This window comes from Rhodococcus spelaei (genome assembly GCF_006704125.1).
GTDB lineage: Bacteria > Actinomycetota > Actinomycetes > Mycobacteriales > Mycobacteriaceae > Rhodococcus_G > Rhodococcus_G spelaei.
The window spans coordinates 288,358-346,028 of the sequence record NZ_VIGH01000006.1 but is presented as its reverse complement, the minus strand read 5'-3'; the positions used below and the strand labels follow the sequence as shown (position 1 = coordinate 346,028).

Annotated in this window: 46 protein-coding genes and 1 tRNA gene (2 of these 47 only partly in view); 14 read left to right on the top strand and 33 right to left on the bottom strand. The window is 70.3% G+C overall.

What is annotated here, in order from left to right; genetic code table 11:
* Positions 1 to 882: the 3' portion of a methylmalonyl Co-A mutase-associated GTPase MeaB gene (meaB, locus tag FK531_RS15335; RefSeq protein ID WP_142100746.1), read on the top strand. Its footprint begins 108 nt before the window's first position; only the last 882 of its 990 coding nucleotides appear in the window; its start codon lies off the left edge, out of view; the stop codon is at positions 880 to 882.
* A gap of 21 nt (positions 883 to 903) precedes the next feature.
* Here meaB and FK531_RS15330 read toward each other — a convergent pair whose 3' ends face one another.
* The 4 genes from FK531_RS15330 to FK531_RS15315 are packed head-to-tail and all read right to left on the bottom strand — an operon-like array spanning position 904 to position 7,581.
* Positions 904 to 1,692 (bottom strand): BPL-N domain-containing protein, encoded by a 789-nt coding sequence (locus tag FK531_RS15330; protein ID WP_246098180.1) that lies wholly within the window; start codon positions 1,690 to 1,692, stop codon positions 904 to 906.
* Complete coding sequence (locus FK531_RS15325; RefSeq protein WP_142100744.1) at positions 1,689 to 2,930, bottom strand: heparan-alpha-glucosaminide N-acetyltransferase domain-containing protein; 1,242 nt, start codon at positions 2,928 to 2,930, stop codon at positions 1,689 to 1,691. The genes FK531_RS15330 and FK531_RS15325 overlap by 4 nt, the downstream gene beginning before the upstream one ends.
* Positions 2,927 to 3,604, bottom strand: a complete 678-nt coding sequence (locus FK531_RS15320; protein WP_220126954.1) for a BPL-N domain-containing protein — start codon at positions 3,602 to 3,604, stop codon at positions 2,927 to 2,929. The genes FK531_RS15325 and FK531_RS15320 overlap by 4 nt, the downstream gene beginning before the upstream one ends.
* Positions 3,601 to 7,581, bottom strand: a complete 3,981-nt coding sequence (locus FK531_RS15315; RefSeq protein ID WP_142100742.1) for a Pls/PosA family non-ribosomal peptide synthetase — start codon at positions 7,579 to 7,581, stop codon at positions 3,601 to 3,603. The genes FK531_RS15320 and FK531_RS15315 overlap by 4 nt, the downstream gene beginning before the upstream one ends.
* A gap of 343 nt (positions 7,582 to 7,924) precedes the next feature.
* Between FK531_RS15315 and FK531_RS15310 the strand changes: the two genes are divergently transcribed.
* On the top strand, positions 7,925 to 10,372 hold the full coding sequence (locus tag FK531_RS15310) for a LuxR C-terminal-related transcriptional regulator (protein ID WP_142100739.1): 2,448 nt from the start codon (positions 7,925 to 7,927) through the stop codon (positions 10,370 to 10,372).
* Between the two features lie 38 nt (positions 10,373 to 10,410).
* Here the strand turns inward: FK531_RS15310 and FK531_RS22545 are convergent, their stop codons facing one another.
* From FK531_RS22545 to FK531_RS15295, 3 genes are all read right to left on the bottom strand, one after another.
* Complete coding sequence (locus FK531_RS22545) at positions 10,411 to 11,574, bottom strand: BPL-N domain-containing protein (protein WP_246098179.1); 1,164 nt, start codon at positions 11,572 to 11,574, stop codon at positions 10,411 to 10,413.
* A gap of 112 nt (positions 11,575 to 11,686) precedes the next feature.
* Positions 11,687 to 12,436 (bottom strand): BPL-N domain-containing protein, encoded by a 750-nt coding sequence (locus FK531_RS15300; RefSeq protein WP_246098178.1) that lies wholly within the window; start codon positions 12,434 to 12,436, stop codon positions 11,687 to 11,689.
* An 85-nt stretch (positions 12,437 to 12,521) separates the two neighbouring features.
* Complete coding sequence (locus tag FK531_RS15295) at positions 12,522 to 13,574, bottom strand: nucleoside hydrolase (protein ID WP_246098177.1); 1,053 nt, start codon at positions 13,572 to 13,574, stop codon at positions 12,522 to 12,524.
* Positions 13,575 to 13,701: 127 nt separating this feature from the next.
* Here FK531_RS15295 and FK531_RS15290 point away from each other — a divergent pair, with 127 nt between their 5' ends.
* The gene (locus FK531_RS15290; protein WP_181762977.1) at positions 13,702 to 14,877 is read left to right on the top strand and encodes a lipase family protein; all 1,176 of its coding nucleotides are present in this window, start codon (positions 13,702 to 13,704) and stop codon (positions 14,875 to 14,877) included.
* Between the two features lie 21 nt (positions 14,878 to 14,898).
* On the opposite strand, the gene FK531_RS15285 is transcribed toward FK531_RS15290, so the two are convergent.
* Positions 14,899 to 16,239, bottom strand: coding sequence for a CoA transferase (locus tag FK531_RS15285; RefSeq protein WP_142100735.1), 1,341 nt, complete (start codon positions 16,237 to 16,239; stop codon positions 14,899 to 14,901).
* A 34-nt stretch (positions 16,240 to 16,273) separates the two neighbouring features.
* On the opposite strand from FK531_RS15285, the gene FK531_RS15280 reads away from it, so the two are divergent.
* The gene (locus FK531_RS15280; RefSeq protein ID WP_142100733.1) at positions 16,274 to 16,987 is read left to right on the top strand and encodes a lysoplasmalogenase; all 714 of its coding nucleotides are present in this window, start codon (positions 16,274 to 16,276) and stop codon (positions 16,985 to 16,987) included.
* Here the strand turns inward: FK531_RS15280 and FK531_RS15275 are convergent.
* The gene (locus tag FK531_RS15275; RefSeq protein ID WP_142100731.1) at positions 16,968 to 18,206 is read right to left on the bottom strand and encodes a saccharopine dehydrogenase family protein; all 1,239 of its coding nucleotides are present in this window, start codon (positions 18,204 to 18,206) and stop codon (positions 16,968 to 16,970) included. The genes FK531_RS15280 and FK531_RS15275 overlap by 20 nt on opposite strands.
* Before the next feature lie 45 nt (positions 18,207 to 18,251).
* The gene (locus tag FK531_RS15270) at positions 18,252 to 19,694 is read right to left on the bottom strand and encodes an SDR family NAD(P)-dependent oxidoreductase (RefSeq protein WP_142100729.1); all 1,443 of its coding nucleotides are present in this window, start codon (positions 19,692 to 19,694) and stop codon (positions 18,252 to 18,254) included.
* Positions 19,695 to 19,877: 183 nt separating this feature from the next.
* Here FK531_RS15270 and FK531_RS15265 point away from each other — a divergent pair, with 183 nt between their 5' ends.
* Entirely contained in the window at positions 19,878 to 21,059 is a 1,182-nt protein-coding gene (locus FK531_RS15265; protein WP_142100727.1) for a S8 family peptidase, read from the top strand.
* Between the two features lie 79 nt (positions 21,060 to 21,138).
* On the opposite strand, the gene FK531_RS15260 is transcribed toward FK531_RS15265, so the two are convergent.
* Positions 21,139 to 21,224, bottom strand: a tRNA-Leu gene (locus tag FK531_RS15260).
* A 181-nt stretch (positions 21,225 to 21,405) separates the two neighbouring features.
* On the opposite strand from FK531_RS15260, the gene FK531_RS15255 reads away from it, so the two are divergent.
* Both FK531_RS15255 and FK531_RS15250 read left to right on the top strand, forming a co-directional pair.
* The gene (locus FK531_RS15255) at positions 21,406 to 22,743 is read left to right on the top strand and encodes a M20/M25/M40 family metallo-hydrolase (protein ID WP_246098176.1); all 1,338 of its coding nucleotides are present in this window, start codon (positions 21,406 to 21,408) and stop codon (positions 22,741 to 22,743) included.
* 42 nt (positions 22,744 to 22,785) lie between these two features.
* Positions 22,786 to 23,319 (top strand): YbhB/YbcL family Raf kinase inhibitor-like protein, encoded by a 534-nt coding sequence (locus FK531_RS15250; protein WP_142100725.1) that lies wholly within the window; start codon positions 22,786 to 22,788, stop codon positions 23,317 to 23,319.
* A gap of 74 nt (positions 23,320 to 23,393) precedes the next feature.
* Here the strand turns inward: FK531_RS15250 and FK531_RS15245 are convergent, their stop codons facing one another.
* The 3 genes from FK531_RS15245 to FK531_RS15235 form a co-directional block, all read right to left on the bottom strand.
* A complete protein-coding gene (locus FK531_RS15245; RefSeq protein WP_142100723.1) occupies positions 23,394 to 24,260 on the bottom strand; it encodes an endonuclease domain-containing protein in 867 nt (288 codons plus the stop codon).
* A 158-nt stretch (positions 24,261 to 24,418) separates the two neighbouring features.
* Positions 24,419 to 25,489, bottom strand: coding sequence for a quinone-dependent dihydroorotate dehydrogenase (locus FK531_RS15240; protein WP_142100721.1), 1,071 nt, complete (start codon positions 25,487 to 25,489; stop codon positions 24,419 to 24,421).
* A gap of 47 nt (positions 25,490 to 25,536) precedes the next feature.
* Positions 25,537 to 26,580 carry a YncE family protein gene (locus FK531_RS15235; RefSeq protein WP_142100720.1) on the bottom strand — a complete coding sequence of 348 codons (1,044 nt, stop codon included), beginning with the start codon at positions 26,578 to 26,580 and terminating at the stop codon, positions 25,537 to 25,539.
* A 201-nt stretch (positions 26,581 to 26,781) separates the two neighbouring features.
* On the opposite strand from FK531_RS15235, the gene FK531_RS15230 reads away from it, so the two are divergent.
* Positions 26,782 to 27,117, top strand: a complete 336-nt coding sequence (locus FK531_RS15230; protein ID WP_142100718.1) for a hypothetical protein — start codon at positions 26,782 to 26,784, stop codon at positions 27,115 to 27,117.
* Here FK531_RS15230 and FK531_RS15225 read toward each other — a convergent pair.
* From FK531_RS15225 to FK531_RS15200, 6 genes are all read right to left on the bottom strand, one after another.
* Positions 27,114 to 27,881 (bottom strand): heme ABC transporter ATP-binding protein, encoded by a 768-nt coding sequence (locus tag FK531_RS15225; RefSeq protein WP_142100854.1) that lies wholly within the window; start codon positions 27,879 to 27,881, stop codon positions 27,114 to 27,116. The genes FK531_RS15230 and FK531_RS15225 overlap by 4 nt on opposite strands.
* Before the next feature lie 83 nt (positions 27,882 to 27,964).
* The gene (locus tag FK531_RS15220; protein ID WP_142100852.1) at positions 27,965 to 29,023 is read right to left on the bottom strand and encodes a FecCD family ABC transporter permease; all 1,059 of its coding nucleotides are present in this window, start codon (positions 29,021 to 29,023) and stop codon (positions 27,965 to 27,967) included.
* An 11-nt stretch (positions 29,024 to 29,034) separates the two neighbouring features.
* Entirely contained in the window at positions 29,035 to 30,030 is a 996-nt protein-coding gene (locus tag FK531_RS15215; RefSeq protein ID WP_142100716.1) for a heme/hemin ABC transporter substrate-binding protein, read from the bottom strand.
* A 29-nt stretch (positions 30,031 to 30,059) separates the two neighbouring features.
* The gene (locus tag FK531_RS15210) at positions 30,060 to 30,734 is read right to left on the bottom strand and encodes a biliverdin-producing heme oxygenase (RefSeq protein WP_142100714.1); all 675 of its coding nucleotides are present in this window, start codon (positions 30,732 to 30,734) and stop codon (positions 30,060 to 30,062) included.
* A 51-nt stretch (positions 30,735 to 30,785) separates the two neighbouring features.
* Positions 30,786 to 31,223 (bottom strand): TIGR03668 family PPOX class F420-dependent oxidoreductase, encoded by a 438-nt coding sequence (locus FK531_RS15205; protein WP_142100712.1) that lies wholly within the window; start codon positions 31,221 to 31,223, stop codon positions 30,786 to 30,788.
* 10 nt (positions 31,224 to 31,233) lie between these two features.
* On the bottom strand, positions 31,234 to 32,151 hold the full coding sequence (locus FK531_RS15200; RefSeq protein ID WP_142100710.1) for an aldo/keto reductase: 918 nt from the start codon (positions 32,149 to 32,151) through the stop codon (positions 31,234 to 31,236).
* Positions 32,152 to 32,293: 142 nt separating this feature from the next.
* Here FK531_RS15200 and FK531_RS15195 point away from each other — a divergent pair, with 142 nt between their 5' ends.
* From FK531_RS15195 to FK531_RS15170, 6 genes are read left to right on the top strand one after another with little or no spacing between them, the layout of a single operon-like run.
* A complete protein-coding gene (locus tag FK531_RS15195) occupies positions 32,294 to 33,136 on the top strand; it encodes an undecaprenyl-diphosphate phosphatase (RefSeq protein ID WP_181762983.1) in 843 nt (280 codons plus the stop codon).
* Positions 33,137 to 33,161: 25 nt separating this feature from the next.
* Positions 33,162 to 33,884: a histidine phosphatase family protein gene (locus FK531_RS15190; protein WP_142100706.1), complete on the top strand. Its 723-nt coding sequence runs from the start codon at positions 33,162 to 33,164 to the stop codon at positions 33,882 to 33,884.
* Between the two features lie 52 nt (positions 33,885 to 33,936).
* Complete coding sequence (locus tag FK531_RS15185) at positions 33,937 to 34,530, top strand: DUF3090 domain-containing protein (RefSeq protein WP_142100704.1); 594 nt, start codon at positions 33,937 to 33,939, stop codon at positions 34,528 to 34,530.
* Positions 34,531 to 34,533: 3 nt separating this feature from the next.
* Positions 34,534 to 35,352: an SCO1664 family protein gene (locus tag FK531_RS15180; RefSeq protein WP_246098174.1), complete on the top strand. Its 819-nt coding sequence runs from the start codon at positions 34,534 to 34,536 to the stop codon at positions 35,350 to 35,352.
* 49 nt (positions 35,353 to 35,401) lie between these two features.
* Entirely contained in the window at positions 35,402 to 36,643 is a 1,242-nt protein-coding gene (gene mshC / locus FK531_RS15175; RefSeq protein WP_142100702.1) for a cysteine--1-D-myo-inosityl 2-amino-2-deoxy-alpha-D-glucopyranoside ligase, read from the top strand.
* A 44-nt stretch (positions 36,644 to 36,687) separates the two neighbouring features.
* Positions 36,688 to 37,101, top strand: a complete 414-nt coding sequence (locus tag FK531_RS15170; RefSeq protein WP_142100701.1) for a DUF1622 domain-containing protein — start codon at positions 36,688 to 36,690, stop codon at positions 37,099 to 37,101.
* Here the strand turns inward: FK531_RS15170 and FK531_RS15165 are convergent.
* From FK531_RS15165 to FK531_RS15105, 13 genes are all read right to left on the bottom strand, one after another.
* Entirely contained in the window at positions 37,098 to 38,303 is a 1,206-nt protein-coding gene (locus FK531_RS15165; protein WP_142100699.1) for an FAD-dependent oxidoreductase, read from the bottom strand. The genes FK531_RS15170 and FK531_RS15165 overlap by 4 nt on opposite strands.
* Before the next feature lie 173 nt (positions 38,304 to 38,476).
* Positions 38,477 to 39,127, bottom strand: a complete 651-nt coding sequence (locus FK531_RS15160) for a PadR family transcriptional regulator (RefSeq protein WP_142100697.1) — start codon at positions 39,125 to 39,127, stop codon at positions 38,477 to 38,479.
* Positions 39,128 to 39,200: 73 nt separating this feature from the next.
* Positions 39,201 to 40,592: an FAD-binding oxidoreductase gene (locus FK531_RS15155; RefSeq protein ID WP_142100695.1), complete on the bottom strand. Its 1,392-nt coding sequence runs from the start codon at positions 40,590 to 40,592 to the stop codon at positions 39,201 to 39,203.
* A 57-nt stretch (positions 40,593 to 40,649) separates the two neighbouring features.
* Positions 40,650 to 43,745, bottom strand: a complete 3,096-nt coding sequence (locus FK531_RS15150) for an ATP-binding protein (RefSeq protein WP_142100693.1) — start codon at positions 43,743 to 43,745, stop codon at positions 40,650 to 40,652.
* Positions 43,746 to 43,790: 45 nt separating this feature from the next.
* On the bottom strand, positions 43,791 to 47,963 hold the full coding sequence (locus FK531_RS15145) for a TIGR02680 family protein (RefSeq protein WP_142100691.1): 4,173 nt from the start codon (positions 47,961 to 47,963) through the stop codon (positions 43,791 to 43,793).
* Positions 47,964 to 47,983: 20 nt separating this feature from the next.
* Positions 47,984 to 49,336, bottom strand: coding sequence for a TIGR02678 family protein (locus FK531_RS15140; protein WP_142100689.1), 1,353 nt, complete (start codon positions 49,334 to 49,336; stop codon positions 47,984 to 47,986).
* Positions 49,333 to 50,799, bottom strand: coding sequence for a TIGR02677 family protein (locus tag FK531_RS15135; RefSeq protein ID WP_142100848.1), 1,467 nt, complete (start codon positions 50,797 to 50,799; stop codon positions 49,333 to 49,335). Before FK531_RS15135 ends, FK531_RS15140 begins: the two co-directional genes overlap by 4 nt.
* A gap of 210 nt (positions 50,800 to 51,009) precedes the next feature.
* Positions 51,010 to 51,717, bottom strand: coding sequence for an MspA family porin (locus tag FK531_RS15130; protein WP_142100687.1), 708 nt, complete (start codon positions 51,715 to 51,717; stop codon positions 51,010 to 51,012).
* Between the two features lie 103 nt (positions 51,718 to 51,820).
* Complete coding sequence (locus FK531_RS15125) at positions 51,821 to 52,546, bottom strand: MspA family porin (RefSeq protein WP_142100685.1); 726 nt, start codon at positions 52,544 to 52,546, stop codon at positions 51,821 to 51,823.
* Positions 52,547 to 52,678: 132 nt separating this feature from the next.
* Positions 52,679 to 53,413: a respiratory nitrate reductase subunit gamma gene (gene narI, locus FK531_RS15120; RefSeq protein ID WP_142100683.1), complete on the bottom strand. Its 735-nt coding sequence runs from the start codon at positions 53,411 to 53,413 to the stop codon at positions 52,679 to 52,681.
* Complete coding sequence (narJ, locus tag FK531_RS15115) at positions 53,410 to 54,123, bottom strand: nitrate reductase molybdenum cofactor assembly chaperone (RefSeq protein ID WP_142100681.1); 714 nt, start codon at positions 54,121 to 54,123, stop codon at positions 53,410 to 53,412. The genes narI and narJ overlap by 4 nt, the downstream gene beginning before the upstream one ends.
* Positions 54,123 to 55,766, bottom strand: coding sequence for a nitrate reductase subunit beta (gene narH, locus FK531_RS15110; protein ID WP_181762975.1), 1,644 nt, complete (start codon positions 55,764 to 55,766; stop codon positions 54,123 to 54,125). The genes narJ and narH overlap by 1 nt, the downstream gene beginning before the upstream one ends.
* Positions 55,766 to 57,671, bottom strand: partial view of a nitrate reductase subunit alpha gene (locus FK531_RS15105; RefSeq protein ID WP_142100679.1) — the 3' portion only. The gene runs 1,799 nt beyond the window's last position; 1,906 of the gene's 3,705 nt are visible here — the last part of the coding sequence; its start codon lies off the right edge, out of view — the gene reads right to left on this strand; it ends in the stop codon at positions 55,766 to 55,768. Before FK531_RS15105 ends, narH begins: the two co-directional genes overlap by 1 nt.

The window sequence follows — 57,671 nt, the reverse complement described above, 5'->3', positions numbered from 1 at the left end:
GACCACCGGGAGCAGGCGCAGCAGCTGCTGCTGCGCCTGCTCCCGCACGCCGGCGGGTCGATCCGGGTGGGCATCACCGGCGTTCCCGGGGTGGGCAAGTCGACCACCATCGAAGCGCTCGGGATGTACCTGATCTCGTTGGGGCACAAGGTTGCCGTGCTCGCCGTCGACCCGTCCTCGACCCGGACCGGAGGATCGATCCTCGGCGACAAGACGCGGATGCAGAACCTGTCCGTGCAGCCGAACGCCTTCATCCGGCCGTCGCCGACGTCGGGCACGCTCGGCGGCGTCGCCAAGGCCACCCGCGAGACGATGGTGCTGCTCGAAGCCGCCGGATACGACGTGATCCTGGTCGAGACGGTCGGCGTCGGGCAGTCCGAGGTGACGGTCGCGAACATGGTGGACACCTTCACCTTCCTGACCCTCGCCCGAACCGGCGACCAGTTGCAGGGGATCAAGAAGGGCGTGCTCGAGCTCGCCGACATCGTCACCGTGAACAAGGCCGACGGCAAGCACCAGATCGAGGCGAAGGCCGCGGCCCGGGAGCTGGCCGGGGCGTTGCGGCTGATCTACCCGCACGACGCGTTGTGGAAGCCGCCGGTGCTCACCATGAGCGCGTTGGAAAACGTCGGCGTGGACAAGTTCTGGGACACCGTCCTGTTGCATCGCAAGGTTCTCGGTGACGCGGGCGAGCTGGAACGCAAGCGGCACCAGCAACAGGTGGACTGGACCTGGTCCATGGTGCACGACCAGCTGCTGCGCCGACTCGACACCGACCCGAAGGTCAGGGCCGTGCGCGGGGACATCGAGGAACGTGTCCGGGCGGGTTCGTTGACGGCCGCGCTCGCCGCGCGCCAGATCCTGGAGACGTTCGACAGTTAGCGGCTGCGCCGCAGTGGTGCGTCAGCGCGCCAGGGTGGTGGCGATCAGGTCGTGGCCGAGGTCGAAGCGGATGCCGTCGGGATTGGTCAGACCCGGCCCGCGGTACCAGGTTTCGTCTGTCTCCGGGTGCGGTCCGACCACCCCCACCCGGCCGCTGCCGTATGGGGTGACGGCCGCGGCGACGACGTCGTTGGGGTAGCGGGCAAGGGCGGTGCCGCCGACCGCGGCCCAGTCGTCGCCCGGCACCGAGAACGCGGCGCCGTCTTGGAAGAACATGTGCCGCGGCCGATCTCGCCACCGCACTGCCACGATGGTGTCGGCGGTGTCGTCGATGGTCGCGCCGTCGGTGGCGATGTACTGCCGGACCCGGCCAGGAAAGAGGTCGTAGCCCGGGTCGTTCGCGGCGAGGTAGCCGCCGAGGCAGAAACCGAGGTAGTTGCCTCCCGCGGAAACCCACTCGCGCAGGTGCGGGGCATACGAACGAGTGCGCTGCCATGCGGGGCCGACCACGCCGCCGCCGGGTTGCGCGTACACGAGAGCGCCGGCCAGCGTGTCGGGAGTGACGTCGACGTCCTCGTTCGGGCCGCAGTACACAGCCCGCATCGGGTTCGGCGCCGACTCGAGCAGGTTCGCCACGGATTCGGCGCAACCGGAGCACGCGGCGGGACCGCGATACACCAGCGCGACCGGACGTTCGTCGGGCTGCTCGATCCGTGAGACCCCCAGGGCCGCGGTCGCCCCCGCCGCGCCCACGCCGACCGCGCCGAGCAGGAGTCTGCGCCGGGTGACGCGACGCGTGCCGGGGGTCACGCCGAGCTCACCGGGCCCGTCCGCGACTCGACCCAGCGCCGCACCCGTTTGGTGATCGCGGTGACCAGTCCCTCGAGCGGGCCGCGGCCGGCGGTGGCGCGCCAGGCGACGGCGAAGACACACATCACCACGACCTGGCGCAGATAGCCCGACCAGGGGTCGTACATGTCGAAGTCGGAGTTGACGAACATGATGTGGCCGACGTACACGGTCAGCGACATCGTGCCGATCGCGACCAGCGGCGCCGTGACAATCCGCACGGTGCGCGCGAGGAGTGGAGTGCCGACCTGGAACAACAGCAGGCACAGTCCCAGAACCAGCAGCGAGCTGCCGATGGTTGCCATCAGATCCAGCGGGGTGCCGGTGTGTGGATTCGAGACCGTCAACCACCACCAGGTGTCGGTCGGGACGGTTCCGTCGGCGCCGAAGGTGAGGATCTCGTCGACGGTGTCGGAGTCCGAGACCGCCTGCAGGTGAGCCAGCCCCTCGAACGGGTGCAGGAACATCCACGAGATCGTCGCGGACAGGGTCGTCAGGAACGCACCGACGCCGGCAAGCACGCCGTTGACGCGGACGGACGAGAGGTCGAGACGGCCGACGACGAGGCCCACGATCACGTAGGTCATCCAGACGACGGCCGGGAACTCGCCGGTGAACAGAATGTTGCCGACCGTGCCGAACGGGCGCTGCAGCAACGTTTCCCAGGAGAGCTGGCGGGTGAACGCCTCGCCCAGGTGCGGGCGCACCAGCTGACTGAGCACCGGCGTCGCCACCGCGGCGACGGTGGCCAGCACCGCGAGGGTACGGGTGCTCAGGTAGACCAGCGGCACCGCGAGCAGGAACATCACCGCGTAGTAGGGGAGGATCACCGCGCCGTAGTCGATGTCGGTGTACCCCAACGACAGTCCGATCACGCCGATCACGGCGGCGCGAGCGGCGAGCGACGCGGCCGTCCCGTACGAGGCCGGACCGCGGGCCACCCGGCGGCGACCGGACAGGAACGCGATCGCGACGCCCGCGAGCACCGCGAACATTGCCGAGGCGTGTCCGGCGGAGAGGGTGTAGCTCAGGGTCGGCTTACCGTCGTCGTTGTAGTCGTTGAGCGAGTGCACGGCCACCATGCCCAGGACGGCAAGCCCTCGGGCCAGGTCGATCCCGCTCAGGCGGACGCGACGCGGCCGGGGAGCAGGCTCGGCGCGGACGCCGCTCACGGTCGGGGAGGGGTGGGGGGTGCTCATGAGGTCATCACCGCATCGATCAGGTCGAGGCCCGCGCTGGTGCCGATGTCAGCGGGAGTGGACAGTCCGGAGTCGGCGAACCAGTCGCCGTCGGCCTCCGGGTGGGGGCCGACCACGCCAACTCGGCCGGCGCCGAACGAGGCAGTCAGCGCGGCGATCTCGCCGTTCGGGTAGGAGGCGAGCACCTCCAGGTCCCGGTCGGCCCGGACGTCGAAGACCGGGCCGTCCTGGAAGTACAGCTCCGTGCGAGTTCCGCGCCAGTCGACGTCCACCACGGTGGCGTCGGTATCGGCGACGTCGGCACGCGCCGTGGTGATGTACCGGTCGGCGTCGCCGGGGAGCAGGTCGAAACCGGGCGTGGCGCCCGCGAGATAGCCTCCGAGGCAGAAGCCCAGGTATCGGCCGCCGCCGGCGACGTAGTTGCGGACGGCGTGGCGGTGCCGCCGCATCCGGCGCCACGCCGGGCGCAGCTCGTCGCCGCCGGGCTGCGCGTAGAGGGCGGCCGAGCCGAGGGTGTGCTCGTTCATGTGGAGGTACTCGCGCGGGCCCACGAAGTGGACGTCGAAGTTCCACCGGCTCCGTTCGAGCAGGGCGGCGACGGATTCCGCGCATCCCGGTGCGGTGGCGCCGCCGCGGTAGACAAGCGCCAGCGGGCGGGTCACCGTTGTTCTCACGACCGCACCGCCTGCGCCGGAATGCCCTGCCAACGGGTACGGGCGGGCAGTTGCTCGCCCTTCATCAGTAGCGAGAGTGCCTCGAGTTCGGCGTGTTCGGAGACGACGGCGTCGTAGAGCACCACAGCGCGGGTCCCGACGGTGGCACCGGCCTCGACCGTGACGGTCGACATCTTCATCACCCGGTCCTCGAACAGGTGCGTCTGCAGGGACACCCCGGGGCCGACGACCGCGTCGTCACCGATCCGGACGAGATCGAACTCGGTGAGGTAGGTGGTTCCGATCCACACCCGGCTGCCCATCTCGGCGCCGAACCAGCGCAGCATCATCGGCAGGTACGGGGTCCCGGTCAGCTGGTTCAGCAGCACCGGAACCGCCGCCGACTCGTACATGCCGGTCGCGAACTCCGAGCGTCGAACGAATTTCGCCCACAACGGTTCCACCCGGGGGCGGTAGCGGCCGACCAGGTTCCGCTTGACGGCGGCCGCGAACAGTACGACGCCGATGGCGGTCACCAGTGCCAGCAGCGGTGCGGTCACGATCGTCCACGCCAGCGACGTGGTCCGGGCGATCTGCGACAACCCCAGCAGGTAGAAGTACAGGCTGACGCCGATCGCCGTGGGCGGGAGCACGATTCGGAAGAACTCGATCCACCATCGGTGCGCGAGGACGGCCTGGTCAGGACTGAAGGTGAGGTTCTCGTCGAAGTCGCCGCTGTCTTGGCGCACCGGAAGGAAGATCGCCGGATTGCCGAGCCAGGAACTGTCGGCGGGTACACCCGTCGCCGGCGGCACGGTGAGCACACCGACCAGCGAGCCCTCGCCGGTGCTCATGCCGCTCGGCAGCACGGCGGCATTGCCGATGAACGCTCGGGCACCGATCTCGGTCCGCGCGAAGCTCATCCGGCCGTTGCAGAACGAGGAGCCGCCGAGGCTCGCCATGTCCGCAACGAAGCTCTCGTCGTTGATCGTGAGCAGGTCGGGGTCGATGTGCGAGACCGTCGACACCTCGGCGCCGCTACCGACCTTGGCGCCGAGCAGTCGCAGCCACGGGGCGGTGTAGAGGGTCGCGTACAGCGTGTTCGTGTACAGCAGGCTCATCTCGAAGAGCTTGTCCGTGGCCCATTTCCGTACCCCGAGTGCGGAAGCCTCATCGAATGTCCCCTCGGGCAGGGCGGGCAGGATCAGCTTCTTGCCGACGGCCACCACGAAGCAGACGCTGACGACGTACACGAAGCCCGACGCGAGCGTGGCCAGCAGCGAGGCGATCATGCCGTACTCGAGCAGCACGGCCCATACCAGCACGAGGCTGGGCACGATGGTGGCAATGGCCAGTGCCTCGAGCGTGACGATGCCAAACGCGTTGAGGGCCAACAGTTTCGGTGTCCACCCGGCCGACGGACCGGCCGCGGCCATGGCCTCGACCCGTGGGGCGAGCGCGTCGACGCGCACCGGCGGCGAGCCCGTCCACCGGTGCCCGGGCGGAATGCTCGCACCCTCCGAGAGCACGGACTGATCCCCGAGCATGGCGTCGTCACCGATCGTGGTCCCGGGTTCGAGCACGCAGTTCGCGGCGACGAACGCGCGCGCACCGACGACGACCGGTGCGACCACGACCTCGCGACCGACGACGCGCCACGACCGGATGTCGGTGTTGTTGCCGATCGACGCGCCGTCGCCGATACGCACCAGCGCGGGGAAGGAGACGATGCTCGTGCCGATGTGGGTGTCGCGGCCGACGTCGGCGCCGAGGGCGCGCAGGAACCGCGCCATAAGCGGGGATCCGCTGAGTACCGGCATCGGAGCCAGCATCATCAGGTGCTCGACCATCCACAGGCGCAGATATGTTGCGCCCCAGAGCCGGTAGCGTCCCGGCGCGATGCCTGCCGAGAGTGGACGTATGGCCAGAACGGGCAGCACCCAGCGCACCAGCAGGTAGGTCGGCACGGTCGCGACAAGCAGGTCGACCAGGGCCTCGAACGAGGGCTGGCCGTGGTGGTTGCTGTAGACGATCGAGACCGGCGCGGTGACCACCAGCAGCACCGCGAGGATGAAGATGCCCTGGACCAGGCCCGCGCGGCGCACCGAGCGGTTCCCGATCGGGGGAACCAGATCAGGTGCGGGACCGGTGGGCCCGGTCGGATCGGCGGGACCGGTGGGCGCGGCGACATCGCCCAGCCGGGCCGCGAGGGAACGGACCGTCGGGCTGGCGTAGACGTCGCGGATGCCCGCACCCGGGGCGATGCCGCTCTCGCGTAGCCGGGTGACCAGCTGCGCGGCCGCCAGCGAATGCCCGCCGAGGTCGGTGAAGAAGTCCGCCTCTACCGAGACCTCCGCGGCGGGCAGCCCGAGCAAGCCCGAAAACAGCTCGCGCAGCGCGTGTTCGAGGTCGGTTCCGGCCGCCACCACGGGGCCGGTGGTGATCGCGAGACGACGGCCGGTCGGCGCGGGCAATTTCGGGCGGTCGACCTTGCCGCTCGGCATCATCGGCAGCTCGGGCACGATGTCGAAGAAGGTGGGGACCATGTAGTCGGGCAGGCGCCGGTGTGCTTCGTCGTGCAGTCGGGCGACGAGGGTGTCGACGCCGATGGTCGAGCCGGGCATCAGGACCGCCCAGGAGGCGAGCTGTTCGACGCCGGCGACGGTCACGAGCGAGACCACCGCGCTGGCGACGTCCTCGTCGACCAGCAGCACGCTCTCGATCTCGCCGAGGTCGACGCGGTGGCCACGGATCTTGACCTCGCTGTCGGCGCGGCCGAGGTACTCGATCTCGCCGTCGGGCGTAATCCGGCCGAGGTCGCCGGTGCGGTAGATGCGCTGCGGTGCCCCGGTGAACGTCACGGTGAAGAATCGGTCGGCGGTGAGGTCGGGCCGGCCGACGTAGCCGCGCGCCACCCCCGGCCCGCCGATGCAGATCTCGCCGACCTCGCCGTCGGCCAGCGGCGTCCGCTGCTCGTCGATGATGACCACCGAATACGTCGGCAACGGCACCCCGATGGTCACCGGGCGACCGGGCAGCAGTTCACACCAGGTCGCGGTGACGGTCGCCTCGGTGGGCCCGTACGTGTTGAGGATGCGTCGTCCCGGTCGGCCCCAGCGATCGACGAGCTCACGGGGGCAGGCTTCGCCCCCGACCAGGATGTTGCGCAGCAGCGGCAGGTCGCGGGGGATGGTCGCGAGCAGGGTCGGGACGCAGTACAGGACCGTGATCGCGCGCGTCTCGAGGAAGTCGGCGAGGTCGCCGCCGAGCCGCCCGGCGCCCGTGGGCCCCGCGACCAGGGTCGCCCCGACCGCCCAGGTCGGCCAGATCTCCTCGATGGAGAAGTCGAACGAGATCGTCATGCCCTGGTAGACCCGGTCGGTGGGTTGCACGTCGTAGACCGTGGGGACGATGTCGAGGAAGTTGCAGATGCTCGACTGGGCGACCTCCACGCCCTTCGGACGGCCGGTCGAGCCGGAGGTGTAGATGATGTATGCGGCCGGGTCGCGGTGGAACAACGTGAAACCCGGTCGCGTCGTCGGTTGCTGGGCGATCAGCATCGCGTCGGCGTCGACTTCCATCCACGGCACCTCGAGGGTGGCGAGAGTTGGGGAGAAGTGGGTACTGGTGAGGACCAGGTCGACGTCGGCGTCGGTGGTGATGTAGTCGATGCGGTCGGCGGGGGAGGCCGGGTCGATCGGGACGAACGCGGCGCCGGCCTTGAGGACGGCCAGCAGCGCAATGTACGTCTCGGGCGAGCGCTCGAGCAGGATCGCCACGCGCGCCCCCACGCCGGCACGGAGTTCGATCAGGTAGTGGGCCAACTGGTTGGCGCGCTGCTCGAGGTCGGCGTATGTGAGTGTGTGTCCGTCGCACTCGAGTGCAGTGGCGTGGGGCGTCCTCGCCACGGTCGCCTCGAAGACGTGCTCGAGTCGGCGGGTCTGCGCTCGGCGCGACGCTACACGAACCGTCGACGTGTGGTGGGCCGCGGTCGACATGACATCCTCCCAGGTGCAAACATTCAGCAAACTTGACCCGAGGAGTGAATCACTTGACGGCACTCGGGGGCATCGGGGGGAAGCCCCCGGTGAGTTTCTTCTTCGATGGGGCGTCCGGTAGGGGGGGTGTCCCACTCTCGCAGGTACGAGCCGTGGGGAATTGAAACGTACGACACGACGATTCGATCGGGTCGTGGCTCGTGACGGGGTAGTGATTCACCCCCGAATTCACCCGACGGCATGAGGGGGTGTGAGTGCAGTCACGCTGTCGTGATGTACTGCGGCCCGTGGATCAGACATCGCTAGGCTAATTCCGGCACGGGGGAGGCTCTAGGAGGTTTACGTGGTACCGGTCAATGCGGCCGCGGCGCGCCCGCGCTTGTTCTCCATGCTCGACGAGTCCCGACTGACCGTCCTGTGGGGGCCGGCGGGATACGGGAAGGCCACTCTCGTCGAGGCGTGGCTCGCGGCCCGTCCGGGTCGTCCCGCGATCCGGAGAGCGTCGCCGGAGCCCGAGATCGCCGCCGACCAGTACTGGTCGGAGACGGTCCGTGCGGTGCGTGCAGATACCGATGTGCTCGTCCTGTACCGCCCCGATCAGCTGAGCGACGCCGGCATCTGGGAGCGATTGCTCGCGATCCACGAAGACCACCCCGGATTGAGCATTGTGGTCACCCTTCGAGACGGTGGTCTCGTGGAAGCGGTGCGCTTCGCCGATCCGAACGTGACGGTCGTCACCCCGGCGGAGTTGGAGTTCACCGAAGCCGAGGTCGGCGACCTGCTCGAGCGCGGCGGAACATCGACGTCGGATCGGACCGCGCGGGACGTGCACCGGATCACCGGGGGTCATCCCGACCTCGTCTCGCTCGCCGAGCGTGTCCTCCGAGTCTTCGGCAGCGATGCGGACCTGGAGCGGGAGCGCGCGTTCCTGGCAGTACAGACGCAGATCGACGCGTACGTCGAGCGGGTCCTGCTCTCGCCTCCGAGAGTCGCTGCCGCGGCGCGAACGATCGCGATGGTCCGTCGGCCTTCTCCCGGTGCGCTGGAGGTGCTGGGTGTCGACGACGCAGCCGGCACCCTCGGCGACCTCGAACGTGCCGGCCTGTTGCAGCGCATGCCGGCCGCGCCCGACCCGTACTGGGTGTGGCCGGCCGCGCTCCGCAGATCGGTGGTGCGCATCGTGGTGCGGGACGAGGACGTGCCGTTGCGTGCGGCCTCGGCGAAGCTCGCGCGATGGTTCGCGGACAACGGCGACCCCGTCGAAGCCCTCCGGTACGCGACCGACAGTCGAGACTGGATACTGCTGAGCGAGATCCTCACTGTCGACTGGCCCACCATCGTCACCACCGGCATGGGCACACTCGTCCGCGCGTTGAGTGCACTTCCCGAAGCTGTGGTGCGCTCGGATCCGGCCCTGTCGTACGCCCGCTTGCTGGTGGACGGTCTCGGGTTGACGGGGCGTGGTGGTCGCATGCGGCCGGTGCCGGACATCTCGGTCGTCGAGATCGCCGAGCAGGATTCTGCGGTGCGGGCACTCCTGACGGGAGCGCTGCGATTGTGTGTGATGCGCTGGAATGGTGATTACGACGCGGCGGTCCGCGACCGCGACGTGCTGGTGAACCTGGCGATGTGTGCCGGTGACGGTTTCGGCGAGCTGGATCGACGCGGGCTTGCCTCGATCTGGATGCATCTGGGGCTGGTCAGTCAACTCCGGGGTGACCACGCGCAGACCGTCGAGCTGCTCACCCGGGCCGTCGACACAGGTTCGGACGATCTCGGCAACTTCGCAGCACGGCAGGCCGCGGGACAGTTGGCGCTGCACCACGCAGTGCTCGGCGAGCCCGGGCGGGCCTCGTCCTGGTTGAGGCGGGAAGCGCGGTTCGGCGATCGGGCGGGCTCGCTCGCGCCGGTGATCGAGCTCCCTGCGATCGCGGCGCGGGCACTGGAGCGGCTCGATTGCCTGGACATCGGGGCGGCCGAGGCAGCCCTCGCCGACCTGGACGATTCGGACGAGTTCAGTGAGAACTGGGCGTTCGTGGCGTACGCCAGCAGTCAGCTCGACCTGATGCGGGGGCGGCCCGAGGTCGGACTCGACCGTCTGCGCCGGGACCGCGACCGGTTCCGGCGCTGGCTCGGCCCGGGGGCATTCGCCGGCCCCCTGTTGGGTGCGGCGTCGATGGATCTTCGGACTGCGTTGGGGGAAGCCGCGCAGGTGCTCGAGCGGGCAGGCCGGGTCCGCGGTCCGATGCACCCGATGGTCAGGCTGTCCGTGGCGAGAGCGGCCCTGCTCGCGGCGAACCCGACGAGCGCGCGCAAACACTGCTCTGCTCTGACCGGCCACGACGTCGTCTACACGCGGGTCCGCCTCGAGGCGCTGCTGATCGAGGCGACGGCCGCCTACGGCATGGGTGACCACCCCGCGGCCCGCATCGCGTGGAACCGGGCGGTCGCGCTGTCGGAGGACAGTGGGTTGGTGCGGCCACTGCTGATCGTTCCACCGGAGATTCGAGACGCGCTGGAGGTGCACGGGAGTGTGCCCCCGCTCGAGGAGATACTCGCCTCCCGGGTTGACGGACCGTACCCGCACCCGTCGCCGGCAGTGACGTTGACCGAACGGGAGGCCGCCGTGCTCACCGGAATCGCCGGCGGCGACACCGTCGCGAGTGTCGCCGCATCGATGTTCGTCTCGGTGAATACCGTCAAGACCCAGTTGCAGAGCTTGTACCGCAAACTCGGTGTGCACTCACGCGCCGATGCGGTCGCGGCTGCACGCACGCAGGGACTGATCTGACGCTGTCAGTCCCTGCACACACCGCGTCTGAATCCACTTCAGGCGAGTGGATTGCCGGTCGAGATTGCGCGTAGGAACCGGTCGAACAGGGGCTGCTCGGCGATCAGGTTCCACGGCCAGGGAAGCTGCGCCCGTGGGGCCGACGCGGCCGGTGGGGTGCTCATGGGTGGCGCCGTGGTCGTAGGGGGTGCGGTCGAGACCGGGGGTGCCGTCGTGGTGGTAACGGGCGGTGCCGTCGTAGTCACCGGTGGCGCCGTCGTGGTGGCCACCGGGGGTGCCGTCGTGACCGGAGGTGCTTCCGTGGTGGTCGCGGGCGGTGCCGTCGTGGCCGGGGGTGCTTCTGTGGTGGCCACTGGTGGTGCTGTCGTGACCGGGGGCGCCGTGGTCGTCGGTTTCGGTGTGGTCGGCGTCGGGCTGGCGGTGCCGGTGGTGGCCGCGGGCAGATTGCCCTTGACTGTGGTCTCGATGAGGTCGTGCGCGAGGTCGATGTGCACGGCGTTGTCCGCGGACAGCCCGTCGTCGACGAACCAGCTCGCGTCCGCCTCGATGTGCGGACCGGTGACCCCCACCCGGCCCTTGCCGTAATCGGTGACGAGGGCGGCAACCTGACCTCCGCGATACGTGGCCAGAACGCTTGCGCCGTGGCCTGGTTCGAGGTCGAATGCGGGCGGATCCTGGAAATAGGTCGTCTTCTCCTGCCCGCGCCACAGGATCGTCGAACGATGCGCTGCGGTGTCCCAGACGCTGGCTCCCTGCTTGGCGCTGTACTGCGAGGTGTCGCCCGGTAGCAGGTCGAATCCTGGCGTCGCGCCGGCGAGGTAGCCGCCGACGCAAAACCCGAGGTAGTTGCCGCCGCCTGCGATCCAGTCGCGGATCAGCCCCGCATAGGGCTTCATCGCCTTCCACGCCTTGCTCAGGCTCGGTCCCCCCGGTTGGGCGAACACCGCTGCCCGCGAGAGGGTTTCCGCGGTGATCGGCGTGTCATCGGGGCCGACGTATTCAACCCGAAACTTCGACGGTGACGTCCGCAGCACGGCCGCAACGGATTCCGCGGTTCCCGGCACTGAGGCCGGGCCTCGGTAGACCAGGGCCAGGGGTCCGGTGGCTGCGGCTGCGGCAGTCGCGGTGAGTGCGACCGGCCCGACGATCAGTGCCACTGCGGTGGCGACGACAAGGAGAAGCCGCCGATACTGGGGCACCACACCTCACTCCGTCTGTCCTGCGCGATTCTCGTCCGGGTGCCGCCGAGAACGTGCGGCGGCGTTGACATTACAGATGGCCACGCCGGTGGTGCAGTGGTGGCCCGAAGCCGACCTACAGGCCGTTGACGGTGGATTCGATGAGGTCGTGCCCGAGGTCGGGGTGTACCGCGCCGGTCGGATCCAATCCGTCGTCGGTGAACCAGCTCGCATCTGCCTCGACGTGCGGTCCCGTCACCCCCACCCGGCCGTTGCCGTACCTAGTGGTCAGAGCCGCCACCTGCCCACCGCGGTACGTCGCGAGGACCGCCGCGCCGCTTCCCGGATTCAGTTGGAACACTGGGCCGTCCTGGAAGTACAGCGCCTGGGGGACGCCGCGCCAGTTCACGGTGATGCGGGACGGTGCGGCGGTGGTGACGCTCGCGTCGGAGGCTGAAATGTACCGCCAGGTGTCACCCGGCAGCAGGTTTAAGCCGGGGGTGGCGCCAGCCAGATAGCCGCCCACGCAGAAGCCGAGATATTTTCCGCCACCGGCGATCCAGGACCTGAGTGTGTCGGCGTACGGCCGCATGGCTTGCCATGCGGTGCTCAGACTCGGACCGCCGGGCTGCGCGTACACGGTCGCTGTGGCGAGTACCGCCGGGCTGATCTCGAGCCTTTCTCCCGGCCCGACGTAGGCCGTCCGGAATCGGCTCGGGGAGCTCTGCAACAGCGCGGCCACCGACTCGGGGCACCCGGGTACGGACGCCGGTCCGCGGTAGACCAGTGCCAGCGGCCGGGTGGTCGCTGCGGCGGCTACAGTGGGCGCACCGACCGCAACCGCCAATGTTGCTGCCCCGATCAGGAATCCGCGCCGATCGATCACAGGTGACCTCCTCGCGTCGACCCCCGTGCTGACCGACGCTACCTGCCGCGGTGTGGCAGACGCGACATTTCGGGGAAACCGTCGCTCATCCGAGCCGTGCCGCGAACCTTCCCACCCGGTCGATCAGTCGCTCGAAGAACGCATGTGGGTCCGCCCCGACCGCCACTTCCGCATTCGGCTCGCGGCCCCACATTCCACGCCAGTCCGCGACCGTGCAGCCCCGGGTGAGCGTGCCGACCAGTTCGACGTCGACGGTCGCCGGCCGCGTCTGTGCCAGGGTCGGGTCCAGGGCCAGCGCGGCCGCGAACGGATCGTGCATGTGTGCGAGGAAGCCCTCACCCTGGTCGCGGTGGAACTCGAGATAGAAGCGGATCGCGTCGGACAGGTGCCGGATCACCGGATTGTCTGCGAGCGACCGGGTTCCGGGCGGATCGGTCTCGGTGATCAGTTCGTCGGGGGTACTGCCGGCAACTTCGGCGAGCCGTCGCAGGTGCTCGGGCCGCATCTCGATCGTCTCGGTCACGTCCAACGGGCAGATCACCGGGAGGCGGTCGGGCGGCGCGACGGAGAATGCGTCGAAGACCTCCTGTGCCGCCTCCGGATCGACTGAGATGTTCCATTCGGACTTGGGTGTCGTATTGCCGGGATGGTGAAAAGCGCCGCCCATCACGACGAGTCGGCGCAGCAGCGTCGGGAGTGCGGGTTCGATCCGGAGCGCGAGGGCGAGGTTGGTCAGCGGCCCGGTGACCAGTCCGGTGACCTCACCGGGACGGGATCGGGCGACGTCGACCCAGGCCTGCGCCGAACTCCGTTCCGACACCGTCCGATCCGAAGCGGGCAACTGCGCGTAGCCGATGCCCTGCGGTCCGTGCGTGTCCTCGGTGGTGCGCAGCGGATCGGTCAACGGCACCGGCGACCCGAGGGTGACTTCGATGTCCGGCCGCCCACACAGGTCCAGCCAGGCGAGGTTGTTCGCGGCGACCTGCGCGGCAGGCACGTTGCCGGCCGTGCTCGCGACGGTGAGGATCTCCGCCTCGGGACTGGCCAGCAGGTAGAGCAGTGCGAGCGAGTCGTCGATGCCGGTGTCGACGTCGAGGATCAGCGGCACGGTGGTGGCGGGCACTGTTGTCTCGGGCACTGTCCCATTGTCGCAGCACGAGTTGACCGTGACCGCCGCTGCCGAGAGGATCGGGGGGATGCCGCCCGGGAACTCTCGGGTGGTTCGACGACCGGACCGACGCGGAATGCGCAGGACGACCGGGACCGTGCGAGACGACTCTTCGACAGGCAGGCGCCGTGTCCAGCGGGCAGGCCGGATCGCCGCGGTCGCGCTGACCGCCGCCGTCGCGGTGGTGCCCACGGCGACGGCCGTCGCCTCGGTGCCCACCGGTGGCGCGACTGCAGCGGCGCAGGGCACGCTGACGTCGTCGCGGCCGTTGCCGGCGGGATGGGGTGGGGCCGACCGCGCCTGGTACGTCGAATACGTCACCGACGGTCCCACGGGGGCGCCGGCGAACACCAGCGGTGCGGTGCTGCTGCCCGCCGGGACGGCGCCGGCCGGGGGCTGGCCGGTGATCGCCTGGGACCACGGAACGAGTGGGCTCGGCCGCGACTGCGGGCCGACGTCGAAGCCGAATGCCGGTCCGGACGAGGAGATCACGCGGACCCTGCTGGGCCGCGGGTATGCCGTGGTGGTGCCCGACTACGTCGGACTCGGAGCCAATGCGCAGAGCCCGCACCCGTACCTGCAGACCCGCACGGAGGCCGCCGCGACCGTCGACCTGATGCGAGCCGCCCGCTCCGTGACCGGCGACCTCGCGCCCCGCTGGGCCGTCGCCGGGGTGTCCCAGGGCGGGCACGCGGCGCTGGCCACCGGAAACATGGCCACCAAGCGTGCCCCGGAGCTCGACTTCCGTGGCACCGCGGCACTCGCGCCCGCCACGAACATCGAGAAGGCGTTCACGCTCGTCGGACCCTACGTCCCCGAGGTCCCCGGGCTCGAGGGCATCACCGCGCAGTTCGCCGCCGCGGTCGGTGGTTTGCGCTCGGCGCAACCGGATTTCGACGTCAACTCGTACCTGACACCCGCCGGCGTCGCATTGGTCGACCGGCTCCAGACGTTGTGCGAACCGGACTGGGCGACCGCGGCCAAGGGGCTCTCGCTCGGTTCGCTGGTCCGCAAGCCGCTGCTCGACCCGGAGTTCGCGCGGCGGTTGAACGACTACATGGCGGTGCCGGTGTCCGGCTACGACCGGCCGATCCTCGTCACACACGGCTATGTCGACACCACCGTGCCGATCCCGCTGACTGCGGCGTTGCTCGCCGAGTTCCAGGCGGCCGGAACGCAGTACCGGTTCGAGACCTACCAGACCGATCACCCAGGCGTGGTCGACGCCTCGTGGCCGGTGGTCCTGCCGTACCTGTCCGGGATCCTCGCCTAGGTCGGCGGGGGACCGGATCGCTCACATCCAGTGCGGCGCATCGGATCCCCAGTCGTGCGCCGGGTACGGATACTGCGCGTAGCCGGGCAGCGGCGGGCGCGCGGATATGACGGCGCCGTGGGTGACGGTGGTGCCCGGTCCCGGCGTACGCGGAGTCGCGGGATCGTCCACCCGTCCCGGCGCGTCGAGCAGCCAGCGGGCGGTCCGGGCGAGTGCCACCGACACCGTTCGGCTGCGTCCGTCCGCGGCCCGCAACGCCAGCGCGTCCACCAGTCCGGCGGCAAGCAGGTACCCGCTGGCGTGGTCGAGCGCCTGCACGGGCAGCGCGCCCGGATGCACCCCGCCCTCGACGAGGGATATCCCGGAGGCCGCCTGCACGAGACTGTCGAACCCGCGCCGGTGCGCCCACGGACCGTCGGTGCCCCACGCGCTGACCGAACCGTGCACGAGGCCGTCCGTCGCCGCGGTGAGCCCGAACCTGTCCAGGGAGCCCGGCCGGTATCCCGTGATCAGCACGTCCGTGGTCGCGAGCAGCGAGCGCATCGCGTCGGCGCCGTCGGCGGTAGCGAAGTCGAGGAGCGTCGACCGTTTGCCCTGACCGGTATCGCGGTGCTGCCAGTCGATTTCGTGCAGCTGCGGCGGGTCGACGCGCAGCACCTGCGCGCCGAGCAGCGCCAGCGCGCGGGCCGCGACCGGTCCGGCGAGCACCCGCGTCAGGTCCAGCACCCGCAGACCGGCCAGCGGTCGCGCCGGATCGGTCCGCAACTGCATGGTGTGGGCGACCGGTGCCGCCGCGCTCGCGTCCATCCGGACGATCGGACCCGCGCCCGACGCGACGCCCTGCGGATGTCGGGCCCACTCGGTCTCGGTGCGCACCCGCGCCGCGACGGCGCCGGCCTCGGCTGCCCGGTCCTCCACCTCCTGCGCCGGCAGCACGCCGATGCGGGCGGACAGGACGCCCGCATCGGCGTCCTCGGCGAGGTCCAGTGCGCTCAGCAGTCGGAGGCGGTGGTGCGGGTAGTTCGCGTGCGTGCGCACCCAACCGTCCGAGGCGGCGAAAAAGCCCGACATCGGCGCGAAGCCTGGCACAGGTTCGCCGTCGATGCGCATCATCCGGTCGCCGGCGAACGAGGCCGCGACCCGCTCGGGATCCAGGGCCGCGCGGTGCGGGGTCATCCCGCGCGCGAGGAGCAGGCGGTCGACGGCGGAGACCAGTGCACCGACGGACCCGAGCGCGAGTGCGGCGGTGGGCAATCGGGACGAGAGGTAGCCGTCACCGGGTGGGAAGGCCACCCGACTCGGATCGCGCGGCAGGCCGCAACCGTTCTCGTAGTCGGTGACGAGTTGCTCCGCGGACGCCATCCCTGGACGGTATACCCGCCGTTAGCATGAGCGGATGATTGCAGACGCCACACGGACACTCGGACGGCAGGCTGTTACCGCGCTGACCGCCTTCGCCGCGGTGTCGGTGATCCACCTGGCGGCCCAACTTGTCGACGCCGACGGCGTGGCGAACGTGACCCAGTGGTTCCTGATGCCGCTGCTCGCCGGGTTCCTGGCGCTGGCGACCGCGACGCCGCGCACCCGGCTGGTCCGGCTGACGTTGCTGGCGCTCGGGTTGTCCTGGCTCGGCGACACCGCACCGGACCTGGCAGACGGCGACACCGCGTTCCTGGTGATGATCGGGTTCTTCCTGCTCGCGCAGTTGGCCTACATCGCCGCGTTCTGGCCGTACCGGGCCGCGAGCGTGCTGCGGCGGCCCGCGGCGGCGGGCTACGTCGCCGTGATCGTCGCACTGGTGGCCGCCTGCGCCCCGGGGGCGGGAACCCTGCTCGCGCCCGCGCTGGTCTACGGGTTCTGCCTCGGCACCATGGCGGTGCTCAGCACGGCGCTGGGTCGCGTCGCGGCCGTCGGCGGCGCGCTCTTCCTGCTGTCCGACTCGATGATCGCCCTCGGGGCCTTCGCGGACTGGTTCCATCCGCCGGTCGAGGGGTTCTGGGTGATGCTCACCTACATCGCCGGTCAGGTGCTGATCGTGCTCGGGGTGCTGGCCGTCGTACGGTCGACGGCCGGCACTCCCGAGACGGCGACTACATCTTCCGCACGGTGATCTCGAAGCCCGCGTCGCGTAGCCGCTCGGCCAGCCGGTCGCCGATCGCCGTCGCGGGGGTGAGCACCCCCGCCGCGTCGGGCAGCGCGCCGCGGTCCAGCGCCAATGCCAGCGCCGACTCGCCGAGCATCACCGCGGTCGCCGCGTAGCCCGGGTCGCCCTTGGCCCGGATGCGCGAGGTGTAGCGGGCGCCGGTGGTCGTGGTGGTGTACACGTCGGTGGTGAAATGCCCGGCGTTGCGGGTCTTCTCGCTCGGGCCCTCGCCGGGCTTGGGCAGCACCCGGTCGAGCAGGTAGCGGGTCGGGGGAAACGCCAGGCCGGCCATCAACGCGCCCAGCCCGCCCGCGACACCCAGCGCGAGCACCGGGGACAGCGCCGACTGGCCCACGCTCATCACCTCGCGGTAGCGGAAGGTGCGGCCGTAGGCCCAGTTCCGCAGCGCATTGCTGCGTCGCACGACGCGGGTGTTCGTGGAGCCCATCACGAACGGCGCCGTGCGGCCCTTCAGCCCGGGTGCGATGTCCGAACCCTTGAGCATCTCGACATCCGACTGGCGGCCCAGGTGGGGTTCCGCAGCCAGGTCGGGGCTCAGTGAGTACGGCCCGGCGGCGATCTTGCGGGCTCGCTTGTCGGAGGTCACGGTGTCGACGAGGCCGCGCATCGAGTCGATCGTGCCGCCGCTGACTCCGCCGCGCAGCGAGCTGACCACCAGGGTGGTGTCGGTGAGCTCGCCCGCGCCGTCGGCGGCGACCTGCTCGTAGAGCACGTGCACGCCGAGATCCGAAGGGATGGAGTCGAATCCGCACGAGTGCACGATCCTGGCGCCCGACCCGACGGCGGTGTCGTGGAAACTGTCGATGGACTCGCGACCGAAGAGCACCTCCCCGGACAGGTCCGTGTAGTCGGTGCCCTCCTCGGCGCACGCCCGAACCAGGTCGATGCCGTACTTCGCGTACGGGCCCACCGTCGTGATCACCACGTGGGTGGCCTTGGCCAGGGCGGTCAGCGACGCCGGGTCGTCGGCGGACGCGACCAGGATCGGCCAGCCGTCGGCGCCGGGCAGCGACTCCCGGATCCGCTCGAGCCGGTCGCGGGAGCGGCCGGCCAGCCCGATCCGTGTGCCCTGCGGGGCGTGCCGGGCGAGGTAGTCGGCCGTCAGTCTGCCGACGAAACCGGTGGCGCCGTAGACGACGACGTCGAGGTCACGAGTGCGGGTCATGGGGACAACCCTAGGTGTCACCATGGGTCACGTCATCCCCCTGTGTCACCAGGGCGACGGCTGGAAGTCCTTGAGGAAGCAGCCGTACAGGTCCACGCCCGCCTCGCCCTGCACGATCGGGTCGTACACCCGGGCCGCCCCGTCCACCAGGTCCAGCGGCGCGTGGAACCCCTCGTCCGCCAGCCGCAGCTTGGTGTAGTGCGGGCGCTCGTCGGTGATCCAGCCGGTGTCGACCGCGGTCATCAGGATGCCGTCCTGCTCGAGCATCTCCTTGGCGCTGGTGCGGGTGAGCATGTTCAGCGCGGCCTTGGCCATGTTGGTGTGCGGGTGCCCCGGACCCTTGTACGCCCGCGAGAACTGACCCTCCATCGCGGAGACGTTCACCACGTACTTGCGCCGCGCGGACGAGGCGGCCATCGCCGGGCGTAGCCGGTCCACCAGGATGAACGGCGCGACCGAGTTGCACAGCTGCACCTCGAGCAGCTCGATCGGATCCACCTCGCCGACCGTCTGCACCCAGCTGTTGGTGTGTGCGATATCCGGCACGAGTCCGCCGGCGTCGATCGCGATGCCCTGCGAGATGCGTTCGGGCGTAGCCGAACCCGCGACCAGTGCGAGCTCGGTCACCTGATGCACGATCGACTGCGACGCCATCGGCAGCGAGCTGGCCAGCGACGCGGGGTGTGCATCGCTGGTCTTGCCGAAGGTCACCACGTCCGGCAGTTCGCCCGCGGGCAGCGGACCGGACTCCGCCTCGACCAGTGCCGAGTAGGAGCCGGCCGACCGGCGGACGGTCTGCGCGGCGTTGTTGATCAGGATGTCGAGCGGGCCCTGCGCCGCGACCGAGTCGGCGAGCGAGACCACCTGCGCGGGGTCGCGCAGGTCGATGCCGACCACCCGCAGACGGTGGATCCAGTCGGCGCTGTCCTCCATCGCCTTGAAGCGGCGGATGGCGTCGTTCGGGAAGCGGGTGGTGACCGTCAGGTGCGCGCCGTCGCGCAGCAGGCGCAGCGCGATGTACATGCCGATCTTCGCGCGGCCGCCGGTGAGCAGCGCGCGGCGGCCGGTCAGGTCGGTGCTGGCGTCACGCTTGGCGTGACTGCTCGCCGCGCACTCGGGGCACAGCTGGTGGTAGAAGGAATCGACCACCGTGTAGCGCTGCTTGCAGATGTAGCAGGGGCGCGGGCGGATCAGGGTGCCCGCGCTCGAGCCGACGGTCGGCGAGGAGATCAGCACACCCGCGGTCTCGTCGTCGATGCGCTCGGGGGAGCCGGTGGCGGTCGCGGCAACCACCTCGCGGTCCGCGTTGGAGATGGCGTCACGGGCGGCGATCCGCCGTCGGCGCTTGAGCTGCTTGAACATCTTGCCGCTGGCGCGCTGCAGGGCCTGCGAATCGGGATGATCGGCGTCCAGGTCGCCGGCCTCAGAGAGGACGCGGATGCAGGTTTCCAGGTCGGCGGGATCGATACCTGTCATTGCTTGTGCCATGGGGTTGGTAGCTCAGTTCTGATCTCGTCGTGCTGGTCGGGACGAATTCTACCGAATTCGCGACGACCAGCCGATTCGACCGCCCGGGCTGGTGACATCACGGCGCCGGGCGAGGAAAATTTGACGGGTCGGGGGATCGTCGGGTGAGGCCACACACGCCCGACAGTACGAAAGGCCACGATCATGAACGACAAGGCCATCATGAACGACAAGGCCCTGAGTCAGGGCTCGAGCCATCTTCTCCTGCACGCCGAATCGGTGGCCCCGGTCGAGACACCGGTCCAGAAGGACGGCCCCTACCTGCCGGAGCTGACGGACATCGACCTGCTGGTCCGCGCGCCCGAGGCGCGGCGCGATTTCAACGTCGGCGGCTCGGGCGTCACCGTCGCCGTGCTGGACACCGGATTGCGCGGCAGCCACGTGGATTTCGCGGGCCGCGTGGTGCCGGGACGCAACGTCACCACCGGCCACGGCGGCGACGCGACGGACGCGACCGACCTGCACGGGCACGGAACCTCGGTCGCGGGCATCGTCTGCGCGGGTCGCATCCACACCGGGGTCGCACCGAACGCGCGCATCGTGCCGGTGAAGGTACTCGGCGACGATGGTCGCGGGCGCTTCGCCGATGTCGCGCGCGGGCTCGACTGGGTGCTCGACCATCGGATGACGCTGGGCATCTCCACGTTGTGCATGTCGCTCGGCGCCGCGGACAACAGGGCGACGGACACCGACCTGCCCGGCGACGCGATCGGCGCCTTGCTGCAGGAGCTGACCGACGCCGGCGTCGCGTGCTGTGTCTGCGCGGGCAACGAGTACCACGCGCACGGCGGGGTCCAGGGGATGAGCTATCCGGCGATCTTCCGGCAGACCCTGAGCGTGGGCGCCGTGTACGACGCGGACGAGGGACCGTTCCGGTACCCGGACGGGGCGAAGGCGTTCTCCACCCTGCCCGACCGGTTGACGCCGTTCTCGCAGCGGCTGCACCACAAGGTCGGCGGCCCGTGCGCGACGGACATCTTCGCGCCCGGATCGCCCGTGACCTCCGCGGGCATCCGCAACGACACCGGTGAGTCCATCCAGTACGGATCGAGCCGGGCGACGGCGGTGACGGCCGGCGTGGTCGCACTGCTGCAGTCCTTCCACCTGCGTACCACCGGGGAACTGCCGACGGTCGCCGACGTCAAGCGGTGGCTGTTGCGTGGGGCGACCGTCGTCTACGACGGCGACGACGAACACGACAATGTCGGACACACCGGGCTGACCTTCCCGAGGATCAGCGCAGTCGGGGCGCTGTTCGCGTGTGCCAAGGAGTTGGCGATGCGCGAACTCGTGTCGGCGGAGAGGTTGGCGGGGCAGCCACACTGATTGCGAAAGGTGTTGGTATGAAACGAAGAAAGACCCCGGATGGAAATCCGGGGTCCTTCTCGTCTGTCTCAACTCAGAGTGCGCGAGGGGGGACTTGAACCCCCACGTCCATTAGTAGGACACTAGCACCTCAAGCTAGCGCGTCTGCCATTCCGCCACTCGCGCTTGCGCACTCTCAATCTCGCTCGCCTGCTCGCTGCGTGCTGGGAAAGATTAACCCAGACCGGGCCAAAGGCCAAAATCGCGTCGTCAGCGCAGGTAAACGCAGGCAGGAGCGGAGCCTGCGGAGCGACCGGAGGGCACAGCCCGGTGGTAGGAAAGGGGAGTGCCCGACATCGATGACACTGTGAATTCCGTTCCCTCCCGCGCCGAATCCGAGGTCGTCGACCTCGTGAGTGCGCTGATCCGATTCGACACCTCCAACACCGGTGAGCTCGCGACCACCAAGGGTGAGCGGGAATGTGCGCAGTGGGTGGCCGCACAACTCGAGGAGGTCGGCTACGAGACGGTGTACGTCGAGTCCGGGCAACCGGGTCGCGGCAACGTCTTCGCCCGGCTCCGCGGGGCCGACCCCGACCGCGGCGCCCTGATGATCCACGGTCACCTCGACGTGGTGCCCGCCGAGCCGGCCGACTGGAGCGTGCACCCGTTCTCCGGTGCGGTCGAGGACGGGTACGTGTGGGGGCGCGGCGCCATCGACATGAAGGACATGGTCGGGATGACGCTCGCCCTGGCCAGGCAGTTCAAGGCCGAGGGCACCGTACCCCCACGCGACCTCGTGTTCGCGTTCCTCGCCGACGAGGAGGCGGGCGGGACCTGGGGTTCGCAGTGGCTGGTCGAGCACCGGCCGGACCTGTTCGACGGTGTCACCGAGGCGGTCGGGGAGGTCGGGGGCTTCTCGCTGAGCGTGGCGCGCCCGGACGGCACCGACGCGCGGCTCTACCTCGTCGAGACCGCCGAGAAGGGGCTCGGCTGGATGCGACTGACCGCGAAGGCGCGCGCCGGTCACGGTTCGTTCCTGCACGAGGACAATGCGGTGACCATCCTGGCCGAGGCGGTCGCGCGGCTCGGACGGCACACGTTCCCGCTGGTGGTGCCCGATTCGGTCGCGGAGTTCCTCGGCGCGGTCAGCGCGGAGACGGGGGTCGAGTTCGACCCGCACTCGCCGGACATCGACGGCACCCTCGCCAAGCTCGGTACCATCTCGCGGATCATCGGTGCCACCCTTCGCGACACCGCGAACCCGACCATGCTGCGGGCAGGCTACAAGGCGAACGTCATCCCGCAGACCGCCGAGGCGGTCGTGGACTGCCGGGTGTTGCCGGGCAGGCAGGCCGCGTTCGAGCGGGAGGTCGACGAGCTGATCGGTCCCGACGTGACGCGCGAGTGGATCACCAAGCTCGACTCGTACGAGACGACCTTCGACGGCCACCTGGTGGACGCGATGAACGACGCGATCCTCGCGCACGACCCGAACGGGCGCACCGTGCCCTACATGCTCTCCGGCGGGACCGACGCAAAGGCGTTCGCCAAGTTGGGAATTCGCTGCTTCGGCTTCGCGCCGCTGCAACTGCCTCCCGAGCTCGACTTCAGCGCGCTCTTCCACGGCGTGGACGAGCGGGTGCCGGTGGACGCACTAAAGTTCGGTACGCGGGTGCTCGAGCACTTCCTGATGAACAGCTGAGCCGCCCCGCCAGCCACTGGCGCCACCGACGAAAGGACTCCCATGTCACACGACCCGTATGGACCGCTGCCGGACCTGCCGACCTTCGAACTGACCTCGGAGCAGATCACAGAGGGCGGCGAGGTGCCCCCCGCACAGCGCAGCGGCATCTTCGGCGTCCCCGGCGGCGAGGACGTGTCCCCGCAGCTGTCCTGGTCGGGGTTCCCGCCCGAGACGAAGAGCTTCGCGGTGACGATGTTCGACCCGGACGCGCCGACCGCGTCGGGCTTCTGGCACTGGGCCGTCGCGAACATCCCGGCATCCGTCACCTCCCTCGCCGCGAACGCCGGTGACGGCACGGGCGCGGGGCTGCCCGCGGGTGCCGTCACCCTCAAGAACGACGGCGGGGGACACCGCTACCTGGGCTCGGCGCCGCCGGTCGGGCACGGCCCGCACCGCTACATCTTCGCCGTCCACGCCCTGAGCGTGGAGACCGTCGACGGCCTCGACGTGGACGCCACCCCGGCGTTCCTCGGCTTCAACCTGTTCAGCCACGCGATCGCGCGCGCCACCCTCACGGCCACCTTCGGTCACTGAGCCACACAAGGATTGAACGGGAATTCAGTGGTGACATCTTGTTCGAAAGTAATCACTGAGTTCCCGTTCGGCGGTCAGAGGCGGGCGCCGGCGTCGTGCAGGACCGTGCGGATCTGGCCCATGAGCGTCGCGCGCCCGCGGGTGAGTTGTCTGGCCTTGACGCGAATGACCCGCCATCCGGCCGCCTCGAGTGCGTTCCACCGCTCCACGTCCCGATTCCGCTGCGCCGAGTCGAAATGGTGGTCGCCGTCGTACTCGACGATCACCCGCCAACGCTCCCAGATCATGTCCACACGCCCGATGAACATGCCGTCCTTGGTGTGAACGGCGATCTGAGTGTCTGGACGAGGCAGGCCGGCGCGCACGATTGCCAGACGGGTCTTCGTCTCCCAAGGCGACTCCGCGCCCTCGTCGGACAGCGCGATCACCTCGCGGAGTTGGACGACTCCGCGTTCCCCGGGGTGCTGCGCGGTGAATACCGTCAGTTCGGCACGAGTGAGCTCGGTGGCCTGGTAGATGGCGTCGACGGCCTCTACCGCAGCATCGAGCGGCAGCTTGCGGCCGAGATCGAACGCAGTCCGAGCGGGGTCAGTCACCGGATAGGAGCCACGCAACCTGAACTCGGAAGCGGGTAACGAGTCGCGGTACAGGGTCAGGCCGCGCGGCGGGTACATGTGCTCGGCACGCGCTATCGCACCCGGGGTGTCCGCGGCGATCCACTTGGTTCCCCACAGCGCCGCCGCCGACCAGCCCGCGAGGACGCCCCGGCCGCCGGACCAACACCACACCGCCTGCGCGCGGACGACGGCGTCGAGCTCGATATCGCGGTGTAGGTAGGTGTCGGGGTAGATGCGCGTGTACTGGTGCCGGATCTGGTAGCGGTTGACGAGCCCCTGCTCGATTGCCGTCGAGGCACGGAACGGCACGAGAATTCTCCCCATGCCGACACAGTGGCATGGCCGACCGTTCGCGCCGGCGTGCGATCCTGGGGGTTTGGCCCGCTTGGGGATTGTTTCCGACTGCATCCACAGGCGTGAACGGGAAGTCAGTGGTCAACTTCAGTCCGAAACTGACCACTGAACTCCCGTTCAGTGTGCTGTCAGCGCCTGGTCTCGGCGCCGACCGCGTCGGCCAGGGACGCGTACCCGCCCGCGCGCAGCCGCTGAGCCAGGCCCTTGTGGATCCGCTTCATCCAGAACGGCCCGCCGTAGATGAAGCCGGTGTATCCCTGCACCAGCGAAGCGCCGGCGAGGATGCGTTCCCACGCCTGGTCGGCGGTCTCGATGCCGCCGACGGAGATCAGCGTGAGCCGGTCGCCGACTCGTGCGTACAGCCTGCGCAGCACCTCGAGCGACCGGTCGGCCACCGGGGCGCCGGAGACGCCGCCCGCGCCCAGCCCCACGACCTCGTGTTCGGGGGTCCGCAGACCGGCACGCGAGATGGTGGTGTTGGTCGCCACGATGCCGGCCAGACCCAGCTCCACCGCGAGGTCGGCGACCGCGTCGACGTCCTCGTCGGACAGGTCCGGCGCGATCTTCACCAGCACCGGCACGTCGACGCATTCCTGCACCGCGGTCAGCAGCGGGCGCAGCGACTCGACCGCCTGCAGGTCGCGCAGGCCGGGCGTGTTCGGCGAGCTGACGTTGACCACGAGGAAGTCGGCCAGCGGGCCGAGCAGTCGGGCGCTGGCGGCGTAGTCCGCGGCGGCATCAGCCGCGGCCACCACCTTGGTCTTGCCGATGTTCGCTCCGATCGGCACTCCGGTCTTGCGCAGGCGCAGCTGGTTCGCCGCATGCCCGGCGCCGTGGTTGTTGAAGCCCATCCGGTTGAGCAGCGCGCGGTCCGCGGGTAGACGGAACAGGCGCGGCGCCGGATTGCCCGGCTGTGCCTGCGCGGTCACCGTGCCGACCTCCGCGAAGCCGAATCCCAGTGCGCCCCAGACGTTCACGCCGGTGGCGTCCTTGTCGAACCCGGCGGCAAGGCCCAGCGGCGCCGGGAAGTCCACGCCGAACACTCGCGTGCGCAGCACCGGATCGGGCACGGTCAGGACCCGGGCGACCAGCGCGCGCACCGGTCCGACCACGGTGACCAGGCGCATCGCCGCGAACGCGAGGTGGTGCACACGTTCCGGCGGGATCAGGAACAGCAGGCGAAGGAGCAAGGCGTACAAGGGTTCTCTCCCTGGTGAGCGGTCGGCGACGACGGGGCGGTCGGGTGTCACTGTCCTCGGGTGTCGATGCGCTGCAGGCCGTCGCCCGCCCCCGACGCGACGTAGAGGGCGCCGGTCTTGCCGTCCACCGCGACCGCATTGGGCTGTCGGACGGTGGGGTAGCGGTGCTTCTCGACAGGGATCCCGCTGGACAGGTCGAAGCCGATCACCTCGTTGGTGGCGGTGACAGTGACCCACACCAGGTTCGTCGACTCGTCGACCGCGATCGCGTACGGCGAGTTCGGGACCGGGAACCGCTGGTGCATCATCAGCGGATCGGTGGTCAGCGAGATGAGTTCCCCGCCGGTGGTGTCGGTGACCAGGACCCGGCCGACGTGGTCGGTGACGAGATTGGTGGCACCCTCGCCGGCGCGCAGGGCCATACCGAGTCGGCCGTCGGCGAGCTTGACGTCGGTGACGGAGGTCTGCCTGCGGTCGAGCGCGGTGATCTTGTCGCCGGTGACGCCGAGCGCGTCGACCGAGACCAGACCGGTGACGCGGTGGGTCTCGGTGCCGTTCGCGTCGAGTTCGCGCACCGAACCGTCCGCGGTGCCGACCGCGAGCCGGCCGTCGCCGAGCAGGGCGACCGACTGGACGTCGCCGTCGACCGGTGTGGTCGAGGTTTCGCCGCTGGCGAGGTTCACCCGGACCACAGCCCGGCCGGCGGGCACCGCGACGGTGCCGTCGAGCGGCGCGCTGAGGTAGGCGACGCCACCGGGAAGGGCGATGTCGCGTCGCGGGATGTCGGTGAGTGCACCGGCCGGCGGCAGCGGCGATCCAGCCGCCGCGGCGGGCAGCAGGATCAGGTCGCGGGCGTCGGGTGTGAGCATGGCCACGGTGCCGTTGCTCGGGTCGAAGACGGTGGCCGCAACCGGCGTGTTGAGGGTGACGACGCCGCCGGCGGGCTGTCCCGAGACTGGCGGCGAGACCGCCGCGGTGGCCGCCTCGATGGTCTGGACCTTGTCGTTGTCACCACTCGAGGAACACCCGGTGACCAGCAATAACAGCGCTCCGGCCAGAACGGTCGTGGTGCGCGCAGCCGGTCGCCGCATGTACGTCTCCTCTGTTGCCGCTTCGTGGCCCGGAATCGTTGCCGACGCGCTGCGTGGTCCGGGGTCCACCGTGTCCGCCCCCTAGCATCCCTGATCGAGTTCCGCAGGCCGAAATCGAGTCGGACATTCGGACAAATCGGGGGTTACCGTGGGTAACACTTGGGGGGCCGGTCCACGACATTCGTGAGGGAAGGATCGGACATGGACGACGGTGATTTCGTGCTCGAAGACCTGACGGTCGGTGCCCACGCGCACGGCTTCGGTCGCAACGCGCAGGGCCAGGCGTTCGCATTCCGGGTGCGCGGCAGCACCCTCCACGTCGAGGTGTACCGCGACGACCTCGACGCGGACGTGCCGGAGAAGTCGGACGTCGTCGCGGTCGCCGAGCGCACCGTCAACGACATCGACCTCACCGACGCCCGCAGCATCGCGGCACTCGTCCGGGACGCCGTCGGGCAGGCGCGGCCGGTCGAGTCCGAGGAGGGGCCCGTGCGCGCCCTGCTCAGCCGGATCGGCACCGTCATCGACGGGTTCTAACGCGCCGGCCGCTTCGGCAGCACCAGATGCGCGCCCGTCTCCGGGTGGGTCAGTACCTCGACCGGGTGGCCGTAGACGCGGCTGAGCAGTTCCTCGCTGAGTACCTCCTGCGGAGTGCCGAGGGCCGCCAGGCGACCGCCGTCGAGCACCGCCACGGTGTCCGCGTAGGCGGCGGCGAGCGCCAGGTCGTGCAACACCACCACGACCGCTGCGCCGGCGCGGGCCCGATCGCGGGCCAGCTCCATCACCGCCTCCTGATGACCGAGGTCGAGGGCTGCCGTCGGTTCGTCCAGCAGCAGTGTGTCGGTGCGCTGGGCCAGCACCCGGGCCAGCGCCACGCGCGACCGTTCGCCGCCGGACAGCGCCGCGAAGGGGCGATCGGCGAACCGTTCGACGTCGCAGGCCGCCATCGCCTCCGACACCGCCACCTGGTCGTCGTCGCGGCGGGCGGTTCGGGCCCACGGCGCCCGGCCCATCCCGACCACCTCCCGTGCGGTGAACGAGAACCCGACCGTGTGCTGTTGTGGCAGAACCGCCCGGCGCCTGGACATCTCGGTGCCGGTCCACTCGCTCGCCGGCTTGCCGTCGAGTTCGACGTGGCCGCCGGCGATCAGGTGGTCGCCGGACAGCGCGGCGAGCAGGGTGGACTTGCCCGCACCGTTCGGCCCGACCAGCGCGAGTACCTCGCCGAGGCGCACGTCCAGCGACACCGAGTCGAGCACACGGCGACCGCCGCGGTCCACGCTCACCTCGACCGCCCGCATGCTCACCGACCCCGGAGCCGGACGCTCCGGCACCGGAAGGTCGCGGGCGAGCAGGTTGCGCAGTCGCGCGGACAACGTCGCCTTCACGCCCAACCACCCTGCTGACGGCGGGTGCGGCGCAGCATCCAGAAGAAGAACGGCCCGCCGACCAGGGAGGTCAGCATGCCCAGCGGCAGGTCGGCGTTGGGCACCAGGGTGCGCGCGCCGAGATCGGCCGCGAGCAGCACGATCGCGCCGCACAGCGCGCTGGCGGGGATCAGCATCCGGTGGCCGGGGCCGACGATCATCCGCATCAAGTGCGGCACGACCAGGCCGACGAACAGGATGATCCCGGTGAACGCGACCGAGGACGACACCAGCAGCGCGACCAGGACCACCGCGATCTGCCGCAGCCGTTCGACGTTCACGCCGAGGTGCCCGGCCGCGCTCTCGCCGAGGGCGAGCAGGTCCAGTTTCGGGGCCAGCAGCATGGTCAGGGCGATGCCGACCGCCGCCATCGGGGCCACCACCGCGACCGCATTCCACGTGGCGCCGTTGAGGCTGCCGAGCTGCCAGAACACGATCTGGTCGCGGGCCGCCGGGTCCGCGACGAAGGTGAAGAAGGCGATCAGGCCGCCCGCGAACGCGTTGATCGCGACGCCGGTGAGCACCAGCGTCACCACCTCGGTGCGGCCCTCGGACCGGGCGAGCAGATAGACCAGCGCCGTGGTGATCAGGCCGGTGACGAATGCGGCGGCCGCGACCGCCGGGCCCGCCACGAACGAGCCGCCGGTCACGATGACCGCGCTGGCGCCGACCGCCGCGCCCGCCGAGACGCCGATGACGCCGGGTTCGGCGAGCGGGTTGGCGAACACGCCCTGCAGCAGCGCGCCGGCGCAACCGAGTCCGGCGCCGACCACGATCGCCAGCGCGACCCGCGGGAACCGGACCTGCCAGAGCGTCACCTCACCTGCCGGATGCGAAGGCATCGGCCCGAGGTCGAGGCCGACCCGGTGCAGCACGCTGCCGATCACCTCGGCGGGCGACGTCGGGACCTGGCCGATGCAGGCCGAGACGAGCGCGAGCGCGAGCAGGCCGACGGCCAGAATGATCAGCACGGCCGCGCCGCCGACCCGCGCGTGGCCCGGTGCGGGTTTGCTCACTGCCGGTGCGGTCACTGCGGCGGCGGTCCGTACAACGCGGTTGCCAGCGCGCCCAGCACGTCACCGCTTCGGGGGCCGAAGCTCAGCAGCGCGCCGTCCGCCATGTCGACGACGCGCCGATTCTTGCCCGCGGGTGTCTGCGCGATGCCCGGGATCTTCGCCAACCCGTCGAGGCCGCCGATCGATTCGAGGCCGTTGGTCATCATCAGGAAGACGTCCGGGGCCGCCGCGATGAGTGCCTCGCTGGTGATCGGAGTGAACTGCTCCGTCAGACCGGCTGCCGTGCCGGCGTCGACGCCGCCGAGCGCCTCGATCAGCGAGTCGGCGCCCGAGCCGGGGCCGGCCATCATGGTGATCGCCGGGCCCCGCATGTAGAGGAAGGCGATCTTCGGCGGTGTCCCGTCCGTCGGCGCCATCGCACGGGCGGCGGCGATCTGGGTGGCCGTCCGGTCGCTGAGCGCCCGGCCCTGCTCCGGCAGACCGAGCGCGTCCGCGACGGCGCGGATCTGTGTCGGCACGCCGGCCAGGGTGCGGGTCGGGTCGAAGTAGACCACCGGGATGCCCGCCGCACGGAACTGATCCTGGACCGACCGCGGACCGATGCTGGTGTCGGTCAGAATGACCGTCGGGTGCAGCGCCAGGACGGCCTCGGCGGACAGCGACGCCCCGGAGGGCGTCACGTTGGGAACGGACTCGACCGCCGGGAACTTCGCGGCGGTGTCGCGGCCGACCAGGCGGTCTCCGAGCCCGAGCGCGTACACGGTCTCGGTGAGGGTGCCGTACCGGTCGGCGGCGACGATGCGACTGGTGTCGGTGATCGTCACGTCGACCCCGTCGAAGCTCCGCACGGTCACCGGGAGGGTGGACGCGGGATGCTCCGCGATCGGCTGCGGGTCGAGGCTGGCGAGGGTCGCCGTGGTGCGTCCGGAGCCGCCCGCACCGGCCGAGTCGTCGGTGGACCCGCACGCGGTGGTGGTCACCGCGGCGGCCAGCAGGACCGCGGCCACGCGGCCCAGCGTGCGGGTGCGCAACCGACTCACTTCACCAGGTAGGTGTCGATGTCTGCTTCGAGGTCGGCGAACAGGTCCCCGTTGAGCTGGTAGGCCAGCTTCACCTCGTCGATCAGGCGGTGCTGGTCCTCGTCGGACAGCGGGGCCGCGTCGAGCTTGGCGCGGTAGGCGTCCTTGTAGAGCTTCGGCTTCTCGATCTGGTCGAAGATGTAGAAGCGCAGGCCGTCGGTGGTGTAGCCGTAGGCGCGCTCGAGCATGCGGCGGATGATCTGGCCGCCCGACAGGTCGCCCATGTACCGGATGTAGTGGTGCGCGACGAACCCGGCGGGCCAGTCGAACGCGATCTCGTTGAGCCGCTCGATGTAGCGGGTCGTCGCGGGCAGGGCCGTGACCTGCGACCGCCAGTCGGCACCGAGCAGGAACTCGAGGTCGGCTTCGAGCGCCTCGGTGCGGAGGAGTTCGTCGTCGATGAACGGTGCCGCGACCGGGTGCTCGGCCTGGGCTCGGCCCGCTTCCTCGAGGGCGAGGTAGACCAGGTAGGTCTGCCCGAGGAGTGCGGCGTGGCCGGCCGGAGTGAGCTTGCCTGCCAGCAGGTCGCCGACGAAGCGGGACTGTTCGGTCTGGCGGTGCGCGGCGTCGGTCTCCGTCCGGATCCGCTCGGCGAGGCCGGGCGCGGTCGTGTCCGAATCGAGCGCTGTCATCTCTCAGTCCTTTTGTCGTCGTGAGGCCGGAGATACCGGCCGGACACTAGGTTAGCCTGCCCTTGGGTGTGGATTGTCGCGGGCCGCCCACCAGGCCCACCGCTCGATCCGGACCGCGATCACCGGCCCACCTGGACGCATGTCCGTGTACTGGGAGTACTTGTCCACCAGGGCGTCGACAGCGGCCGCACCTTCCTTCGACGTGGCGTCCGTCACATCGGCGGCGCCGTCCACCCGAACCCACCACAACCGGGTCCAGTCCTCGTCGTACGCGTCCACGAGAAGGGTCGCTCGACCGGTTGCCGCGACGTGGTCGAGGCGGCGCAGCCGGCGGGTGGACTTCGGCTTGTCGTCGACCGCCGAATACACGACGTCGCCGACGACCGCGAACACCACCGGGACCAGGTGGGGGAGGCCGTCGGCGGTGACGGTGCCGAGGCGCGCCACCCGGGCCTCGGCGAACCTGCGGCGTTGCTCCTGCGCCTGCACGGCCTCCAGGTTAGGCGCTGACGTCGTCGAGCGCGGCGGCGATCGCCGCGGGCAACTCGAGCTCCTCGGCGGCCAGCACGCCGGTGTGCTGCGCGTAGTCGCGGGCAGCGACGATCGCGCTCGCCACCCCCGGCCGGTCGCGCACCCATGCCAACGCGACCGCCAGCGGCGACGCACCGAGACCGTCCGCGGCGGTGACGACCGCGTCGACGACCCGGGCGGTGGCCTCCGTGAGGTACGCCGCGACCGCCTCCGCTCCGGTCTCCGACGCACCGCGCGAGTCGGCGGGGATCCCGTCGCGGTACTTGCCGGTCAGCACGCCCCCGGCCAGCGGGACCGCGGCGAGCAGCCCCACGCCGTGATGGTGCGCAGCGGGGAGCAGTTCGTCCTCGACACCGCGGGCGAGCAACGAGTACTCGGCCTGGGTGGCCACCAGATTCGTGCTCGACGCGGCGGTGGCGAGCTGCCAGCCGAGGTAGCCGCGCGCGCCGACGTAGCGGACCCGGCCGGTGGCGCTCGCGTACTCGAGCGCGGAGGCGACCTCGTCGACCGGGGTCAGCGGGTCCCAGGTGGCCACCTGCCAGAGGTCGAGGTGGTCGGTACCGAGCTCGCGCAGGGTGGCGTCGAGCTGGGCGATCAGCGCGCGCCGCGAGCAGTCGACGCCGTCGCGGCCGGGGTGGATGCCGCCGCTGCTGCTGAGCACCAGCGCGGAGCGGGGGACGACGTCGTCGAGCAACTCGGCGAGGATTCGTTGCGCCGTGCCGCCGCCGTAGAACGGTGACGAATCGACAAGCGTCCCACCGGCTTCGACGAACCCGAGGACCTGCGCCGCGGCCTCGTCCCCGTCGGTGTCCCGGCCCCACGCCAGGGTGCCGAGGCCGATCCGCGATACCCGCAGCCCGCTGTTGCCGACGGTGCGCTGCCTCATAGTTCGATCACCACAAGTCCTGCAGCGTAGTGCCGCGGTGAGCCGCGCGCCGCACGGACTCTCCGGGTACGGTCCTGTGCGTGATTCCTCGACCCGCCCCGTCCGTGACACACGCTTTCGACGTTCCGGGGGCCGGCCGGTGATCGGAGAGTCGATGACCTGGTTGCAGGCCGTCGTCCTCGGCGTCGTCCAGGGTCTGACGGAGTTCCTGCCGATCTCGTCGTCGGGGCACCTGCGCATCGTGTCCGAACTGTTCTGGCAGGACGACGCGGGCGCATCGTTCACCGCGGTGACCCAGCTCGGTACCGAGGCGGCCGTGCTCGTCTACTTCGCGCGCGACATCGCCCGCATCGTGACGGCCTGGCTGCGCGGACTGCGCGATCCGGACCGGCGCGGGCACGACTACAAGATGGGCTGGTACGTCATCGTCGGCACCATCCCCGTCGGCGTGCTCGGCTTCCTGTTCAAGGACCAGGTCCGTACCGGCGCCCGCAACCTGTGGCTGGTCGCCACCATGCTCATCGTCTTCGCGCTCGTCATCGCCGCCGCCGAGTACTACGGCAGAAAGCGAAGGCCCATCGAGGAATTGACGCTCAAGGACGGCATCGTGATGGGATCCGCGCAGGCGCTCGCGCTGATCCCCGGCGTCTCCCGGTCCGGCGGCACGATCAGCGCGGGCCTGTTCCTCGGGCTGACCCGCGAGGCCGCGGCCCGGTACTCGTTCCTGCTCGCCATCCCGGCGGTCACCGCGGCCGGGCTGTTCAGCCTTCCCGACGCGTTCGAGCCGGCGGGGGAGGGACTCAACGCCAGTGGCGCGCAACTGATCGTCGCCACAGTCATCGCCTTCGTCATCGGCTACGCCACCATCGCCTGGCTGCTGCGCTTCGTGGTCAACCACTCGATGTACTGGTTCGTCGGCTACCGCATCGTCGTCGGCGTCGCGCTGCTGGTCCTGCTCGGCACGGGCGTCGTCGCGGCGACCTAGTCGACGCGCGCCCTAGGCTGGTCCCATGACGGTGATCCTGCTCCGGCACGGCCGGTCCACGGCCAACACCTCCGGCACCCTCGCCGGCCGCACGCCGGGCGTCGACCTCGACGACCGGGGACGCGAGCAGGCCGAGGCGATCGTCGGCAGACTCGGCGGCCTCGACGTGACCGCGATCGTGCGTTCGCCGCTGCTCCGCTGCCAGAACACGGTCGCTCCGCTCGCCGACAAACTCGGTCTGGTCCCGGTCGCCGACGACGCACTGGTCGAGGTGGACTACGGGACCTGGACGGGCCGGCCGATCAAGGAACTGCTCGACGAGCCGCTGTGGAAAGTGGTGCAGCAGCACCCGTCCGGCGCGGTCTTCCCGGACGGCGAGGGTCTCGCGCAGGTGCAGGCTCGGGCGGTCGCCGCGGTGCGGGCGCACGACGCCCGCCTGGCCGCCGAACACGGCAAGGACGTGCTGTGGGTGGCGTGCAGTCACGGCGACGTCATCAAGTCGGTGCTGGCGGACGCGCTCGGCACACACCTCGACGGGTTCCAGCGGATCGTCGCCGAACCGGCCTCGATCAGCGTGATCCGCTACACCGCGACACGCCCGTTCGTGCTCCGCATGAACGACACGGGGTCGGACCTGTCGAGCCTGAACGGCGGCGCCCCGGCGAAGCCCGTGGGGGTGGACTCCTCCGACGCCGTGCCCGGCGGTGAGGTGGGAACCGGCGCGAGGGCGGATAATGAGAGCGAGTAGGCCTCGAGGCCGTCAATCTGAGGGGCGAGGATCCGACCAGGTGGAGGTGTAGATGTCCCGCGCAATTCACGTATTTCGCACCCCCGATCGATTCATCGCCGGAACCGTCGGGGAACCGGGTGACCGGGCGTTCTACCTGCAGGCGATCCACGAGTCCCGGGTGGTGAGCGTTGCGCTGGAGAAGCAGCAGGTGCAGGTTCTCGCGGACCGGATGGGGTTGCTGCTCGACGAGGTGCACCGCCGCTTCGGTACCGACATCCCGCCCGAGGAGTCCGACCTCGAGGACACCAGCCCACTGGTGATGCCGGTCGACGCCGAGTTCCGGGTCGGGACGATGGGTCTCGGCTGGGATTCCGACGCGGGCGCGGTCGTGGTGGAACTGCTCGCGGTCAGCGAGTCCGAGGTCGACGAGTCGGTCGTCCTCGACGACGTGGACGAGGGCCCGGACGCGGTGCGGGTGTTCCTCACCCCGGAGCAGGCCCGCGAGTTCGCGCTGCGGTCGGAACGGGTGATCTCGGCCGGCCGGGCGCCGTGCCCGCTGTGCGGTGAACCGCTCTCACCCGAGGGACACGTCTGCATCCGGACCAACGGCTACCGGCGCGGCGCGACGTTCGGCCGCGCCGACGAAACCGCCGAGGAGACCTAGCCGTTGACCGCCGACCACTTCGAGATCGAGGACCCCGACCCGCTCGCGACCGGTGAGCTGACGGTGCTCGGCCGGATCGTGACCGCCAGCAACGCGACGCTGGTCTGCGAGGCGAGCGCCAACGGGCAGAGCCTGCGCTGCGTGTACAAGCCGGTGCGCGGCGAACGACCGCTGTGGGACTTCCCGGACGGCACCCTGGCGGGCCGTGAGGTCGCGTCGTACCTGGTCTCGGAGGAACTGGGCTGGGGTGTCATCCCCCGCACGATCCTGCGTGACGGTCCGTACGGCCGCGGCATGGTCCAGCGTTGGGTGGACACCCCCGAACCCACCGGCGAACTCGGCGAACGGCTCGACCTGGTCGACGTGTGCCCGCCCGACCAGGTGCCGGAGGGGTGGTTCCAGGTGCTGCGCGCCTACGACGGCGAGGGCGAGGAGGTCGCGCTGATCCACGCCGACGACCCGCGGTTGCAACGGATGGCGGTACTCGACGTGTTGCTCAACAACGCCGACCGCAAGGGCGGGCACGCACTGGAGGGAACCGACGGGTCGGTGTACGGCGTCGACCACGGAATCTGTTTGCACACCGAGGACAAGCTCCGCACGGTGCTGTGGGGGTGGGCCGGTCAGGGTGTCCGCGGCGACCTGCTGGTGGACGTCGAGACGCTGGCGGGCTCGCTGAACGGGGAGTTCGGCGACCGGCTCGGCGAGTACGTGACGGTCGCGGAGGTCGACGCCCTGCGCGCTCGCGCCGAGGCCATGCTGGCCGAGCCGGTGATGCCGCTGCCGTCCGGGCACCGCCGCATCCCGTGGCCGGCCTTCTGAAACCGACGCCTGCGGGCCGCCCGGTCGGCGCTCGGATAGGCTCGGCGGCATGCAGTCCTGGTCCGAAGTAGCCGTTCCGTCCGTTCCCGGTCAGGGGCCGCCGCTGCGGCTGTTCGACACCGCGGACCGTCGGGTCCGGCCGGTGACACCCGGTGACACCGCCACCATGTACGTGTGCGGAATCACCCCGTACGACGCCACCCACCTCGGGCACGCCGCGACCTACCTCGCCTTCGATCTGGTGAACCGGCTCTGGCGCGACGCCGGGCACAACGTGCACTACGTGCAGAACGTCACCGACGTCGACGACCCGCTGTTCGAGCGCGCCAACCGCGACGGCGAGGACTGGGTGGTACTCGGTATGCGGGAGACCGCGCTCTTCCGTGAGGACATGGAGGCGCTGCGGGTGCTGCCGCCGCGGGACTACATCGGCGCGGTGGAGTCGGTGAACGAGGTCGTCGAGATGGTGGAGAAGCTGCTCGCGGCCGGCGCGGCGTACATCGTCGACGACGCCGAGTACCCGGACGTCTACTTCCGGGCGGACGCCACCGAGCAGTTCGGCTACGAGTCCGGCTACGACCGCGAGACGATGGAACGCTTCTTCGCCGAGCGCGGCGGCGACCCGGACCGGCACGGAAAGCAGGACCGACTCGACGCGCTGGTGTGGCGTGCGCAGCGGCCGGGCGAACCGTCGTGGCCGTCGCCGTTCGGTGCCGGCCGACCGGGCTGGCACATCGAGTGCTCGGCAATCGCGTTGAACCGCATCGGTTCCGGGTTCGACGTGCAGGGCGGCGGCAGCGACCTGATCTTCCCGCATCACGAGTTCTCCGCCGCGCACGCGGAATCGCTTGTGCTCGAACGCCGTTTCGCCCGGCACTACGTGCACGCCGGGATGATCGGCCTGGACGGCGAGAAGATGTCCAAGAGCCGCGGGAACCTGGTGTTCGTCTCGAAGCTGCGCGGCGAGGGCGTGGACCCGATGGCGATCCGCCTCGGCCTGCTCTCCGGCCACTACCGAACCGACCGGGCCTGGACCGGCGAGGTGCTCGCCGACGCCGAGCGGCGCCTGGACCTGTGGCGCCGCGCCGCGGCCCGTCCGACCGCGCAGTCGGCCGAGGACACCGTCGCCAGGCTGCGTCAGCACCTGGCCGACGATCTGGACACTGCGAAGGCGATCGACGCGGTCGACGGCTGGGCCACCCGCGCAGTCGAGCACGGTGGTTCGGACGCGGCGGCACCCGGCCTGCTCGCGGACGCGGTGGACGCCCTGCTGGGTGTGTCGCTGCACTGATCGGCGCTGGCGACACCGCCCTCGGAACAGGAGCTCTCACGCACATGGACACGGACCGGTTCTTCGAGTGGGCAACCAAGTCCTTCGAGGTGCTCGGGGTCCTGTCGATGGTCGTGGGATTCGTCTTCGCGTTCCTGCTCGCCGCGCTGACATGGAAGCGGACCTCCGACGGCGCGCGGGCGTTCAGGACGCTGCGTGAGTCGCTCGGCGGGGCGATCCTGCTCGGCCTCGAACTGCTCGTCGCGGCGGACATCGTCAAGACCGTCACGTCGACGCCCTCGCTGACGGACGCGGCCGTCCTCGGAATGATCGTGCTGATCCGGACGGTGCTGAGCCTGTCGATCGAGGTCGAGATCGAGGGGGTCGCGCCATGGCGGCGAGCGCTGACCACCGGGCCGCAGGTGCTTGCCCGTGCGGCCCGGCGGTCTGCGCAACCGGAACCCGGTACGACGGACTAGCGAACCGGAGCGGGGGAGCGCACGGGCTCGTCCCAGTCGATCACGTACCGCTGCTCGACGCCCATCGTCTTCTCCAAGTTCATGGTCTTGAACACGATCGGCAGCAGCAGCGGCATGATCCGCCGGGCTACCGGCCCCGGCGTCTTCGTATGGTTGATCTTGGCGCCGCGGGCCGCGATCTTCTCGACTCGGGCCCTGCGCAACCCCTCGTAGGCGGTGAACGCGGAGGACGGGTCGGGCAGGTCGCGCAGGCAGCGGGCGAGCTCGATCGCGCTCTCGATCGCCAGTGACGCGCCCTGGCCGGTGCTGTTCGAGGGCGCGTGCACGGCGTCGCCGACGAGCACCATCGCGCCGCGGTGCCAGTGCGGGACGGGCGGCATGATGTGCAGCGCGCCAATCACTTCCAGAGTGTCTGCAGTGGTTCGCTCGGCCAGGACGCCACCTGGCTCGTCGCCCGCGTAGGTCTCCCGGAGGGTGCGTAGCCAGTCCTCGGCGGGAATCTGCCGGGCCTGCGTGATGGTCAGGTACTGCGGCGACGGCAGATTCGCACCCCACGCGACGCCGCCGCCGGGCAGCGGCCAGTACAGGTAGTAGGCGCGCTTGCCGAAGGCGAAGGTCATCGCCCCGGGTCGGGTGTCGAGATCGACGTCGGCGACGCCCCCGAAGCCGAGCATGCCGGTGTAGCCGGCCGCGGGCGCGTTCGGATCGATGAGGGTGCGAACCGTGGACCGGACCCCGTCGGCACCGATCAGGACGTCCGCGTGAGCCGAGCTTCCGTCGGCGAAGCGGGCGGTGATGCCCGGGTCGGTGTCCTCGACGCCCACCAGTCGCTTGTCGTACTGGAAGCGGACGCCCGCCGTGACCGCGCGGTCGTGCAGGACCCGGTGCAGGTCACCGCGATCGACCAACTGCAGCGGTGGCAGCCCGGAGAGTGCGGGCATCGTGCCCAGGCTGCGTCCCCCGACGGACATCGCGGTGGACGGGATCGGCGTCGCGATGGCGCGGACCGCGTCGTCGGCGCCGATGATGCTCAGGGCGGCAAGCCCGTTCGGTGCCAGGGCGAGGGTGCCGCCGATCCCGTTCGACTCGGCGGGATACGCCTCGTAGACGGTCGCGTCGATGCCGGCGCGGCGGAGGGCGGTCGCGGTGACGGGCCCGGCGATGCCGCCGCCGATCACGAGTGCGGTTCTGACTGCGGACATGGTTGTACTCCTGTGTGGTGGGCCGCGACGGTCGTCGCGGGTCACCCGGCGGGAGCGGACCCGGCTATTCTTGCGGTTGCCACCTCGTGGCCGGATTCGTCTCTCACCAGGCGTCGGTTCGAGGAAACGGTCCCGGCGGCGGTGTTGCCGCACCCCGCCGGGACCAGGTCTGATCAGTGGTCCGGGATCGACCCCCTCTCGGCGATCTCGGTCAGTTCGGGCGGGATGTCGCCGGTGGTGTGCCAGGCCTGCCAGGCGGCCAGGTCGGGATAGCTGCCGGAGGTCAGTTCGGCCAGCAGCGCGCGCACCCAGTTCGCCTCGGCCTCGGTCATGGCGACGGCGTACTCGTTCTCCGCCAGGAACAGTCGGGGAATCTCCTTGCCGTGCAGGGCGATCGACGCCCGCTGCGCGGTGACCGACTGCTCGAGCCGGTCGAGCCGGGAGCGCAGCAGCGTGCTCGCCTCCTGGGGTGCCAGCGCGGCGAGCACGGACAGACCGGCGGCGAACTTGGGATGCTCCGGCTGGGGGGTCGAGATCAGCTCTCGCGTCCAGTCGAGCAGTTCCTCGCGGCCGGCATCGGTGATCCGGTAGACGGTGCGTTCGGGCCGCGAGCCCGCTCGGGTCACGCCGACCGATTCCAGGAAGCCGTGCTTCTCCATGTTCTGGACCACGGTGTAGAGCGAGCCCCACTTGATGTCCATGTCCTGGTCTTTACCGCGCTCGCGCATGATCGAGGCCATCTCGTAGCGGTGCATCGGTCGCTGGTACACCGTGGCCAGCACGGCCAGTGCCAGCAGATTCGAGACCTTGCGCGGTTTCGCCATGGTCGACCCCTTCATCAATTACTCGCCTACGAATATACGTAGACGAGTAATTGTGGGCAAGGGTCGGCCGGGATCAGTCGGCGGCCGGTTGGATGTTCTGGTTGACGTGGAAGAGGTTGTTCGGGTCGTAGCGGTGTTTGACCTGCGCGAGCCGGTCGTAGTTGCCGCGGTATGCGGCCCGGATCCGGTCCTGACCCTCGTCCATCATGAAGTTGACGTACGCGCCGCCGGCGGATGTCGGGTGCAGGTGTTCCCAGTAGTCCTTGGCCCAGCGGGTGATGACGTCCGCGTTGCCGGGATCCGGGTCGACACCGACGATCACGCCCGCCCAGCCGCCGTCGCGGTACGCGAACGCCGTCGCGTCGTCCGGAACGCGGGCCGCAGCGCCGTCGATGGGGTAGAGGTGCATGGTGGAGTGCCCGGTCGGCAGCTGCGCCCCGAACTGCGCGTGCACGTCGATCGCGGCGTCGGAGATCTCGTTGAAGAAGTCCGCTCGCCAGTACCATTGCAGCCCAGCCGGATACAGTCCGTCGAAGGCGCTCTGCAACACGTTGAACGGCATCGGCCCGATCCCGACCAGCAGCGGGGTGCCGTGCGATCGGATCGGTTCGAGCGCCGCGTCGGCGTCCTCGTGCGGACCGGTGTAGCACCATACGATTCCGCACGCCTTGCGTCCCCAGATCTCCTCGGGGAACGGCGGTGCCGGCGGCACCGTCATCACGCAGATCCAGCCGCTGAGCTCCTCCGGCAGCGACGGCAGCAGCTCGCGGTACCAGCGCATCACCTCGGGGGCGTCGCCGAGGTCGTAGAGCACCGGACCGCCGATGATCACCCCGGCCTCGCCGATGTCGTGGCAGCGGAAGGTGAACGAGATGACGACCCCGAAGTTTCCGCCACCGCCGCGCAACGCCCAGAACAGGTCTGGGTGCGTGTTCTCGTCGGCCCGCACGAGGCTGCCGTCGGCCAGCACGACGTCGGCGGCGAGCAGGTTGTCGACGGTGAGCCCGAACCGGCGGGACAGGTAGCCGATGCCACCGCCCAGGGTGAGCCCGCCGACTCCCGTGGAGGCGAGAAATCCTGAGGGCGTGGCCATTCCGAATGCGACCGTGGCGTGGTCGACGTCGCCCCAGGTGCAGCCGCCGTCGACGCGGACCGTGTGGCTTGCGGGGTCGACGGTCACGCTGTGCATCGGCGAGAGGTCGACGACCAGGGCGTCGTCCCACACGCCGAGCCCGCCCGCGTTGTGCCCCCCGCCGCGGACCGCGACCTCGAGGCCGTGTTCGCGGGCGAACCGCACGCAGGCCACCACGTCCGCGGCGTCGCGGCAGCGTGCGACGGCGGCCGGCCGGCGGTCGATCATGGCGTTGTAGACGGCGCGCGCCTGCTCGTAGCCGTCCCGGTCGGGGGTGATCAGGTCGCCGCGCAGGACGGCACGCAGCGGCTCGAAGGTCAGTGTGGTGGTCATGGTGAGCTCCCGGGTGCGGTGACAGATGCGGCGCGGACGACGCCGACACGGTCCACGCTAGGAAGGCGGCGTTCGCGCAGCGTTCGGGCGCGGCGTTCGGGCGGCCAGGTCGTGCTCGCAGCGCCGCAGCAGGGCGACGCTGCCCTGGGCGTCCGCCAGCCGCGTCGCGGAGCGCAGCCGATCCACCGCAGCTGCGGGCCCGTCCGTCGCGGCGCGCAACCGCATCACCTCGGGCAGCCACCACCGGTCGCTGCGGGACTGTGCGGCCACGAGCGCCGCATCCAGGACAGCCCGACCGGCGTCCCCGCGCCCGGCACGCCCCCACACGTCGGCGAGCAGGGACAGCCAGTAGGGCATGCGGGCGAACGCGCCCTCGGCCTTGAGGTTGTCGATGCCCTCGCGCATCAGGTCCAGTCCCGAGGCGCCCGGACGCGACCAGCCGTCGAGAATCAGCGCCCACTCGCGGTAGTAGGCGAAGTCGTACCGATCGCACAGGTCGCGCAGTTCGTCGACGGTGACCCGCAGCGAGGGAAGGTCGTCGCGCAACTGGTGGGTGATGCCCGCGTAGGCCAGGGCGACCGCGAGGTTGTACGGGTGATCGATCGTCCTGGCCAGGTCGACCGCGCCACGACAACTCGTCAGCGCCGCTTCGTCGTGCCCCAACAGCCAGTCGGCGTGCGCCGACCACGCGCCGCCGTGCACGTCCGGTCGGGTGCCGATGGTCAAGGTGTGTGTTCCCCCCGCCTCCCGTGCGCCGATCTCGAAGTGCTGCAACGCTTCCTCCGGCCTGCCCAGGCTCAGCGCCGAACCGGCGTACGCGAAGTGCGCCGAGGAGCTCAGCTCGGAACCCGGCCCGGCGCGCGCCAGCGCCCGCGTCGCGGCTCGGTGTGCCTCGGCCGTCCGACCCTGGACGAACCGGGATGCCCAGAGTCCGACCAGTGCGGTCAGCTCGGACTCCGTGCGGCCGAGGCGATCCGCCAGCTCGAGGGACCGTTCCAGGGTTTGCGCCAGCACGGGCGAGGCGTAGCCGAAGCGGGCGTTCAGCGGCGCCGCCATCGACTCCAACAGGTCCAGTTCCTGCCGGTCACCCTCTCGACCGCCCTGGTGATCGTGCACGAGCGACAGCGCCGCCCGGTGCAACCGGATGGCCTCCTCGTGGGCGTACCGCTCGGCCGCGACCCGGGCCGCCCGCCGGTAGAACTGCACCGCGCGTTCCGGTCGACCGCCGCGACCGTACTGCTCGGCGAGCTGTGCCGAGACGGAGTCCGTGTCCGCGGTGTGCAGCAGTTCGAGGCCCTGTGCGAGGCGGCGGTGCAGCAGCCAGCGCCTGGGTGGGCTGACCTGTGCGTACGCCACGTCCCGTAGCAGGTCGTGCGAGAAGTCGTAGCCGTCTCCGGTCTCCTGGACGATGCGGTGCCGCCACAGTTCGTCCACCGCCTGCACGACCGTCCCCGCGTCGAGGTCACTGGCCTCGGTGAGCAGTTCGAGGCTGAAGTTCCGACCCACCGCCGCCGCCAGCCCGGCGATCTCGCGGGCGTGTGGACCGGTCTGGTCGAGTCGGCTCCGCAGCACTGCCGTCAGGCCGCTGGGGGGCAGGGCCTGGTCCTCCCGGTCGACGGCGGCGCGCATGGCCTCCACGACGTAGAGCGGGAAGCCACCCGTCGTCGACTGCAGCAGAACGCGGTCGACGCCGGCGAGCGTCCGCCCGGAGACGGCCTCGCCGAGTCGGGCGGTGTCGTCGATCTCCAAGGGGGACAGCGTGATCTCGGTGAGCAGCCCGGCTGCACGCAACCCGGCGGTCCACTGCTCGATGTCACCGCCGTCTCCCGACGTTCCCTCCCGCGTCGTCGCGAGAACGAGCAGGGGAGCGTCGGGTACCAGTGCGAGGCAGAAGGTGAGGAACGCGAGCGTCTCCGGATCGCACCACTGCAGGTTGTCGAGGGTCAGCAGGGTGGGGCGGCCGCCGACGGTCAGCGCTCGGGCCAGACCCTCGAAGAACCGGTGCCGCTGCCAGGCATCGGCAAGCGTGCCCGTCGAGGTCGCGGGGCGGCGGGCGTCGGCGGGCACCAGCCGGTCCACCTCCGCACGCCAGAGTGGTTCGAGGCCGGCGAACCTCAGCGCCGAGTTCCGCAGCCATTCGGCGACCGGTGCGAGCGCCAGTCGGCCGGACGTGCCGAAGCACTGCGTGGCGGCCACCGTCGCACCCTGGACCCGGACGAATTCGGTGACCTCGGTGAGTAGTCGGGTCTTCCCGACACCCGCGTCGCCACGAATCACGGCGATACGGGCGCCCTCGGTCGCGGCGGTGTGCCATTGTCGCCGGAGCGCGGCGAGCTCCCGCGATCGACCGACGAAGGCAGCCGTGGCGGGTCCGGCGCGCAGGTCCCCCGGCCCGGGGACCGGTGGGGCCGCGGCGGATCCGGTTGCGAGCAGACGCTGCAGCGTCGCGCGGGTCGCCCGGTCCGGGCCGACACCGAGTTCCCGTTCGAGAACGGACGCGCAGCGGTGGTAGGTGCTGACGGCGCTGCCCCGGTCGCCGAGGTCCGCCTGCAACTCCATCAGCGAGCGGTAACCGGATTCCTCCAACGGCCGCAGCGCGATTCGTCGCCGGGCGGCGGCGGTGGCCGCGACCAGGTCGCCGCGGCGAGTGCGGTGGCGGCAGATCAGGTCGCACAGGTCCACGCACTGGTTCTCCAGTTCGGCCCGCAGGTCGAGCACCCAGTCCTCGTACAGTCCGGGCAGTAGCGGTCCGCGGTAGGCGGCGAGGGCGCGGTCCGCGTGCGCGAGCACCGCCGCCTCGTCGTCGTGGGCCTGCGCGGCCACCGACGCGGCACGCTCGCTCTCGAAGGTGCGCACGTCGACCCGGCAGGTGGGGCTGTCCCGCCAGCACAGGTCCCGGGGGCTGACGACGAGCGCGCTCTCGTCTCCGAGGGCGTGGCGAAGGTGATGAAGTTCGCGGCGCAGGTTGGTCAGCGCCTGCGCGGCCTCCGAGTCCGGCCAGAACAGGGAAGCGAGGCGCTGGCGGTTCTGCGGCACCCCGGCGTGGCTGGCGAGGAAGGCGACCAGGGCAAGGGTGCGCGGCGACCGGACCGCCTCGGCGCCGGTCGCGTCGTCGATGATCGCCTGCTCTCCCAGGAGGGAGACGTGCAGCATCTTCTCGCGGCCTCCTGGGGTTTCACGGTAGTACCCCGGCGGCCGTCACACCGGGGTGAAGTCCAGGCCGCCATCCGTCGGCTCGAACACCCGGCGGCGCAACGGTGAGCCGAGCGCCTTGGCGAGATCGGAGCCGTCGTGTTCCTGGAGCAGGGTCCCGTTCTCCCACACCATCAGTGCCGCACTCACAGACTGTTCTGCGGTCGAGTGCGAGAGGTCGTAGTGTGCGCACCCCGGCACGCCCGCGTAGGTGACCCACAGGTCGTAGCCGGTCATGAACAGGTCGAGGTCGAACTGCACACTCAGACCGAGCAGCTCGCTGCGACCGTTGTCGTCGACACCCGCGAACGCCTCGTCGAGGCCGAGCAGTCGCGGCGCGTGCGGATCGGCGGAGGAGAGCATCACGTGCGCGGCCGCGAACAGCGGCAGGTGCAGCGACACCGACTGCTCGCCGCCGGACAGGGCGCCGTGACGCGCGACCGTCAGTCGGTCCTCGCTGCCGTCGCCGCCGATGAGGGTGAACGAGAACACCCGCCAGCGCCGGTAGTCGAGGGCGGCGGCGAGGATCTCCGGGTACGACCGTTCCGGATGCGCCGCCCGGGACAGCCGAATCTGTGCCGCGAAATGTGCACGCATGGTCGCCAGTTCGTCGGCGCCGAGACCGGAGGCGTCCCGGTCGAGCAGCTTGGAAATCGCCCGCGAACCCTCGTCGAGATTGTCGGCGAGTACCCAGTGCACGCCGATGGTGCTGCCCGAGGACATCCGGCGCTCGCGCATCTCCGCACTCATCTGGGCGATGAGGTCGCGCGCGTCGACGGTCCGCTCGTGGATCTGCTGCGCCAGTCCCGTCAGCAACGCGTCCTCGAGGATGCGCCGCTCCGACTCGGTGAGCAGCAGTTCCTGGTCCTGGCGGGCCGCGCCGATGCGGGCGGCAAACTCGCCGATCGACGAATGGCCCTGGTCGTCCTGCACCCGGACCGTGGTCAGGCCCTCGGGGGCGTCCCACTGCAGCCGGTAGTCCTGCCCGGCCGCCGCGAGCTGGGCGTCGAAGTCCTGCAGCGCGGTGTTCAGTGCGGTGCGTGCGGACTTGCCCGAGTTCTCGGTGACCTTGACGGACGCGGTCGCCTCGGTCACGGCCACGTGCAGCGCGTGCACCTCGACGGGCAGCACCGGGGCCTGGTGGTCGGGATCGGACTGGATCCGGTAGACCAACTGGTCGGTGCTCAGCCAGGCGGCATCGCCGGCGGGCCAGGAATGGCTGCCCGGTACGCCGAGCAGTTCGAGCAGGTCGCGGTGGGCGTACGGCGCCAGCCGGTCCGCGTCGGAACGGGTCTCGGTCAACGCGCTGCGCAGTCCCTCGACCGCGGTGTTGCAGGCGCCCTCGGCCTTGCCGATCTGCTCGACCGCCGCCTCGTGCGCCTTGCGGGCCGACCGCTGCTCCGCGGCGGCGGCCTCGATCTTCGCCCGCACCCGGTCCAGGTCCGCCTCGATCTGCTCGGCGCCCGCCCCGAGGGACTCGCGCAGGGTCGCCAGACGCTGCACCTGCTGGGCGAGCCGCTCCTGGGCGATCGCGACCTCCTCCGCGAACTCCTCGGCCACGTCGCGGGCCTCGGCGTGCCGGTCGTCGGCCTCGCGCTGGTGCTCGATCTCCTTCTCCCGGTCGCGGCGGCTCCGCAGCACCAGGTCGCCCTGCTTCTCGAAGTGCGCGATGGCGGCGGCCAGTGAGTCGAGTTCGCGCGCCTGTTGCGGAGTGTGGTGCGCGACGGCGGTGGTCCGCAGCTTCTTCTCCTTCGCGCTCAGGTCCGCGATGGCCTGGTCGAGTTCGCGCTGGGTCGCGGCGGCCGACTCGGAGCGCGAGCGCAGTGCGCCCGCAGACTCGGCGACCGCCCGCAACGCCGTGAGCACCGCAGTGGTCCGGGGCAGCGCCTTCGCGGCCGCGGTCAGGGCGGCGAGCGTGTCGCCGGCCGTCTGCTGCGCGGTCGCGGCGGCCTCGGCCTGTGCCTGCGACTGCTCGATCGCGGCGTCGAGTTCGGCGAGACGCTGCTGCCTTCGGCGGGCACGGGCGGTGGTCCCGATGTACTCGGCCTCGGCCTTGAGATGCCGGCCGCGCTGGACGCCCTGCCCGAATCGGCCGTCCACGTCGATCTCGACCTCGGCCGTGTCCGAACCCGAATCCCGCCGCAGGGCAATCGATTCCAGCAAGGCGGTGACGCGGTCCTCGGGTACGCCCGCGTCCGGTTCGACGAGCAGGACGTCGGCGAGGGTCGGGCCGGACGGTCGGCGGTCGACGGGCAGCGCGATCAGGTACTGCTCGGACTCGGCCTCCGGGGCCGCGTCGGATCCGCCGTACACCCAGCCGTCGAGGAGGTTCGCGGCCTGCAGTGCGGACTCGATCCCCGCCGCGTCCGTGGCCGAGACGTCGTCGGCGAACCGCACCAGGCGCCACAGCGGAGCGCCGGCGAGGTCCTCGCGGGAACCGGTGCGGGCCGCGAAAGCCGGTGGTGCGTCGTCGCGTTCGGCCTGGATCCGGGCGCGGTCGGCAGCGAACTCCGCCACCGCGGCGTGTGATCGGTCGATCTCTCCGGCGGCCTCGCGGCGACGCATCCGCACGCCTTCGACCCCCTGCTCGGTGTGCTCGGCCAGGATCGCCGCGAAACCCGGTGCGGCGTCGTCACCGATCTCGGCGACCGACTCGTGCAGCGCGACGAACAGGTCGCTGCGCACCCCGATCGACGAGTACAGCGACGAGTGCTTGGTCCACCAGGTTCGGACGGTGGTGGCGCAGTCGGTGCGGGCGACGGCGGCGTCCGCCTCCGCCTCCTTGACCGCGGCAGTCGCGGCCTCCAGCAGTTCCCGCCCCCGGTCGGCGGCCCGTTCGGCACGCACGCGCTCCGTGGCCGCCTTCTCGACCAGGGTCAGCGCCGCCCGGACAGTGCGGACGTCGCCGTCGCGTTCCTCGGCGTGCCCGCGCACGGCGGCGGTGATCTGGTCGCCCCGCGCGGTCGCGGGAAGGGGAGTCCAGGCGATCCCGGCATCCTCTGCGGCGGACTGCAGTTCGTCCTCCGACCGGGCCTGCGCCTCCGCCGACCGGGTGACCTTCGCGGCGGACTGCGCCGCCTCCTCGGCGCGCTGGGACAGGCTGGACTGCGCCTTGCGTGCCTTGTCGGCCTGCTGCCGGGTGGACTGCTCGAGCTGGGCGACCGCGGCGCCCAGATCGTCGAGCTGCTGCTTGCCGTTGTAGGCGCTGGACTGCTCGAGGGCCTCCTTCTCGGCCTTGGCCAGTTCCAGCTCGCGCTCGGCGGACTCGCTGCGCTCCTGCGCGGCGACCCGCTCCTGCTGCCGCCGGTCCTGCAGATCGGCGGCGTCGGCGAGCGACGACACCGCGTCCGCGACCGCCTCCAGCCGGCGCGAGACCTGCTCGACGTCGGTACGGGCCTGCTGCCGTAGGTATTTCGTGTACACGCCGACGAAGCTCTGAGCGGCCTGGTCGGCGGCCGCGAGGCCTTCGAGTGCGCGCCCGACCTCCTCCATGTCGCTGAAGGAGCGAGCCGCCTCGAGCAGCAGTTGCTCGTCGAGGGGGCGCAGTCCGTCGGTCAGGGCCTGAGACAGTCCCTTGGGGTCGAGGTTCTTGGCCAGCTGGGGGCGGCGCAACGTGAGGATCAGGTTGATCAGTTGGTCGTAGCGCTCGGCGCCGAGGCCGAACAGTCGCGCGTCGATCGCGGCGCGGTAGTCGACCGGCCGGTCGGTGATGGCGTCGGAGCCGATCTGCTCCGCGAGCTGGCGCTTGGTCAGCGGCTGGTCGCCGTTGCCGAGCAGTGAGAAGTCAACGCCGAGACGGCCGTCCGCGACGAAGTGCCACCGGGTGACCTTGTCGTTCTGCCGGGTCGCGCGCATCCCGATCCCGACGGTGACGGCCTCCGGATCATCCTGTGAGCCCCGGGCGAACTCCATCCAGACGTAGGAGTGGGCGCTGTCGTCGCCGCGGTAGAGCAGGTTGGACTTCATCGTCCGCTCCTCGCCCGCGAACGGGTTGAGCCGACGGGGCTCGATGCGTCCGTCGAGCACGAACGGGAAGAGCACCTCGAGCGCCTTGGTCTTGCCCGAGCCGTTGGGCCCGCGCAGCACCAGCCGGCCGTCGGCGAAGGAGAACTCCTGGTCGCGGTAGTCCCAGAGGTTGATGATCCCGGCCCGGGTGGGACGAAAGCGCGCGCTAGCCATGCGAAATCTGCCTCTACTCTCTAGTGATCGCTCGGGACGGGTTCGGTGAACAGTTCCGGCTCGGCGTCCCGATCGCGAACGGTGACGACGACGTCCCGGTACCGCGCCAGCGCGGGCAGCACCAGCACCCCACCGGGCGTCGAGCGCACCAGTCGCTGCTTGTCGAGCAACGCGACCGCCTGCTCGCGCAGCCCGGCGTGATCGGCCTGCCACTGCGCGGCGAAGGTCCGCCCGAAGCGTGCCACCAGGTCACGCACCGTCTCGACGATCCAACTGTCCTCGACGAGCGGGTACGTGGGCACCTCGTGTGGCGAATCGTGCACCGGCGCAGCGTGTTCGGTGGACTCGTCGGCGAGATCGCGGAACACGCCCGCAGCGGGAATCGCACCGTCGAGTTGGTCGACCAGGTCGACGGTGTCCGGGTCGGGCAGTGGGAGCCGCACGAGCTCCGGCGCGTCGGGATCGAGCACCCGGTCGGCGATCTCACCCGCCAGGAGCAGCGCTGCCTGGGCGATCGTCCCGGTGCTGGGGAAGCGCAGGTCCGACAGCCGTCCGGTCGGGTCGATCAGCGCGATGCCCTCGGCCCGCCGCTCGGCGACCAGGCCGGTGAGGAACTCGACGTCGGCCGCGGTCCGGGGGAGCGCCAGCTGCAGTGCCTCGTCGTCGTCGAGTTCGCCGGCGTAGACGACGGGGCGCTCGACGAGGGCACGCCGGACGCGGCGCGCGACCTCCCGGGCGGGTGCCTCGTCGGCGCTGCCGCTCATCAGCCCGCGGATCGAGGTCAGGTGCTGCAGCGCCCGTGGCGGGCGGAACAGTGCCGTCACCACCGACCGGTCGATGTCGTACAGCGCCTCGCCGTCCGAGGGGTTCGCCGCCCACCCGACCGCGTCGCCGTCGGCCAGCGCGATGGCACCCCGCGCCGCGAGCCAGCCCACCGCATCGACGAAGGCGTCGCGGTCGGCGGCCCGGTCGGTGGCCAGGTCGACGCCCTCGACCTGGGCAGCGTCGGCGGCGACGTGGTCGGCGAGCTCGGAGAGGGTGATCTGGTTGCCTGCGCGCCCGAGCGCGGCCAGCGCCAGCGCCAGGTACGCGTAGCGGTGCCGGTCGAAGGCGCGGTCGGTGCCGGTGCGTGCCGGCGCGGTCGCGTCGAGTCGGTCGTGGCAGGTGAACAGCCGGGCCGTGGTCTCGGTGACCTCGAGGCGGTAGCCGAACAACTCGAGCAGGTCGTCGCGCAGCTCCGTTGCCCAGTTCCGCAGCAGGCCGAGGGCATTGCGATCCGGGTAGCTCTGCGTGACAAGGTGATTGGACAAGATGATGCGGGCGGCGCGGCGGTAGGAGTCCAGCGACAGCGGCGCGATCTCACGGGCCCTCATCGCACACTCACCCGCAGGCGGTCCAGGTGCAGGTTGCCGCGGGCGGTCCGCACCGTCGTCGACTCGGCATCCGGGGTCAACGTCAGCCGCACCCCGCTGTCGGACCCGGTGGAGCTCTTCACGGTGCCGCTGACCGGGACCCGCGCCGACAGGGCGGCATTGAGCAGGCCGAGCAGCACCTCGGTCTCCTGCTCGTCGAGTTCCCGGTCGTACACGCCGCCGGAGGCCAGCGAGCGGGCCGCCTCCGCGCGGGCCCGCTGGGCGGACAGCTGCGCGTCGCGGAGCCGGCGAACGCTCGCGTCGTTGCGCTGCACCCGGCCGGGCAGTCCGGGCGAGGCGGTGCGACCGGTCTCGGCGAGGGTGCGCGAGATTTCCACCGGCGGTGCCTCCCACCAGGATCGCGAGTCCGGGATGACGTCGGCGTCCGGATGCACCATCGACAGGTGGCGCGGCCGGCCCAGGTCGAAGACCGCCTCGAAAAGCGCGTGCGCGGCGTCCTCGGACGGCGTGGCGGCGAACCACCCCGCCAGGTGCCGCAGCTGACTCTCGCGGCTCACCCCGCCCCGGCGGGTCTCGGTGACCCGGCGCAACAGTGAGAGCACCGCGGCGATCGCGCTCATCGTCCCCTCGCGCAGCCGTTCGGACTCGCTCAGGCCGGACTCGCCCGGACCCGCGGAGTTGGCCACGAACCACTGCGTGAGCCCGGCCCAGCGGGCCGCCCAGTCCGCCTCGCGTTCCTCGAACGGAAGGAACACCCGCTCGTCACTGGCCGCGGCGCGCGCGACGAGCCGGTCGATGCCGGACTCCTCGACGACCGCGATCGCCGCCGCCAGCTTCGGTGCGTACCGCGCCAGGTCGGAGCTGAATTCGCGCATGTGTGTGAGCAGGGCATCCTTGTGCAGCAGGAACGACTCGGGGGTGATCTCCGTGGTGCGGACCAGATCTCCGAGCGTGAGGTAGAACTGCGCTGCCCGATCCGCCATGTCCGAGAGCGTCGAGTCGAGCCGGCTGAGCTTGCGGTAGATCAGGTCGCCGTCCGCCGCCCGGTTGGCCGCCGCCAACTCGCTCAGGTCCGCCAGCAGGTCCGGCAGCGCGAGCCGCGAGAGCGCCGCCTCGTCGAGTCGCGCGCCGAGCACGTCCTCCACCGCCCGGAACGCCTGGTAGCCGACCTGACTGAACTGGTAGACGTAGTGCCGGTTCCGATACTCCGCGAGACTGGCCGCCCGGGTGCCGTCGTAGCTGCGTTCGAGCAGTCCCCAGACGTGCAGCTGCTCGAGCAGGGGTGTGACCTCCGCCGCGGTGAATGCGGTGGCGGACTGGTCCGAGGCGATCCTGTGCAGCGTGTCGACCACGTCGCCGGCGTGCAGCAGCACCACGTAGTTGACGCGCGCGTGATCGAAGGCCCGCAGCACCCACAGGTAGTCGGCGCGCTTCTCCGCGGCGGTGAACGCGAACAGCCGCAGCCGGTCGTCGCGCGCGAACGCGTCGCGGGACGTCGCGTGGTCCGGGTCGGATGTGCTCACCGTGACAGGGTAGGGGAGCGCGGGGACGGCCCGTGACAGTCGGGATGCTTCGGTGCGTCGGCCGTGGCGGCGGGGACTCCCCTGCGACGGACGGGAGGCGGGGACCGTGGTGGAGTCCCCGGCTCTCGTCCGTTGTCGTTCAGTCGTGCCTCACAGCGGGACCGGGGCCCCGTAGGTCATCACGATGTCGCCGGCAGCCGTCTCGGCTCGGGCGTAGGGACGGATGGTGACCGGGCCGATCGCCCCCGACACACTGCCGTGCACGCCGGCGAGCCGAATCCGGGTCCCGGGCCCGTCGAAGGCCTTGTCTTTGACCAGGGGGACGTCGGTGATGCCGCCGGGCTGGAGGTCGAGGGTGAAGTTCTGCTGAGGGATGATGTCGCCGAGGAGTTCGGCGCGTCCGCCCAGGGCCAGGCCGAGGTCGGGGTTGGTGCCCTGCTGCAGGCCGAGAGTGAGGGCGTTGGTGGTTTCGAGTTCGAAGCCGAGGCTCGGGGTGTTGAGCTGGATGGTTGCGCCGGTCAACGCGATCGGATAGCCGAGCTGGTATCCGAAGGTCAGCTTGGTGGCCTTGGCGTCCGCCGCGTGGGGTCCGGTGATCTGCACCTCGGCGTAGCCGTTGTGGAAGAACTCGCGGCTCAGCGGCGAGCTGTCGAGCGGCGGCACCGCGTTGATCTGGGTGTCGCCCTGGGACACCTCGATCCGGTCGCCGCTGAAGTCGACGAGGCTGTTGGCGTTGTCCACGCCCGCGGCGGCGGTCCCGGTGCCGAACACCAGCCCGACCACGGAGACGCATGCGACGGCCAGGGCGCGCCCGGAGTTGACCTTGCGAATTCGACGCTGATTGCGAGTCTCCGTCATGAAAGTCCTGATCCGTTCGGTCGATTCCCATCAATGTGGCGCGGGCGGACCGGAATCGTTCACCGATGCAGCGGGAGCGATTCCGGTCCGGACGGGCTGCGGTCTACAGCGGCACGGGCGCACCGTAGGTCATCACGATGTCGCCGGAATCCATCTCGGCTCGGGCGTACGGACGGATCGTCACCTGGCCGATCGCTCCCGACACGCTGCCGTGCACCCCGGCGAGACGGAGGCGCGCGCCCGGACCGTCGAAGGACTTGTCCTTGATGAGGGGGACGTCGGTGATGCCGCCGGGCTGGAGGTCGAAGGTGAAGTTCTGCTGGGGGATGATGTCGCCGAGGAGTTCGCCGCGTCCGCCCACGGCCAGGCCGAGGTTGGGGTTGGTGCCCTGCTGCAGGCCGAGAGTGAGGGCGTTGGTGGATTCGAGTTCGAAGCCGAGTCTCGGGGTGTTGAGCTGGATGGTTGCGCCCGTCAACGCGATCGGATAGCCGAGTTGGTATCCGAAGGTCAGCTTGGTGGCCTTGGCATCCGCCGCGTGGGGTCCGGTGATCTGCACCTCGGCGTAGCCGTTGTGGAAGAACTCGCGGCTCAGCGGCGAGCTGTCCAGCGGCGGCACCGCGTTGATCTGGGTGTCGCCCTGGGACACCTCGACCCGGTCGCCGCTGAAGTCGACGAGGCTGTTGGCGTTGTCCACGCCCGCGGCGGCGGTCCCGGTGCCGAACACCAGACCCACCACTGCGACCCCCGCAACCGCGACCGCGCGCTTCGAATTGACCGCGCGCTTCGAGTTGACCGTGCGAATACGACGTTGCCTGCGAATCTCCGTCATGAAAATCCTCATCCGTTCGGTCGATTTCCCGAGCGCGGTGTCGCGCCAGGTCACGAATTCAACGATGGACCCTCGATTCCATTCAGACGCTAGTTGATCGCTCGCGCGTACGCGTGGCTTTCTGCCTCATGTTCAGGCCCTATTTCGGTTCGCGGTTTCCCAGGCCCGGTCGTACCGGTTTCCCCCAGGTCGGCGGGGGTCCTTGCTGCGGTACACGACGTACGGACGACCGAGATATCCGATCGGCGCACTGAATACGTGCACCAGACGCGTGTACGGCCATATGGCAAGTAATGCCAAAACGGTCAAACCGTGCAATTGGAAACTCCACGGCACCCCGACCATCAGATCCGGCTGCGGACTCAACGAGAACAGGCTGCGGAACCACGGCGAGACGGTGGACCGGTAGTCGTACGTGCCGAGAATCAGGTTCTCGCCCATGGTGTTGAACATCCCGGTGGCGATCACGACGACGAACAACGCGTACATGACCTTGTCGCTGGTGCTGCTGGCCTTCCGGACGCTCACGACGGTGATCCGCCGGTACAGCAGGATCCCCAGTCCGACCACGGTCGCGATCCCCGCGGGCACGCCGAGACCGACCGCCATCACGTGATACGAGTGGTCGGACAGTCCGATCGCCTCGGTCCAGGCGGCCGGGATCAGCACACCGCCGACGTGCCCGGCGAGCACGGCCAGGATGCCGAAGTGGAACAGCGGGCTGCCCAGGCGCAGCAGCCGGCTCTCGTACATCTGCGAGGATCGCGTCGTCCAGCCGAACTGGTCCTTGCGGTAGCGCCAGATGTGGCCCACCACGAAGGACGTCAGGGCGATGTACGGCAGGGTCAGCCACAGCAGCGTGGTCACCGTCGTGCTCCGATCTCGGGGTACTCATCGATGGAGGGGTGCAGGGCAGGGTCGAGTGCGTAGGTGTCGAGTCCGACCGCCTCCTCGGGCGGGCCCTCGGCGGCGAGCTTCGCCACCTGCTGACGGTCGTCGGTGTCGAGGTCGGGCAGTGTCATGCACACCGCGTCGAGCACGCCGGCGAACGGGGAACCGCCGTCGCGCAAGGACAGTCGCAGTACCTCGACGACCGCGCGGTGGGTCACCAGCAGCCGGTAGCCGCGGGCGGCGTCGGCGGTCGCGGCGAACTCGAGCACCACCGGCAGGTAGTCGGGCAACTCGTGGTCGCCGAGGGTCACTCCGGCGTTGCGATACGCGTTCTTGAAGCGCAGCAACGCCATTCCACGGTTCCGGGTGTCGCCGTACGCGTAGTACGACAGGTGCAGGCTGCTGCGCCGCCGCAGGTCGAAGGTCTCGACGTACAGCGCGGACAACTCGATCCGGGGCGTGGCCCCCATGAAGTCCAGGCACTCGACCAGGTGTTCGCCGGCCGGTCCCGGCACCGTCGCCGCCACTTCCCGGAGGTCGCCGAGCATGCCGAGGGTCTGTTCGGTCGGGTAGTCCAGCAGCAGTGCGGCGATCCGCCACACCAGCTGCTGGTCCCGTTCGGTCAGTGTGTCGGCGGTGGGCCGGAATCTGCCCGCAACCCGGCGACGCAAACCGAGCGCGCCCATCAGTCGTCGTCCCGGCTCGGGGCGAGGGCGCCCACTCCGGTCGGGACCAGCCCCTCGGTGCTCTTGCCGTCCCAGTTGAGCAGGTTGATCCGTCCCGACTTGTTCTCCGGTGCCGCAGTCGAATTGGTGTCCTCCGCCTGCTCGGTCAGGTGGAACTTGTCGGCCATCACGTCGAAGGCCGTCATGCCGGGACCGCCGTCCTCCTCGAGGCTGCAACCGGTGGCGAGCGCGTCGAGCCGGTGCGCGTCCGACCCGGCGCCGTTCGGGATCACGTACCGGTCCTCGTACTTGGCCAACGCGAGCAGCCGGTACATCGCGTTGAGGTCCTCGGGTGACAGCCGAACCGCCTCGGCGACCTCCGGCCGGATCGGCTCGCCCAGGTTGACCCGACGCATGTGTGCACGCATCGCGGCGAGCCGCTGCAACGAGGCCCGCACCGGACCGACCTCACCCGCGGTGAACAGTTCCGCCAGGTACTCGATCGGGATCCGCAGCGCGTCGATCGCGCCGAACAGGTTGTCGGCCTCCTCGCCGTCGTGGCCGGTGTCCGAGAGTGCCTCGACCATCGGCGAGAGCGGCGGGATGTACCAGACCATCGGCATGGTGCGGTATTCCGGATGCAGCGGCAGCGCGACCTGGTAGTCGACGATCAGCTTGTACACCGGCGAGTTCTGGGCCGCCTCGATGAACTCCGCGGAGATGCCGGCGCGCTCGGCTTCGGCGACCACCCGCGGATCGTGTGGGTTGAGGAACACCCCCAGCTGCGACGGGTAGAGGTCCTTGTCGTCGGTGACCGAGGCGGCCTCGAGCACCGCGTCCGCGTCGTAGAGCATCACCCCGAGGTAGCGCAGCCGGCCGACGCACGTCTCCGAGCAGATGGTCGGGATGCCGACCTCGATCCGCGGGTAGCAGAACGTGCACTTCTCGGCCTTGCCAGTCTTGTGGTTGAAGTAGATCTTCTTGTACGGGCAGCCGGTGACGCACTGACGCCAGCCACGGCACTTGTCCTGGTCGACCAGGACGATGCCGTCCTCGGACCGCTTGTAGATCGCGCCCGACGGGCAGGACGCGGCGCAGGCCGGGTTGAGGCAGTGCTCGCAGATGCGCGGCAGGTAGAACATGAAGGTCTGCTCGAACTCGAGCTTGACCTTGTCGGACACCTTGGCCAGCAGGGGATCCTTGCCGACCTGGTCGGGGCCGCTACCGAGGTCGTCGTCCCAGTTCGCGCCCCAGGTGACCTTCGTGTCCTCGCCGGTGATCGCCGACACCGGCTTCGCGACGGGGACGGTGTCGGTGGCGGGCGAGGCCAGCAGGTTGTCGTAGTCGTAGGTCCACGGCTCGTAGTAGTCGGAGATGGTCGGCAGGTCCGGGTTCGCGAAGATGTTGAGCAGCCGCTTCATTCGCGAGCCGGACTTGAGCGTCAGCTTGCCGCGCTTGTTGAGCGTCCAGCCGCCCTTCCACTTCTCCTGGTCCTGGTACTGCCGCGGGTAGCCCTGTCCCGGACGGGTTTCCACGTTGTTGAACCAGGCGTACTCGACGCCGCCACGGTTGGTCCAGGCCTGCTTGCAGGTGACGCTGCAAGTGTGGCAGCCGATGCACTTGTCCAGGTTCATCACCATGGCCATCTGCGCCATAACTCTCATCAGTACGTCACTTCCTGGTCGCGGCGACGGATCGTGGTGACCTCGTCGCGCTGATTGCCGGTGGGGCCGTGGTAGTTCATCGCGAAGGACTGCTGGGCGTAGCCGCCGATGAGATGCGAGGGCTTGATCATCAGCCGGGTCAACGCGTTGTGGATGCCGCCTCGCTTGCCGGTGCGCTCGGTCCGCGGCACCCCGACCGCCCGGTCCTGGGCGTGGTACATGAACACCGTGCCCTCGGGCATCCGGTGGCTCACGATCGCGCGCGCCACCACGATGCCGTTGCGGTTGGTCGCCTCGATCCAGTCGTTGTCCTCCACGCCGATCTTCGCGGCGTCCACATCCGAGATCCAGATCGACTGCCCACCCCGCGAGAGGGTCAGCATGTGCAGGTTGTCCTGGTATGCCGAGTGGATCGACCACTTGCTGTGCGGGGTCAGGTAGCGGACGGTGACGGACCCGCCCACGCCGTTGCCGTGCGTTTCCCCGACCGCCGGCTCGCTGAACAGCGCCGTCATGTCCAGCGGCGGACGGTAGATCGGCAACTGTTCGCCGAGTTCCGACATCCAGTCGTGGTCGAGGTAGAAGTGCTGCCTGCCGGTCAGCGTGTGCCAGGGCTTGAGCCGTTCGGTGTTGATGGTGAACGGCGAGTACCGCCGGCCGCCGGTCTCACTGCCCGACCACTCCGGCGAGGTGATCACCGGCACCGGCCGGGCCTGGGTGTCCGCGAACCGGATTCGGGTGCCCTCGTTCTCTGCGGCCAGGTCCACCAGCTCCGTCCCGGTGCGCTCCTGCAGGTGCTCGAAGCCCTGCGTGGCGAGGCGACCGTTCGTGGTGCCGGACAGCGCGAGGATCGCCTCGCAGGCGTATTTGTCCTTCGCCAGCGAGGGCCGGCCCGCCGCCACACCACTGGCCACGGTGCCGTTGACCCCGCGCAGGTACTCGACCTCTTCGGTCGGGTAGGTGGTCACGCCCTTCGTGGTCAGGCCGAGCTCCTCCACCAGCGGGCCGAGCGCGCCGAGCTTCTCCGCGATCGCGGTGTAGTCCCGTTCGACGAGGACGATCTTCGGCATCGTCTTGCCGGGAATGGGTTCGCACTCACCATGTTTCCAGTCCAGTACCCGGCCGCCGGGCTGTGCGGTCGCGTCGTTGGTGTCGTGGGTCAGTGGTACCGCGACGATGTCCCGGCGGGTGCCGAGGTGCTTCTCGGCGAGCCAGCTGAAGCCGCGGGCGATCCGGTGGAACGCCTCGAAGTCGGTCTTGGTCTCCCACGGCGGGGAGATGGCGGGTGAGAACGCGTGCACGAACGGGTGCATGTCGGTGCTGGACAGGTCGTGCTTCTCGTACCAGGTCGCCGCGGGCAGCACCACGTCGGAGAACAGTGTCGTGCTGGTCATCCGGAAGTCGAGGGTGGTCAGCAGGTCGAGCTTGCCCTCCGGCGCTTCGTCGCGCCACACCATCTCCTGCGGCCGAACCCCCTCGGAGTCACGGGCATTGAGATTGGAGTCGGCGCCGAGCAGGTGCTTGAGGAAGTACTCGTTGCCCTTCGCGGACGAACCGAGCAGGTTCGAGCGCCACACCGTCAGACACCGCGGGAAGTTCTCCGGCGCGTCGGGATCCTCCACCGCGAACTGCAGGTGCCCGGTCTTGAGGCCGTCGACGACGTGCGCGGCGGGGTCCTTGCCGAGCCGCTCGGCCTCGTCGGCCAGGTCCAACGGATTGCGGTTGAACGTCGGGTAACTCGGCATCCAGCCGAGGCGGGTGGCGAGTGCGATGTTGTCCGCGGCGGTGCGGCCGGCGAACTGACCGTCCGCGAGCGGCGAGGCCATCACCTCGGCGGTGAACGGGTCGTAGCGCCACTGGTCGGTGGCCAGGTACCAGAAGATGGTGCCCTGCATCTGCCGGGCG

Bases quoted from the DNA above. Each gene is read 5' to 3' on its own strand.
- FK531_RS15325 (WP_142100744.1), bottom strand. From the start codon at position 2,930: ATGAGCACCCCCCACCCCTCCCCGACCGTGAGCGGCGTCCGCGCCGAG.
- FK531_RS15315 (WP_142100742.1), bottom strand. From the start codon at position 7,581: ATGTCGACCGCGGCCCACCACACGTCGACGGTTCGTGTAGCGTCGCGC.
- FK531_RS15285 (WP_142100735.1), bottom strand. From the start codon at position 16,239: ATGGCGTCCGCGGAGCAACTCGTCACCGACTACGAGAACGGTTGCGGC.
- FK531_RS15280 (WP_142100733.1), top strand. From the start codon at position 16,274: ATGATTGCAGACGCCACACGGACACTCGGACGGCAGGCTGTTACCGCG.
- FK531_RS15275 (WP_142100731.1), bottom strand. From the start codon at position 18,206: ATGACCCGCACTCGTGACCTCGACGTCGTCGTCTACGGCGCCACCGGT.
- FK531_RS15270 (WP_142100729.1), bottom strand. From the start codon at position 19,694: ATGGCACAAGCAATGACAGGTATCGATCCCGCCGACCTGGAAACCTGC.
- FK531_RS15265 (WP_142100727.1), top strand. From the start codon at position 19,878: ATGAACGACAAGGCCATCATGAACGACAAGGCCCTGAGTCAGGGCTCG.
- FK531_RS15250 (WP_142100725.1), top strand. From the start codon at position 22,786: ATGTCACACGACCCGTATGGACCGCTGCCGGACCTGCCGACCTTCGAA.
- FK531_RS15245 (WP_142100723.1), bottom strand. From the start codon at position 24,260: ATGGGGAGAATTCTCGTGCCGTTCCGTGCCTCGACGGCAATCGAGCAG.
- FK531_RS15235 (WP_142100720.1), bottom strand. From the start codon at position 26,580: ATGCGGCGACCGGCTGCGCGCACCACGACCGTTCTGGCCGGAGCGCTG.
- FK531_RS15230 (WP_142100718.1), top strand. From the start codon at position 26,782: ATGGACGACGGTGATTTCGTGCTCGAAGACCTGACGGTCGGTGCCCAC.
- FK531_RS15225 (WP_142100854.1), bottom strand. From the start codon at position 27,881: ATGCGGGCGGTCGAGGTGAGCGTGGACCGCGGCGGTCGCCGTGTGCTC.
- FK531_RS15210 (WP_142100714.1), bottom strand. From the start codon at position 30,734: ATGACAGCGCTCGATTCGGACACGACCGCGCCCGGCCTCGCCGAGCGG.
- FK531_RS15200 (WP_142100710.1), bottom strand. From the start codon at position 32,151: ATGAGGCAGCGCACCGTCGGCAACAGCGGGCTGCGGGTATCGCGGATC.
- FK531_RS15190 (WP_142100706.1), top strand. From the start codon at position 33,162: ATGACGGTGATCCTGCTCCGGCACGGCCGGTCCACGGCCAACACCTCC.
- FK531_RS15185 (WP_142100704.1), top strand. From the start codon at position 33,937: ATGTCCCGCGCAATTCACGTATTTCGCACCCCCGATCGATTCATCGCC.
- mshC (WP_142100702.1), top strand. From the start codon at position 35,402: ATGCAGTCCTGGTCCGAAGTAGCCGTTCCGTCCGTTCCCGGTCAGGGG.
- FK531_RS15170 (WP_142100701.1), top strand. From the start codon at position 36,688: ATGGACACGGACCGGTTCTTCGAGTGGGCAACCAAGTCCTTCGAGGTG.
- FK531_RS15165 (WP_142100699.1), bottom strand. From the start codon at position 38,303: ATGTCCGCAGTCAGAACCGCACTCGTGATCGGCGGCGGCATCGCCGGG.
- FK531_RS15160 (WP_142100697.1), bottom strand. From the start codon at position 39,127: ATGGCGAAACCGCGCAAGGTCTCGAATCTGCTGGCACTGGCCGTGCTG.
- FK531_RS15155 (WP_142100695.1), bottom strand. From the start codon at position 40,592: ATGACCACCACACTGACCTTCGAGCCGCTGCGTGCCGTCCTGCGCGGC.
- FK531_RS15150 (WP_142100693.1), bottom strand. From the start codon at position 43,745: ATGCTGCACGTCTCCCTCCTGGGAGAGCAGGCGATCATCGACGACGCG.
- FK531_RS15145 (WP_142100691.1), bottom strand. From the start codon at position 47,963: ATGGCTAGCGCGCGCTTTCGTCCCACCCGGGCCGGGATCATCAACCTC.
- FK531_RS15140 (WP_142100689.1), bottom strand. From the start codon at position 49,336: ATGAGGGCCCGTGAGATCGCGCCGCTGTCGCTGGACTCCTACCGCCGC.
- FK531_RS15130 (WP_142100687.1), bottom strand. From the start codon at position 51,717: ATGACGGAGACTCGCAATCAGCGTCGAATTCGCAAGGTCAACTCCGGG.
- FK531_RS15125 (WP_142100685.1), bottom strand. From the start codon at position 52,546: ATGACGGAGATTCGCAGGCAACGTCGTATTCGCACGGTCAACTCGAAG.
- narJ (WP_142100681.1), bottom strand. From the start codon at position 54,123: ATGGGCGCGCTCGGTTTGCGTCGCCGGGTTGCGGGCAGATTCCGGCCC.
- narH (WP_181762975.1), bottom strand. From the start codon at position 55,766: ATGAGAGTTATGGCGCAGATGGCCATGGTGATGAACCTGGACAAGTGC.